The sequence below is a fragment of the Aliiroseovarius subalbicans genome, from assembly GCF_022678625.1.
GTDB classification, from domain to species: Bacteria; Pseudomonadota; Alphaproteobacteria; order Rhodobacterales; family Rhodobacteraceae; genus Aliiroseovarius_A; species Aliiroseovarius_A subalbicans.
Map to the genome: position 1 here is coordinate 1071014 of NZ_JALBYQ010000001.1, position 56768 is coordinate 1127781.

At 61.9% G+C, this 56768-nt stretch carries 56 protein-coding genes (1 of these 56 cut by a window edge); 33 read left to right on the forward strand and 23 right to left on the reverse strand.

Annotated elements, in window-relative coordinates:
* Window positions 1-840: the 5' portion of a DUF808 domain-containing protein gene (locus MN188_RS05365; RefSeq protein WP_242106554.1), read on the reverse strand. It extends 123 nt beyond the left edge of the window; the window shows 840 of its 963 coding nt (coding positions 1-840); the start codon lies at window positions 838-840; its stop codon lies beyond the left edge, outside the window.
* Between the two features lie 257 nt (window positions 841-1097).
* Between MN188_RS05365 and gap (MN188_RS05370) the strand changes: the two genes are divergently transcribed.
* The 3 genes from gap (MN188_RS05370) (at window position 1098) to gap (MN188_RS05380) (ending at window position 3435) form a co-directional block, all read left to right on the forward strand.
* Complete coding sequence (gene gap, locus MN188_RS05370) at window positions 1098-2099, forward strand: type I glyceraldehyde-3-phosphate dehydrogenase (RefSeq protein ID WP_242106555.1); 1002 nt, start codon at window positions 1098-1100, stop codon at window positions 2097-2099.
* 87 nt (window positions 2100-2186) lie between these two features.
* Window positions 2187-2330, forward strand: a complete 144-nt coding sequence (locus MN188_RS05375; protein ID WP_242106556.1) for a hypothetical protein — start codon at window positions 2187-2189, stop codon at window positions 2328-2330.
* 100 nt (window positions 2331-2430) lie between these two features.
* Entirely contained in the window at window positions 2431-3435 is a 1005-nt protein-coding gene (gene gap, locus MN188_RS05380) for a type I glyceraldehyde-3-phosphate dehydrogenase (RefSeq protein WP_242106557.1), read from the forward strand.
* 72 nt (window positions 3436-3507) lie between these two features.
* On the opposite strand, the gene coaD is transcribed toward gap (MN188_RS05380), so the two are convergent.
* The 3 genes from coaD to MN188_RS05395 form a co-directional block, all read right to left on the reverse strand.
* Entirely contained in the window at window positions 3508-4002 is a 495-nt protein-coding gene (gene coaD, locus MN188_RS05385; RefSeq protein ID WP_242106558.1) for a pantetheine-phosphate adenylyltransferase, read from the reverse strand.
* An 80-nt stretch (window positions 4003-4082) separates the two neighbouring features.
* Window positions 4083-4517, reverse strand: a complete 435-nt coding sequence (locus MN188_RS05390) for a CBS domain-containing protein (RefSeq protein ID WP_242106559.1) — start codon at window positions 4515-4517, stop codon at window positions 4083-4085.
* Between the two features lie 58 nt (window positions 4518-4575).
* Window positions 4576-5469, reverse strand: a complete 894-nt coding sequence (locus MN188_RS05395) for a LysR family transcriptional regulator (RefSeq protein ID WP_242106560.1) — start codon at window positions 5467-5469, stop codon at window positions 4576-4578.
* Between the two features lie 99 nt (window positions 5470-5568).
* Here MN188_RS05395 and MN188_RS05400 point away from each other — a divergent pair, with 99 nt between their 5' ends.
* Window positions 5569-7068: a CoA-acylating methylmalonate-semialdehyde dehydrogenase gene (locus tag MN188_RS05400; protein ID WP_242106561.1), complete on the forward strand. Its 1500-nt coding sequence runs from the start codon at window positions 5569-5571 to the stop codon at window positions 7066-7068.
* A 66-nt stretch (window positions 7069-7134) separates the two neighbouring features.
* Here the strand turns inward: MN188_RS05400 and MN188_RS05405 are convergent, their stop codons facing one another.
* The gene (locus MN188_RS05405) at window positions 7135-7599 is read right to left on the reverse strand and encodes a DsrE family protein (RefSeq protein WP_242106562.1); all 465 of its coding nucleotides are present in this window, start codon (window positions 7597-7599) and stop codon (window positions 7135-7137) included.
* A 182-nt stretch (window positions 7600-7781) separates the two neighbouring features.
* On the opposite strand from MN188_RS05405, the gene MN188_RS05410 reads away from it, so the two are divergent.
* From MN188_RS05410 to MN188_RS05435, 6 genes are all read left to right on the forward strand, one after another.
* Window positions 7782-8915, forward strand: coding sequence for a carboxylate-amine ligase (locus tag MN188_RS05410; protein WP_242106563.1), 1134 nt, complete (start codon window positions 7782-7784; stop codon window positions 8913-8915).
* Window positions 8916-9058: 143 nt separating this feature from the next.
* The gene (locus tag MN188_RS05415) at window positions 9059-10204 is read left to right on the forward strand and encodes an acyl-CoA dehydrogenase family protein (protein WP_242106564.1); all 1146 of its coding nucleotides are present in this window, start codon (window positions 9059-9061) and stop codon (window positions 10202-10204) included.
* A complete protein-coding gene (locus MN188_RS05420; RefSeq protein ID WP_242106565.1) occupies window positions 10204-11226 on the forward strand; it encodes an enoyl-CoA hydratase/isomerase family protein in 1023 nt (340 codons plus the stop codon). Before MN188_RS05415 ends, MN188_RS05420 begins: the two co-directional genes overlap by 1 nt.
* Window positions 11227-11238: 12 nt before the next feature.
* Window positions 11239-12111 carry a 3-hydroxyisobutyrate dehydrogenase gene (gene mmsB / locus MN188_RS05425; RefSeq protein ID WP_242106566.1) on the forward strand — a complete coding sequence of 291 codons (873 nt, stop codon included), beginning with the start codon at window positions 11239-11241 and terminating at the stop codon, window positions 12109-12111.
* A gap of 25 nt (window positions 12112-12136) precedes the next feature.
* The gene (locus tag MN188_RS05430) at window positions 12137-12793 is read left to right on the forward strand and encodes a Crp/Fnr family transcriptional regulator (protein ID WP_242106567.1); all 657 of its coding nucleotides are present in this window, start codon (window positions 12137-12139) and stop codon (window positions 12791-12793) included.
* Window positions 12794-12859: 66 nt separating this feature from the next.
* Window positions 12860-13051 carry a YgaP family membrane protein gene (locus tag MN188_RS05435; RefSeq protein ID WP_242106568.1) on the forward strand — a complete coding sequence of 64 codons (192 nt, stop codon included), beginning with the start codon at window positions 12860-12862 and terminating at the stop codon, window positions 13049-13051.
* A gap of 68 nt (window positions 13052-13119) precedes the next feature.
* Here the strand turns inward: MN188_RS05435 and MN188_RS05440 are convergent, their stop codons facing one another.
* From MN188_RS05440 to MN188_RS05460, 5 genes are all read right to left on the reverse strand, one after another.
* Window positions 13120-14511, reverse strand: a complete 1392-nt coding sequence (locus MN188_RS05440) for a TRAP transporter large permease (RefSeq protein WP_242106569.1) — start codon at window positions 14509-14511, stop codon at window positions 13120-13122.
* A 3-nt stretch (window positions 14512-14514) separates the two neighbouring features.
* Window positions 14515-15174, reverse strand: a complete 660-nt coding sequence (locus MN188_RS05445) for a TRAP transporter small permease (protein WP_242106570.1) — start codon at window positions 15172-15174, stop codon at window positions 14515-14517.
* Window positions 15175-15240: 66 nt separating this feature from the next.
* Window positions 15241-16242 carry a DctP family TRAP transporter solute-binding subunit gene (locus MN188_RS05450; RefSeq protein ID WP_242106571.1) on the reverse strand — a complete coding sequence of 334 codons (1002 nt, stop codon included), beginning with the start codon at window positions 16240-16242 and terminating at the stop codon, window positions 15241-15243.
* Between the two features lie 245 nt (window positions 16243-16487).
* Entirely contained in the window at window positions 16488-17726 is a 1239-nt protein-coding gene (locus MN188_RS05455) for a sigma-54-dependent transcriptional regulator (protein WP_242106572.1), read from the reverse strand.
* Window positions 17723-19432 (reverse strand): sensor histidine kinase, encoded by a 1710-nt coding sequence (locus MN188_RS05460; RefSeq protein ID WP_242106573.1) that lies wholly within the window; start codon window positions 19430-19432, stop codon window positions 17723-17725. Before MN188_RS05460 ends, MN188_RS05455 begins: the two co-directional genes overlap by 4 nt.
* A gap of 60 nt (window positions 19433-19492) precedes the next feature.
* On the opposite strand from MN188_RS05460, the gene MN188_RS05465 reads away from it, so the two are divergent.
* Entirely contained in the window at window positions 19493-20659 is a 1167-nt protein-coding gene (locus MN188_RS05465; protein ID WP_242106574.1) for a cytochrome P450, read from the forward strand.
* A 97-nt stretch (window positions 20660-20756) separates the two neighbouring features.
* On the opposite strand, the gene MN188_RS05470 is transcribed toward MN188_RS05465, so the two are convergent.
* The gene (locus MN188_RS05470; protein ID WP_242106575.1) at window positions 20757-21218 is read right to left on the reverse strand and encodes an Lrp/AsnC family transcriptional regulator; all 462 of its coding nucleotides are present in this window, start codon (window positions 21216-21218) and stop codon (window positions 20757-20759) included.
* Window positions 21219-21362: 144 nt separating this feature from the next.
* On the opposite strand from MN188_RS05470, the gene MN188_RS05475 reads away from it, so the two are divergent.
* From MN188_RS05475 to MN188_RS05495, 5 genes are all read left to right on the forward strand, one after another.
* The gene (locus MN188_RS05475; RefSeq protein WP_242106576.1) at window positions 21363-21668 is read left to right on the forward strand and encodes a DUF2849 domain-containing protein; all 306 of its coding nucleotides are present in this window, start codon (window positions 21363-21365) and stop codon (window positions 21666-21668) included.
* Window positions 21661-23325 carry a nitrite/sulfite reductase gene (locus MN188_RS05480; protein WP_242106577.1) on the forward strand — a complete coding sequence of 555 codons (1665 nt, stop codon included), beginning with the start codon at window positions 21661-21663 and terminating at the stop codon, window positions 23323-23325. Before MN188_RS05475 ends, MN188_RS05480 begins: the two co-directional genes overlap by 8 nt.
* Window positions 23315-24052, forward strand: coding sequence for a phosphoadenylyl-sulfate reductase (locus MN188_RS05485; RefSeq protein WP_242106578.1), 738 nt, complete (start codon window positions 23315-23317; stop codon window positions 24050-24052). Before MN188_RS05480 ends, MN188_RS05485 begins: the two co-directional genes overlap by 11 nt.
* Window positions 24049-24459, forward strand: coding sequence for a DUF934 domain-containing protein (locus MN188_RS05490; RefSeq protein WP_242106579.1), 411 nt, complete (start codon window positions 24049-24051; stop codon window positions 24457-24459). The genes MN188_RS05485 and MN188_RS05490 overlap by 4 nt, the downstream gene beginning before the upstream one ends.
* Window positions 24460-24525: 66 nt before the next feature.
* Window positions 24526-25359 (forward strand): ferredoxin--NADP reductase, encoded by an 834-nt coding sequence (locus MN188_RS05495; RefSeq protein WP_242106580.1) that lies wholly within the window; start codon window positions 24526-24528, stop codon window positions 25357-25359.
* Between the two features lie 66 nt (window positions 25360-25425).
* Here the strand turns inward: MN188_RS05495 and MN188_RS17685 are convergent, their stop codons facing one another.
* The gene (locus MN188_RS17685; RefSeq protein ID WP_242106581.1) at window positions 25426-27300 is read right to left on the reverse strand and encodes a hypothetical protein; all 1875 of its coding nucleotides are present in this window, start codon (window positions 27298-27300) and stop codon (window positions 25426-25428) included.
* A 152-nt stretch (window positions 27301-27452) separates the two neighbouring features.
* On the reverse strand, window positions 27453-28106 hold the full coding sequence (locus MN188_RS05505; protein ID WP_242106582.1) for a hypothetical protein: 654 nt from the start codon (window positions 28104-28106) through the stop codon (window positions 27453-27455).
* A 242-nt stretch (window positions 28107-28348) separates the two neighbouring features.
* On the opposite strand from MN188_RS05505, the gene infC reads away from it, so the two are divergent.
* On the forward strand, window positions 28349-28843 hold the full coding sequence (infC, locus tag MN188_RS05510; protein ID WP_242106583.1) for a translation initiation factor IF-3: 495 nt from the start codon (window positions 28349-28351) through the stop codon (window positions 28841-28843).
* 137 nt (window positions 28844-28980) lie between these two features.
* Here infC and MN188_RS05515 read toward each other — a convergent pair whose 3' ends face one another.
* The 8 genes from MN188_RS05515 to MN188_RS05550 form a co-directional block, all read right to left on the reverse strand.
* On the reverse strand, window positions 28981-29544 hold the full coding sequence (locus MN188_RS05515) for a hypothetical protein (protein WP_242106584.1): 564 nt from the start codon (window positions 29542-29544) through the stop codon (window positions 28981-28983).
* A 136-nt stretch (window positions 29545-29680) separates the two neighbouring features.
* Window positions 29681-30460 (reverse strand): FAD binding domain-containing protein, encoded by a 780-nt coding sequence (locus MN188_RS05520; RefSeq protein WP_242106585.1) that lies wholly within the window; start codon window positions 30458-30460, stop codon window positions 29681-29683.
* Window positions 30461-30472: 12 nt separating this feature from the next.
* On the reverse strand, window positions 30473-32833 hold the full coding sequence (locus MN188_RS05525) for a xanthine dehydrogenase family protein molybdopterin-binding subunit (protein WP_242106586.1): 2361 nt from the start codon (window positions 32831-32833) through the stop codon (window positions 30473-30475).
* Between the two features lie 15 nt (window positions 32834-32848).
* On the reverse strand, window positions 32849-33331 hold the full coding sequence (locus MN188_RS05530) for a (2Fe-2S)-binding protein (protein ID WP_242106587.1): 483 nt from the start codon (window positions 33329-33331) through the stop codon (window positions 32849-32851).
* A 159-nt stretch (window positions 33332-33490) separates the two neighbouring features.
* Window positions 33491-34474 carry a molybdopterin-binding protein gene (locus MN188_RS05535; protein ID WP_242106588.1) on the reverse strand — a complete coding sequence of 328 codons (984 nt, stop codon included), beginning with the start codon at window positions 34472-34474 and terminating at the stop codon, window positions 33491-33493.
* Entirely contained in the window at window positions 34471-35439 is a 969-nt protein-coding gene (locus tag MN188_RS05540) for an XdhC family protein (protein WP_242106589.1), read from the reverse strand. The genes MN188_RS05535 and MN188_RS05540 overlap by 4 nt, the downstream gene beginning before the upstream one ends.
* Window positions 35440-35494: 55 nt before the next feature.
* Window positions 35495-36745, reverse strand: a complete 1251-nt coding sequence (locus tag MN188_RS05545) for a vWA domain-containing protein (protein ID WP_242106590.1) — start codon at window positions 36743-36745, stop codon at window positions 35495-35497.
* Complete coding sequence (locus tag MN188_RS05550; protein ID WP_242106591.1) at window positions 36742-37650, reverse strand: AAA family ATPase; 909 nt, start codon at window positions 37648-37650, stop codon at window positions 36742-36744. The genes MN188_RS05545 and MN188_RS05550 overlap by 4 nt, the downstream gene beginning before the upstream one ends.
* A 92-nt stretch (window positions 37651-37742) precedes the next feature.
* On the opposite strand from MN188_RS05550, the gene MN188_RS05555 reads away from it, so the two are divergent.
* The 12 genes from MN188_RS05555 to MN188_RS05610 all read left to right on the forward strand — a co-directional run bounded on the left by MN188_RS05555 (window position 37743) and on the right by MN188_RS05610 (window position 52211).
* The gene (locus tag MN188_RS05555) at window positions 37743-38777 is read left to right on the forward strand and encodes an AbrB family transcriptional regulator (protein WP_242106592.1); all 1035 of its coding nucleotides are present in this window, start codon (window positions 37743-37745) and stop codon (window positions 38775-38777) included.
* 56 nt (window positions 38778-38833) lie between these two features.
* Complete coding sequence (locus MN188_RS05560; RefSeq protein ID WP_242106593.1) at window positions 38834-39454, forward strand: LysE family translocator; 621 nt, start codon at window positions 38834-38836, stop codon at window positions 39452-39454.
* Between the two features lie 175 nt (window positions 39455-39629).
* Complete coding sequence (locus tag MN188_RS05565) at window positions 39630-40652, forward strand: glycosyltransferase family 2 protein (protein ID WP_242106594.1); 1023 nt, start codon at window positions 39630-39632, stop codon at window positions 40650-40652.
* Window position 40653: 1 nt separating this feature from the next.
* Entirely contained in the window at window positions 40654-41280 is a 627-nt protein-coding gene (locus MN188_RS05570) for a sulfotransferase (protein ID WP_242106595.1), read from the forward strand.
* Entirely contained in the window at window positions 41280-43625 is a 2346-nt protein-coding gene (locus MN188_RS05575) for a glycosyltransferase family 2 protein (RefSeq protein ID WP_242106596.1), read from the forward strand. Before MN188_RS05570 ends, MN188_RS05575 begins: the two co-directional genes overlap by 1 nt.
* Entirely contained in the window at window positions 43625-44671 is a 1047-nt protein-coding gene (locus MN188_RS05580) for a glycosyltransferase family 2 protein (protein WP_242106597.1), read from the forward strand. The genes MN188_RS05575 and MN188_RS05580 overlap by 1 nt, the downstream gene beginning before the upstream one ends.
* A 134-nt stretch (window positions 44672-44805) precedes the next feature.
* Window positions 44806-45762 carry a phosphoadenosine phosphosulfate reductase gene (locus tag MN188_RS05585; RefSeq protein ID WP_242106598.1) on the forward strand — a complete coding sequence of 319 codons (957 nt, stop codon included), beginning with the start codon at window positions 44806-44808 and terminating at the stop codon, window positions 45760-45762.
* Window positions 45763-45871: 109 nt separating this feature from the next.
* Window positions 45872-48262, forward strand: coding sequence for a phosphoenolpyruvate synthase (gene ppsA, locus MN188_RS05590; RefSeq protein WP_242106599.1), 2391 nt, complete (start codon window positions 45872-45874; stop codon window positions 48260-48262).
* 166 nt (window positions 48263-48428) lie between these two features.
* Window positions 48429-48758, forward strand: coding sequence for a hypothetical protein (locus MN188_RS05595; protein WP_242106600.1), 330 nt, complete (start codon window positions 48429-48431; stop codon window positions 48756-48758).
* A gap of 80 nt (window positions 48759-48838) precedes the next feature.
* On the forward strand, window positions 48839-49879 hold the full coding sequence (gene pyrC, locus MN188_RS05600; RefSeq protein ID WP_242106601.1) for a dihydroorotase: 1041 nt from the start codon (window positions 48839-48841) through the stop codon (window positions 49877-49879).
* Window positions 49876-50556 (forward strand): orotate phosphoribosyltransferase, encoded by a 681-nt coding sequence (locus MN188_RS05605; protein WP_242106602.1) that lies wholly within the window; start codon window positions 49876-49878, stop codon window positions 50554-50556. The genes pyrC and MN188_RS05605 overlap by 4 nt, the downstream gene beginning before the upstream one ends.
* A 155-nt stretch (window positions 50557-50711) precedes the next feature.
* Entirely contained in the window at window positions 50712-52211 is a 1500-nt protein-coding gene (locus tag MN188_RS05610) for a replicative DNA helicase (protein WP_242106603.1), read from the forward strand.
* A 108-nt stretch (window positions 52212-52319) separates the two neighbouring features.
* Here MN188_RS05610 and MN188_RS05615 read toward each other — a convergent pair whose 3' ends face one another.
* Window positions 52320-52919: a biotin transporter BioY gene (locus MN188_RS05615; RefSeq protein WP_242106604.1), complete on the reverse strand. Its 600-nt coding sequence runs from the start codon at window positions 52917-52919 to the stop codon at window positions 52320-52322.
* Window positions 52920-53000: 81 nt separating this feature from the next.
* On the reverse strand, window positions 53001-53411 hold the full coding sequence (locus tag MN188_RS05620; RefSeq protein ID WP_242106605.1) for a DUF6314 family protein: 411 nt from the start codon (window positions 53409-53411) through the stop codon (window positions 53001-53003).
* A gap of 94 nt (window positions 53412-53505) precedes the next feature.
* Here MN188_RS05620 and purB point away from each other — a divergent pair, with 94 nt between their 5' ends.
* The 4 genes from purB to MN188_RS05640 all read left to right on the forward strand — a co-directional run bounded on the left by purB (window position 53506) and on the right by MN188_RS05640 (window position 56677).
* Window positions 53506-54810, forward strand: a complete 1305-nt coding sequence (gene purB, locus MN188_RS05625; RefSeq protein WP_242106606.1) for an adenylosuccinate lyase — start codon at window positions 53506-53508, stop codon at window positions 54808-54810.
* A gap of 62 nt (window positions 54811-54872) precedes the next feature.
* Window positions 54873-55280: a DUF4405 domain-containing protein gene (locus MN188_RS05630; protein WP_242106607.1), complete on the forward strand. Its 408-nt coding sequence runs from the start codon at window positions 54873-54875 to the stop codon at window positions 55278-55280.
* A 62-nt stretch (window positions 55281-55342) separates the two neighbouring features.
* A complete protein-coding gene (locus MN188_RS05635; RefSeq protein WP_242106608.1) occupies window positions 55343-55501 on the forward strand; it encodes a hypothetical protein in 159 nt (52 codons plus the stop codon).
* Window positions 55502-55627: 126 nt separating this feature from the next.
* Window positions 55628-56677 carry a flagellar motor switch protein FliG gene (locus tag MN188_RS05640; RefSeq protein ID WP_242107438.1) on the forward strand — a complete coding sequence of 350 codons (1050 nt, stop codon included), beginning with the start codon at window positions 55628-55630 and terminating at the stop codon, window positions 56675-56677.
* Window positions 56678-56768 lie beyond the last annotated feature (91 nt).

The window sequence follows — 56768 nt, forward strand, 5'->3', positions numbered from 1 at the left end:
CACCAGACCCTCCAGGCTGGGAACCGCGTGACCGGCCGCATAGGCCCAGTCATGGATGTGATGACCCAGCCAGCCAAAGCCCAGTTCCTCCATCCCATGAATGATGATGGAGCCGCCAACCCAGAGCATCGCCATGGTGCCGACGATCATCAGAAGCTTCAGGAACCCCGGCATCGCCTTGACGATCCCATGCCCGATGGAGCGTGTTAGTCCCAGCCGCCCGCGCGTGGACATGAACAGCCCCAGGTCATCGGCCTTCACGATCAAGGCGACGCTGCCATAGACCGCGACGGTGATGCCCACGGCCACCGTGGCCAGGGTCGCCGTCTCCATCCAGAAATTGCTGGTGGGAATCGCCGCAAGGGAAATGGTCATGATCTCGGCAGACAAGATGAAATCCGTCTTGATCGCACCGGCCACCTTCGTTTCCTCTAGGTGGGCGGGATCGCCCTCTTCATGCTCGGCGTGGTCCCATAGGTGGTCCGAGGGAAACAGCCAGTGCCAGACTTTCTCGGCCCCCTCGAAACACAGATACGCCCCACCCAGCATCAGTAAGGGCGAGATCAGCCAGGGTGCGAAATTGGATAGCAACAGCGCGACCGGCAACAGGATCAGGATCTTGTTCTTGATCGAGCCCCAGGCGATACGGCCAACGATGGGCAATTCGCGCTTGGCGTCAAAGCCCTGAACGTATTTCGGGGTCACCGCCGCGTCGTCGATCAACGCGCCCGCCGCCTTGGCCCCGGCCTTGGCCGCCTGCCCGGCCACATCATCGATCGATGCCGCCGCCACCTTGGCGATTCCGGCCACGTCATCCAGAAGCGCAATCAAACCACTCATCTCAACATCCCTTGTCGTCGTTTCGCGCGACTCTATCGCACCCATCGGCGTGGACAAGGGGGTGCGGGGATTAACCCTTCCAAAGGGTCTTTCGCAGCCACAGGGGCAAGATGTTGTGCGCTAACGCCGGATGTTTTCGCTAACATGTTGGCATCTAAACTATTTTTTAATTGGCCCTAAAATACCTCGCCGCTATACCCGCCCCAAGCTTTCATAGCGCGCGACGCGAACGGCGCCACAGCCTGAGGGGAATTCACATGACCGTTACCATCGGTATCAACGGCTTTGGCCGGATCGGACGCTGCACGCTGGCGCATATCGCCGCAAGCGGCCGCAATGACGTTCAGGTCGTCAAGGTCAATGCGACCGGCCCGATCGAAACCGCAGCACACCTGCTGAAATATGACAGCGTGCATGGCCGGTTCCCGAACGACGTCAAGATCACCGACAATACGATGGATCTGGGCCGCGGCCCGATGGAGATGTTCTCGACCTATGACCCGAGCGAGCTGGACTGGTCGGGCGTCGACGTGGTGCTGGAATGCACAGGCAAATACAACGACGGCAACAAAGCCCAGGTGCACCTGAAGCAGGGCGCAAAGAAGGTGCTGATCTCGGCCCCGGCCAAGAACGTGGAAAAGACCATCGTCTTCGGCGTGAACCACCGCGAACTGGAAGCCCAGCACAAGATGGTGTCGAACGGGTCGTGTACCACCAACGGCCTGGCTCCGCTGGCCAAGGTGCTGAACGATGCGCTGGGTATCGAAAGCGGCATCATGACCACAATCCATTCCTATACCGGCGACCAGCCGACGCTGGACCGTCGCCACGACGACCTCTACCGCGCGCGCGCCGCCGCGATGGCGCTGATCCCGACCTCGACCGGGGCCGCCAAGGCGCTTGGCGAAGTGCTGCCGGAATTGGCCGGCAAGCTGGATGGCACCGCCCTGCGTGTGCCGACCCCGAACGTGTCCGCCGTGGACCTGACCTTCCAGGCCAGCCGTGATACGAGCGTGGAAGAGGTCAACGCGATCATGCAGGAAGCCGCCGCAGGATCGATGGGCCGCGTTCTGGGCTATGACCCGGAACCCAAGGTGTCGATCGACTTCAACCACACCGAGCAAAGCTCGATCTTCGCGCCCGATCAGACCAAGGTCGTTGGCGGGCGCACCGTGCGGGTGATGAGCTGGTATGACAACGAATGGGGCTTTTCCGTTCGCATGGCCGACGTGGCCGCGATGATGGGCCAGCTGGGCTGAACCGCTCCGCAGAATCTGCGAAAGCCCCGTCCGATCCGGCGGGGCTTTTTCGTTGCCCTGCCCTGCCCGCTCTGCGAGAATTGGGCCATGACGAATAAGATTGCCATCGTGCTGGCCCTGATCATCATCGCCGTCTTTTTGGCCGACCGCGTGCTGTTCGGCGGCGGGCTACCGGTGTTCCTAGGCCGCAAGATCGTCGATCTGTCCGAATACATTGCCTTCTGGCGCTAGGGTCTTGGGGATATCTTGACCTTTCGCTTCAAATGGTGTTGTTAGCGTTAACAGTTTTCGGCGAGTCTCTCGCCCACCACTCCAGACAAGGATCAAGATCATGACGGTCAAGGTTGCCATCAACGGTTTCGGACGCATCGGGCGTCTTGTGCTGCGCGCAGTGCATGAAATGGATCGCAAGGACATCGAGGTTGTCGCGATCAACGACCTCGGATCGGTCGAGATGAACGCCCACCTGCTGCAATTCGACAGTGTGCACGGGCGTTTCATGAACGAGGTGAAATGGTCCGGCAACACGATCGACGCGGGCCGTGGCCCGATCGAGGTGACCGCGATCAAGAACCCCGCCGACCTGCCCTGGGGCGATGTCGATATCGTGCTGGAATGCACCGGCATTTTCAAAGGAAAAAAGGCCAAGGTGCATCTGGAAAACGGCGCCAGCCGCGTGCTGGTTTCGGCCCCCTCAAAAGGCGCGGACAAGACCATCGTCTATGGCGTGAACCATGACACGCTGACGGCGGGTGACCTGCATGTGTCGAACGCGTCATGCACCACGAACTGCCTGGCCCCGGTGGCCAAAGTCCTGCAGGACACGGTTGGCATCAACAAGGGCTTTATGACCACGATCCACGCCTATACCGGTGACCAGCCGACGCTGGACACGATGCATTCCAAGGACTTCTATCGCGCCCGCGCGGCGGCGATGAGCATGATCCCGACCTCGACCGGCGCTGCTGCCGCTGTGGGTCTGGTCCTGCCAGAGTTGATGGGCAAGCTGGACGGCGTCGCGGTGCGGGTGCCGACCCCGAACGTATCATGCGTCGATCTGACCGTGGAGACCGCGCGCAACACCTCCGCCGAGGAGATCAACGCTGCGATCCACGCCGCCGCGGCCTCTGGCCCGCTCAAGGGTGTGCTGGGCGTGACCGACCGTCCGCTGGTCTCGGTCGATTTCAACCACGACCCGCATTCGTCGATCTTTGCAACCGATCAGACCCGGGTGATGGAGGGCAACATGGCCCGCATCCTGACCTGGTATGACAACGAATGGGGCTTCTCGGTCCGGATGTTGGATACGGCTGTGGAAATGGCCAAGTTCCTGTAACCACGCCGTTCCTAAAGACAGAAAGGCCCGCCAAGTGTTGGCGGGCCTTTTCTTTTCAAAACCGGTAAGCCGTTACTTCCCCAGCTTTTCCTTCAACGCTTCGTTGACGCTTGGGGCAACGAATTTCGACACGTCGCCATCCAGCCGTGCGATTTCCTTGACCAGCTTCGAAGCGATCGCCTGATACCGCGCCTCGGCCATCAGGAACACGGTTTCGACCGTGTCATCCATCGCCCGGTTCATGCCAACCATCTGATATTCATATTCAAAATCGGCCACGGCCCGCAGGCCACGCACGATGACCTGGGCGCCGACATCATGGGCGCAGTCGATCAGCAGGTTCTCGAACGGGTGAACAACGATTTCACAGCCGGTTTCGGCAGACAAGATCGCGCACTCGGCCTCAACCATCGAGACGCGTTCCTCAAGCGGGAACAACGGCCCTTTGTCGCGGTTGATGGCGATGCCGATGACAAGGCGATCCACCAGCGCGCACGCCCGTTTGATGATGTCCGTGTGACCCAGGGTGATTGGGTCGAAAGTTCCGGGGTAAAGACCGACACGCATGATTATCCCTCCTGCAACTTCGCGCACGCAACATTATTGCGCGCGCGATTGCAAGTCCTTTTTCCGCAGTGCAGCGTGGCTCAGTAACCCATGATCATGTTCTTGAGCGCGTCCGCCTGGCTTGACAGTTCATCCAGCCGCGCCTTGACCACGTCGCCAATCGATACGACGCCGATCATCTTATCACCGTCCATCACCGGCATGTGGCGAAACCGGCCTTCGGTCATCACCTGAAGCACCTGGATCGCACGATCGCCCGGTTTGCAGGTAACCAGTTCCGAAGTCATCAGATCATCCACCATGTCATCCAGACAGGGCGTGCCACGCCGCCCCAGTTCGCGCACGATGTCGCGCTCAGACAGGATGCCGGCCGGATGCACACCATCCTTTGACACGATCACCGCGCCGATCTTCTTTTCCGACAAGAACGCCGCGGCGTCGGCCACCTTGGTTCCGGGCTGAACCGTCTGCGGGCCGCTGATGTCTTTGTCTTTGAGGATCTGGTGAACGAGCATATGTGCCTCCTTGCTGGCGCGTTTCTTGGGGTCAGCGTTGCTGCACCGCGTCAAAGTGTCAAGCCATGCTTTCCAATCGCGCCACTTCCTGACGGATTCCAACGGCCAATTCCTCGGCCACCCGCGCCAGCCGCTCCACCCGTGCGTCGCCAGCGTGGCGGATCAGGTAGAATGAGCGGGTCAGCGACACCGCCTCCTCCAGCACCTTACGCAGTCCCGGTGCGAAGGGAATCGCGAAATCATGGGCAATGCCGACACCGCCACCATGACGCAGCAGCCACAGCTGCACCGACACCGAGTTCGAGGCCAGCGTCACCCGCTCAGCCCCGGTTTCGGACAGGTAATCCAGTTCCTTGTCGAAGATCATGTCGGGGATATAGCCCACCACCGGATGCGTGTTCAGATCCTCAAGCCGCGTCAGCGGGTGCTGGGCAAGGTAGTCCGCGCTGGCGGCCAGGTGCAGGCGATAATCGGTGATCTTCTGCACCGTCAATCGCCCCGCTTCGGGCGGCGACACGGCGATGGCAAGGTCCGCCTCACGCTTTGACAGGTTGATGACGCGCGGCAGGGCGACGATCTGCAACTCCAGGTCGGGATGCCGGGCTGCGATCGCCGCGCAGACCTGCGGCAGCAGAAAGTTCGCGCAGCCATCGGGCGCGCCGATCCGCACCTGGCCCGACAACTGGCCCGCCTGCCCCGCCAGCGCCTCCGTTCCCGACAGAACCGCCTGTTCGGCCTGTTCCGCATGGGCCATCAGTCGCGCACCTGCATCGGTCAGGGCGTATCCCTGCGGCGATTTGGTGAACAACGGCGCGCCCAGCCCGGCCTCAAGCCGCGCCACGCGCCGTCCGACCGTGGCCGCGTCCCGTTTCAGCACCTTGCCCGCGCCCGACAGGCTTTCCGCCCGCGCCACGGCCAGGAAAATGCGCAGATCGTTCCAGTCGAGGTCCATCTCATACCTGCAATTTTGCAAAACCCTTTTGGCAAACTGCCTCTTTTCCCGGCAGAAATGCAAGCCTATCCTGCACCCAGCTTTATTTGGGAGAGAGACATGCAAGAACTCGGACACTGGATCAACGGCAAGATGGTTGCTGGCACCTCGGGCCGCACCGCTGACGTGATGAACCCCGCCACCGGCGAAGTGCAGGCGAAAGTCGCACTGGCCTCGAAGGCCGAGCTGGACGCTGCTGTCGCCGACGCCGCCAAGGCCCAGGTCGCCTGGGGGCTCACAAACCCGCAGAAACGCGCCCGCGTGATGATGGCTTTTGTCGGCCTGATCAACCGCGACATGGAAAAGCTGGCCGAGGCGCTGAGCCGCGAGCACGGCAAGACCATCCCCGACGCCAAGGGCGACGTTCAGCGTGGCCTTGAGGTCATCGAATACTGCATCGGCGCGCCGCAGCTTCTGAAAGGTGAATTCACCGACAGCGCCGGCCCTGGCATCGACATGTATTCCATGCGCCAGCCTCTGGGTGTGGCCGCTGGCATCACGCCGTTCAACTTCCCGGCCATGATCCCGCTGTGGAAAATGGGCCCGGCCCTGTCCTGCGGTAACGCCTTCATCCTGAAGCCGTCCGAGCGTGACCCCTCGGTGCCGCTGATGCTGGCCGCTCTGTTGAAAGAGGCCGGTCTGCCTGACGGAGTTCTGCAGGTCGTGAACGGCGACAAGGAAAGCGTTGATGCGATCCTGGACAACGACACTGTGCAGGCGGTGGGCTTTGTCGGCTCGACCCCGATTGCGCAATATATCTACAGCCGTGGCTGCGACAACGGCAAGCGCGTGCAGTGCTTCGGTGGTGCCAAGAACCACATGATCATCATGCCCGACGCGGACATGGACCAGGCCGCCGACGCCCTGATTGGCGCCGGGTTTGGCGCGGCTGGCGAACGCTGCATGGCAATCTCGGTGGCCGTGCCGGTGGGCGAAGAGACCGCTGACAAGCTGCGCGACAAGCTGATCCCGCGCATCGAGAAGTTGAAGGTCGCACCTTATACCGCTGGCGACGACGTGGATTACGGCCCCGTTGTGACCGCTGCGGCCAAGCAAAACATCCTGCGCCTGATCGAAACCGGTGTGGCGCAAGGCGCTGATCTGGTCGTCGACAGCCGTGACTTCAAGCTGCAGGGCTATGAGGACGGGTTCTTCGTCGGCCCGCACCTGTTCGATCGGGTTACCACCGACATGGACATCTACAAGCAGGAGATCTTCGGACCGGTCCTGTCGATGGTTCGCGCCGAGACCTACGAAGAGGCCCTGGGCCACGCTATGGACCACGAGTACGGCAACGGCACCGCGATCTTCACCCGTGATGGTGACACCGCGCGTGATTTTGCCAGCCGGATCAACATCGGCATGGTGGGCATCAACGTGCCGATCCCGGTGCCGCTGGCCTATCACACCTTCGGTGGCTGGAAGAAATCGGGCTTTGGTGACCTGAACCAGCACGGCCCGGACGCGTTCAAGTTCTACACGCGCACCAAGACGGTGACGTCGCGCTGGCCCTCGGGCCTGAAAGAAGGCGGCGAGTTCCACTTCAAAGCGATGGACTAACCTCCGCCTCAGAATGCAAAAAGGCCCCGGATCGCTCCGGGGCCTTTTTTGGTTTCAGCGCAGAGCTTACCAGTGAAGCGTGCGCATGTTCTCACCAAACAGGTAACCTTCGACCATCGGCCAGCTGCCCATCTGCACACCTTCGATATAGTCAGCTTCGGTCAGACCGGCCGCGGCCGAACAGGCCTGGCACATCAGCACGACGCCGCCATCTGCCATGAAGGCCTTCAGCATGTCCTGAACCGAGGTGCCCTTTTCCGCCATCAGCCCGTGCACATGGCTGGGCCGTTTGGCATCGGCCAGATAGACGGCGCGCACGTTCATCCAGATCACCACCGGCGAATGGCCGTTTTTCAGCACCTTCTGATGGGCAAACATGATCGCCTTGGTCGCGGCCCAGGTGTCATCGGTGGTCAGGCTGATGAACAACCCGTCCTTGGTCCCTTCCTCGGCCTGGGCTGGGGCGGTCATGGGCAGCGATACGATGATGGCAAGAACAAGGGCCGTGGCCCACGCAACGAATTTCGACATGGTATCTCCTTGCCCGGAAACCTCCGGGCTTCTGTCAACAATGATGCGTCCCAGATGCACCTTAAACCGCCCCTTGCCGGGAACCATGCGACAAAGCGCACCACAGGCGCCCGCACCACGTGCGACTTGTCAGACAGGCGCAAACCTGCTGAAATCAAACCAACAAAGTGGGAGGACGCATCATGGCCCGCAAAGAGCCCCCCTTCACCATCGGCGTGGAAGAGGAATACCTTCTGGTCGACCGCGAAAGCCTGGCCCTGACCGAGGCGCCCGAAGGGTTGATGGAAGATTGCAAGACCGAGCTTGAAGGCCAGGTCAGTCCGGAATTCCTGCAATGCCAGATCGAGATCGGCACAAGGGTCTGCGCCAATGTCGGTGAGGCACGCGAGGATCTGAGGCGGTTGCGATCGACGGTGGCAAAACACGCGGCCAAATACGGGCTGGCCCCGATCGCCGCCAGCTGCCACCCGTTTTCCGAATGGAAAAAGCAGCATCACACCGACAAGGACCGCTATAACGACCTGCGCCGCGACCTGGCCGGCGTGTCCCGCCGGCTGGTGATCTGCGGCATGCATGTGCATGTGGGCATCGACGACCCCGACACGCGGGTCGATATCATCAACCAGTTGACTTACTTTCTGCCGCATCTGCTGGCGCTGTCAGCTTCCTCGCCGTTCTGGCAGGGGGAAGACACCGGACTTGCCTCGTATCGCCTGACCATTTTCGACAACCTGCCGCGCACCGGCCTGCCGCCGCGGTTGAACAGCTGGTCGGAATACGAACGTTCCGTGAATGCGCTGGTCGATATCGGCCTGATCGAAGACAGTTCGAAAATCTGGTGGGACTTGCGTCCGTCCTCACGCTTTCCCACGATCGAGGCGCGGATCTGCGATGTTGCCCCGCGGCTGGAAACGACACTGTCCCTGGCCGCACTGATCCAATCGCTAACCCGGATGCTGTGGCGGCTGCGCGCGAAGAACCAGCGCTGGCGTATCTATGATAACTTTCTGACCTCGGAAAACCGCTGGCGCGCGCAGCGCTATGGCACTTCGGCCGGTTTGATTGACTTTGGCAAGCGTGAAGTCATTGATTTTCCATACCTTCTGGAGGAAATGATCGATCTTGTGCGTGAAGACGCCGAGGCGTTGGGATGCGTCGAAGAGGTGGAAGGCGCGCGCGCAATCATTGTCAGCGGCACCTCAGCGGACCGCCAACGCAGCGTTTTCCGGGATAGCGTTCAAGCCGACAAGCCAGTCGAGGAAGCGTTGCGCGATGTCGTGCGGCATCTGATCGAAGAGTTCCACGCTGACCTTTAGGGGCATGCGGACTTAACCCAAAAGCCCAGCCCGTTTTTTTGTAAGAAACGCGGGGCACTGCGCCGGTTTTCACCTTGCAAAATTCCTGTAAGGATTGGCACGTAAACAGGCCACCAACTCGACACGCGCGCGGAGATATGCCCATGGATTTCGCCCTTTCAGAAGAACAACAAGCCATTTTCGATATGGCCCATGCCTTTGGCCAGGAACACATCGCCCCCAACGCGATGGCCTGGGAACGGGACGGCACGATCCCGAAAGAGCTGTGGACGGAAATCGCCCAGCTGGGCTTTGGTGGCCTCTATGTGTCCGAAGATTTTGGCGGCACCGGGCTGACTCGTCTTGACGCAACCCTGGTGTTCGAAGCCCTCGCCATGTCCTGCCCCGCCGTCGGATCGTTCCTGTCGATCCACAACATGTGCGGCGGCATGATCGATAAGTTCGGCTCGGAAGAGACCAAGCAGAAATGGCTGCCCGATCTATGCACGATGGAAAAGGTGTTTTCCTACTGCCTGACCGAACCCGGCTCTGGCTCGGACGCCGCGGCTTTGCGCACCCGGGCGGAAAAGACCAACGAAGGTTTTTCGCTGACCGGCACCAAGGCGTTCATCTCGGGCGGTGGTTACTCCGACGCCTATGTCACGATGGTGCGCACCGGGGAGGACGGCCCGAAGGGTATCTCGACCGTGGTGGTCGAAGATGGCGCGCCTGGCCTGTCCTTTGGCGGGCTCGAAGAAAAGATGGGGTGGAAAGCCCAGCCCACCGCGCAGGTTCAATTTGACGACTGCAAAGTTCCCGCCGACAACCTGATCGGCGAAGAGGGCAAGGGCTTCACCTATGCCATGGCCGGGCTGGACGGTGGACGTCTGAACATCGCCGCCTCGGCACTTGGGGGCGCGCAGAACGCGCTGGACCTGACCCTGACCTATATGGGCGAACGCAAGGCGTTCGGTCGTTCGATCGACCAGTTCCAGGCGCTGCAGTTTCGACTGGCCGAGATGGAAACGAAGCTGCAATCGGCCCGCACCTTCCTGCGCCAGGCTGCCTGGAAGCTGGACAACAAGGCCCACGACGCGTCGAAATTCTGTGCGATGGCAAAGCTTTACGTTACCGACGCCAGTTTCGACGTTGCCAATGGCTGTCTGCAGCTGCACGGCGGCTATGGCTACCTGGCCGACTACGGCATAGAAAAGATCGTTCGTGATCTGCGCGTGCACCAGATCCTGGAAGGCACCAACGAAATCATGCGTCTGATCGTGTCGCGCCAGATGCTGGCGGATCGCGGCTGATGTCGGATATCCATGTCCGCAAGGAAGGCCGCGCTGGCCGGATCACGCTGACACGCCCCAAGGCGCTGAACGCGGTCACCTATGACATGTGTCTGGCGATCGAGGTGGCGCTGGACGCCTGGCGCGACGATGACGACGTGACGCTGGTAATCCTGGATGCCGAGGGCGACAAAGCCTTTTCCGCAGGTGGCGACATCGCGGACCTCTATGCCACCGGCAAGGCCGGTGATTTCGGCTTCGGTCAGACCTTTTGGCGCGATGAATACCGGATGAACGCCAAGATCCACGAATATGCCAAGCCCATCGTGTCCTTTCTGCAAGGATTCACCATGGGCGGCGGCATGGGCGTGGGGTGCCACGGCTCGCACCGGATCGTCGGCGAAAGCAGCCAGATCGCGATGCCCGAAGTCGGGATCGGCCTTGTGCCGGACGTGGGCGGCTCGATGATCCTGGCGAATGCGCCGGGGCATCTGGGTGCCTATGCGGGCACCACCGGGGCGCGGATGAACGCGGGCGACGCGATCGAAATTGGCTTTGCCGACATGTTCATTTCCCAGGCGAATTGGCCAGAGATGATCGCAAAGCTCGTCGAAACCGGAAATATTAAAATTCTGCGAGCCGAACCGGCGCCGAACGGGGTCATTCACGCGGATAAAGCTGAAATAGATCAACTCTTCGATGTGACCACCCTGCCTGATCTGCTGTCGAACCTACGCAGATCGGACAGTGAGTTTTCGCAAAAGACGCTGAAAACCATCCTGCGCAACTCCCCCTTGTCTGTCGGCTTCACCTTGGAGATGCTGGCCCGCCTGAAGGGGGTCACGGACATTCGCACCGCGCTGGACCTGGAATACAGGTTCACCTTTCGCGCGATGGAGCACGGCGATTTCATCGAAGGCATTCGCGCCGCGATCATCGACAAGGATCGCAGCCCGAACTGGAAACATGACGCCGACAGCTTGCCGCAACAGGCGATTGACACCATGCTGGCGCCGCTGGGCGACAACGCACTGACATTCTGAGGAGAACACGCCATGAAAATCGGATTTATCGGACTGGGCAACATGGGTGGCCCGATGGCCGCGAACCTAGCCAAGGCGGGTCACGAGGTGACCGGGTTTGACATGGCGGATGTCGCGATTGACGGCGTGATGAAGGCGTCCAGCGGGCCCGAGGCAGCCACAGGCGCGGACGTGGTCATCACCATGCTGCCCAACGGTCAGATCCTACGCGCCGTTGCCGCCGAGATCATCCCGGCCATGTCCAAGGGTGCGGCGCTGGTCGATTGCTCGACCGTGGACGTGGAAAGCGCGCGTGCTGTATCCAATGATGCCGCAGCCTCCGGCCTGCTGTTCGTTGATGCCCCCGTGTCGGGCGGTGTGGGCGGCGCGGCCGGTGGCACGCTGACCTTCATGGCGGGCGGTAGCCCGGACGCCTTCGCCAAGGCCGAACCGCTGTTTGACATCATGGGGCAGAAAGCCGTGCATTGCGGTGACGCAGGCGCAGGTCAGTCCGCCAAGATCTGTAACAACATGATCCTGGGCGTGACCATGGCAGCCACCTGCGAAGCCTTTGCCTTGGCTGACAAATTGGGGCTGGACCGGCAAAAGATGTTCGACGTCGTGTCGACGTCGTCGGGCTACAGCTGGACGATGAATGCCTATTGCCCCGCCCCTGGTGTGGGCCCGCAATCGCCTGCCGACAACGACTACCAGCCCGGCTTTGCCGCCGAGCTGATGTTGAAGGACCTGCGCCTGTCGCAGCAGGCCGCCGAAGCGGTGGACGCCGACACCCCGATGGGCGAACGCGCGACCCAGCTTTACACCGATTTCGTCGATAACGAAGATGGGCTGGGCAAGGATTTCTCGGCCATGTTGCCGCGCTTTGAAAAACGCTCTCGCGGCTAAGGCGCAGGGCGGCTAGGCTCGCCTCATGAGCTGGACCCAGGACGCACCGGACATTACCGGGCTGGACGCCCCTGCCCGCGCGCTGCTTGATACGCTCGCGCCGGTTGATGTGCCGTCGGGTGCGGTTCTGTTTTGCCCGGGAGAAACGGTCAAAGGCTATGTCGTCATGCTGTCGGGTCAGGTTGACGTGCAGTTGATCGGCCCCAACGGGCGCGACATTCTGCTCTATCGTGTGGCCCCCGGGCAATCCTGCATCCAGTCGACGCTGGGTCTTCTGGGGGGTGATGCCTACTCGGCCGAGGCAACGGCGGATGGCGCCGCACGCCTTGTGCTGATCCCGCGCGATGTGTTCTTTGCGCTGCTGGACAGTTCGCCAGGGTTTCGCCGCCTGGTCTTTTCCGCCTTTGCCGAACGCATGCAATCGATGATGCAACTTGTTGAAAACGTATCATTTCTTCCGGTCGAGGCGCGGCTGGCCGGGTTGATCCTGGACCGGGCCGAGGGCAGCACCCTGCGGATGACCCAGGCCGACATGGCCACCGCAATCGGCTCGGCGCGCGAGGTCGTGTCGCGGCGGTTGGACAAATGGGCCAAAGCCGGCATCGTGGCGCAGGATCGCGGGCTGGTGCGCCTTTTGAACCCCGCCGCGCTGATCGACCTCAGGGACAAGTCCGCTATGTGACCTCGTCACGTGCCTTTGCGGATTGCGGGGCGTAGACTCACCTCAGACAGAGGAAAGGAGTCTCTCATGTTGAAGAAAAACGAAGGCAACCTGGATCGTATCCTGCGCGTTGTGGTCGGCTTGGCGCTGGTCGCATGGGCCCTGTTCGGCGGTCCGGTCTGGGCTTGGATCGGGATCATCCCGCTGGCAACCGGTGCACTCGGGTCTTGCCCGCTGTATTCGCTGGTCGGGATCAACACGTGCCCGATGAAGAAGTAACCCTTCTTGCGAAACGTTAAAACGCCGGGCTGTGACGGCCCGGCGTTTTTTGTGTGCAGGTTTTCGGATCAATGCGTGATGATCTCTGGTCCCATCAACATCGTCGGCAGCCAGGTCGACAGGAACGGGATGTAGGTCACCATGATCAGGAAGACAAAGAGCACGGCCAGGAACGGCAGCGCGGCCCTCACGACCCGCATCATCGGCATCCCGGCCACGCCAGAGGTGACGAACAGGTTGAGCCCAACCGGTGGGGTGATCATTCCGATTTCCATGTTAACCACCATGATGATGCCAAGGTGGATCGGGTCCACGCCCAGCTCGATCGCGATCGGGAAGACCAGCGGCGCGACAATCACGATAAGGCCCGAAGGTTCCATGAACTGACCACCAATCAGCAGGATGATGTTGACGATGATCAGGAACATGATCTTGCCAAAGCCCGCTGACAGCATCGCCCCCGCGATCTGCTGCGGGATTTGTTCATCGGTCAGGACATGCTTCAGGATCAAGGCATTGGCGATGATGAACATGAGGGTGATGGTCAGGCGCCCGGCTTCAAACAGCGTGTCGCGGGTATCGCGGTGGAAAAACGCGGTAACGATCGCCACCGGTTTTTGGAGCACGCTTTTTTTGCCCTCGCCCCTGTCCGCCAACGGCCCCATGTCACGATAGATGAAGCTGGCCACAAAGAAGGCATAGACGGATGCGACAGCAGCCGCTTCGGTGGGGGTGAACAATGCGCCGGTGATGCCGGGGATGCCATAAATGCCGACCATGATGATCACGATGAGCAGCAGGCCCCAGACCGCGTCTGCGAACGAGGTCCAGACCTCGCCCCAGCCCTGGAAGTCGCCCTTGGGCATGTTCTTGATCGTCGCGATCACATAGATCGCGATCATCAGCATCAGGCCTGCCATAAGGCCGGGAATGACGCCTGCCAGGAACATGCGCCCGACACTGACCTCGACGGCGGATGCATAGACCACCATGACGATCGACGGCGGGATCAGGATACCCAGTGTGCCCGCGTTACAGATGACGCCGGCAGCGAAATCCTTGGTGTATCCGACCTGGCGCATCGCCGCGATGACGATGGTGCCGATGGCGACCACGGTGGCCGGGGAGGACCCCGACAGGGCCGCGAACAGCATGCAGGCAAAGACGCCAGCAATCGCCAGCCCGCCGCGCAAATGCCCCACGCAGGCGATGGAAAAGCGGATGATCCGCTGGGCCACACCGCCGGTCGACATGAAGCTGGACGCCAGGATGAAGAACGGGATCGCCAGCAGCGTGTAGTGCCCGGCTTCAGCCTGATAAAAGCTCTGTGCGACCGAGGCCAGCGAGGTTTCAGAGAAGACCAGAAGGAAGATGATCGAGCTCAGGCCAAGCGAAATCGCGATTGGCACGCCGATCAGCAGAAGGCCCACGACCATGGCAAAGAGAAAGACGACATCCATGGCTTATTCCTCCCACTGGTGGTCTTTGATGTGTTCGATCTCGTCCTCGACCTCGTGGCTGACGATCAGCCCATCGGCCTGGCCGCGCCAGACACGGATCGTTGCCTGAATGAACCGCCAAAGCAGCAGGGCAGCACCGACGGGCAGGATCGCATAGGGGATCACCCGCGGCAGCTTGTCATAGGTTTCACCCTGGTTGATCAGAGGCTCCAGAAATCTGAGGAAGTCCAGCATCGGCACCTGGTCGGTGATGTACCAGGCCTGGTCGCGAGTCTTTTCGAAACCGGTCGGAAACCAGCGACCCGAGGTGCGGTCAAGCGCGGCATAGGGCGCCCAATAGTCCCAGGCGCCTTTCAGAAGAAGGAACGAATAGACGATGCAGATCACCCCGACAATCAGCGCCACGCTCCGGCGTGCACGGGGCGACAACAAGTTGGTGATCGCGTCCACACCCAAATGGGCGGTGATCTTCACGCCATAAGAAATGCCGAAAATGACCAGCCAGGCGAACAGGATCAAGGTGACTTCAAGTCCCCAGATCAGACCCGAATTGAAAACATACCGCATGACCACGTTCACGAACGTGATCATCGTCATCAGGCCAAGAATCAGCGCGATTGCCGTCTCCTCAAAGCCCGCTTTGTGTGGTGTTCCTGCGCTCATCCCGGTCCCCTCCCGATGGCGGCATGGCCCGGCGACGTGCCGGACCATGCGGTTTTTTCCTGTGCCTTAGTGCTGCGCGTTGATCGCCTGTGCAGCAGCGATGTTGTCGGCGCCTACGTCAGCCTCGAACTGCGACCAGACGGGCTTCATCGCCGCGACCCAGGCCATGCGCTGCTCATCGTTCAGCTGGCGCACCATGCCACCGGCGTCGACCACCGACTGCTTGGCGGCTTCGTTCACCGCGAAGGCTTCGCCGTTGCGGGTCATGGTGACCTCTTTCATGATCGTGGCCAGCTGGTCACGCACATCGGCGTCCAGGCCTTCCCACCAGTCCACGTTGGTCACGACCAGATAGTCGATGATGCCGTGGTTGGTTTCGGTCACGCCGTCCTGCACTTCGAAGAACTTCTTGCCATAGATGTTGGACCAGGTGTTTTCCTGCCCGTCGACAACGCCGGTCTGCAGCGCGCCGTAGACTTCGGAGAATGCCATCGGCTGCGGGCTTGCGCCGATCGCTTCCATCTGCGCCACCAGAACGTCCGACGTCTGGACCCGGAACTTCAGCCCGGCAGCATCCGTCGGCATTTCAAGCGGCTTGTTGGCCGAGAATTGCTTCAGACCATTGTGCCAGAAGGCCAAGCCCAGAAGTCCGCGGCGGGTCATGCTTTCCTTCATCGCCTGTCCGGTGTCGGATTGCTGGAACGCGTCCACCGCATCCATGTTCTTGAACATGAACGGCAGGTCGAAAATACGGAATTGCTTGGTGAAGGCTTCGAATTTCGACAGCGACGGAGCCGCCAGCTGAACGTCGCCCTGAAGCATCGCCTCAAGCACCTGGTTGTCGTTGTACAGGGTCGAGTTCGGGAACACCTCCATGCAGGCCTTGCCGTTCATCTCGTCGTTCACGCGCTGCTCCAGCAGCGAGGCGGCGATGCCCTTGGGGTGTTTGTCGGAATTGGTGACGTGGCTGAACTTGATGACGATTTCACCTGCGTCGCAGGCGGCAGTTGCCGTGTTTGCGGTCACGGCCAGGGCAAGGGCCGTGGCGGCCATGGTCAGAAATTTCATATGCTGTGTCCTCCCAGACAGAAAGTATCAGGCACCCGAACGGGCGCGTGGGCGTATTTGGGCACGGGCGGCGGGTTGGCTCAAGGAAAACGGAGTTCACGGACAGGGAAGGTCAGTTTCTTGTGGTTTTGCAAAGAGTTGTTCTGGGAAAGGCGTTTATCAAACGACCGGTCCAAGCGACGATTGAGCGGTATATCACACAGACGCGGAACAGACTTGTGCGAAAATCCGCACAGTCCATCGAGTCACTCGGCGGCTTGCCCGCGGAAGCTTTCGGGCCGGATGTCGTGGCGGCTGAGCTTGTCATAGAAGGTTTTGCGCGGCAGTTTCAGGTCGCGCGCGGCGGCACTGGCACCGCCGTTGTGGCGCCGCAAAGCCTCGATCAGAAGCGAACGTTCCACTTGCGCCAACTGCTCGGACAGACCCAGCCCGGTGCCTTCGTCCGCCTCGCCCAGCCCCATCGCAAACCGCATGGCGACATTCATCAGCGCGCGCGCGTTGCCCGGCCAGTCCTGCGCCATCAGGCGGGCCAGCATCTCCTGCCCGATCTCGGGTTCGGGCAGCGCGGCCTGTTCGCAGGCAATGGCGACGTAGTGGCGAAACAGAAGCGGAATATCCTCTTTGCGCTCCCGCAGCGCGGGGATGCGAATGCGCATGATGTCGAGCTTGTAGAACAAGTCGGGATTGAACCGCCCCGCGCCCGCCTCGGTCTCAAGATCACAGGAGCAGCCCGCCACAACCCGCGCGCCACCCGGTCGGTCCAAAAGGTCCAGCAGCACGAATTGCACCGCCGGGTCCAGTGCTGCGATTTCGTCCAGGAACAGCGTGCCACCCTCGGCGCGGCTGAACCCGTCAAGAAGCGCTTCGGCGCTCAGGCCTGCGGCGGGCAGTTTCACGAAGGGGCGCATCGCGGCGCCCGACAGTAGATGCACCACCTCGGCCACCTTGCCGGTGCCCGTGCCTGCCTCGCCGCAGATCAGCACCTCGGCCTGGGTGCGGGACGCGGCACGCACCCGCGCGCGCAGCTCATCAGCCAACCGGCTTTCGCCAAACAAAAGCCGCGCGGCCGCGTCACCGGTTTCCGCCTGTCGCTTCAACCGGCGGTTTTCCAGAACCAGGCTGCGATTGCGCAGGGCGCGCTGCACAACGGCCAACAAATCATTGGGATCACAGGGTTTTTCCAGGAAATCAAAGGCTCCAGCGGACATCCCCCGCACTGCCATCGGAATGTCGCCCTCACCGGTCAGCAGGATCACCGGAAGCTCGGCGTCGACCTCTTGAGCGCGGGCCAGAAGAGCGAAACCGTCCTTGCCGGGCATGCGGATGTCGCTGATCACAACGCCGTCGAATTCGGGTGCAATGTGGTCTTTCGCTTCGATATAGGAGGCCGCCAGCGTCGGGGTCAGCCCCGCCAGTTCCAGCGTCTGTCCCAGGGCTTCGCGCACCATCGCGTCGTCATCGACCATCAAAACCCGATTGCTCATGCTGCTTTCTCCATGCCGGCCCGATCCAGCTCGACCGTGAACACCGCCCCGCCGTCAGGGTGGTTGTGCCCCCGGATCGCGCCACCGAAGCTTTGCACCAGGCCATAGGAAATGGACAGGCCCAGCCCCATACCCTCGGCGGCACCGACCTGTTTGGTGGAATAGAACGGGTCGAATATGCGTGCAGGTTCGGTGATGCCGGGGCCCGTGTCGCGCACCGAAAGACGGGCGCGTGCGCCGTCAGTGTCCAGCGCGATTTCGACTTGGCGCACCGGGCGGCCCTCCATCGCGTCCACCGCGTTCGAGATCAGATTCAACACCACCTGTTGCAGCCGCACGTCGCCGCCGCGCACAAGCACCGGCACGGTCGGGCGGTTCCAGCTGACAGTCACGCCCGCCAACTTGCCCGCCACCACTTCCAGCGCCGCATCCACCACCTGGCCCAGGTCCACATCGCCGATCGGTTCGCTTTCCTGACGCGCAAAAGCGCGCAGGTTCTTGATGATCCGTCCCATGCGCCGGGCAAGCTCGGATATCCGCGTCAGGTTCTGCCCCGCCTTGTCGCGGTCGCCGCGCTCCAGAAACGCCGCGCCGTTTTCCGCGAAGGACCGGATCGCCATCAGCGGCTGGTTCAACTCGTGACTAATGCCTGCTGACATCTGGCCTAATGCTGACAGCTTGCCCGCCTGCACCAGATCCGTCTGCGCCCGGCGCAAATCGTCGTTGGCCTGGCTTAGTGCGGCTGTTCGCTTGGCCACCCGCGCCTCCAACCGGGCATTCGCGGCAGCCTCAAGCCTAAGCCGGTCCGACAGCGCGCGCCTGCGTTCGGTCAGCACCATCAGCACCGCGCCAAAGGCCAGGCAGAACGCCGCTGCCATCGCGGCTTGCAAACTTGCGGTGTGACTGGCGGGCGCAGTGTCCAGAAGGATCTCACCCGTCAGATCAATCACCGGCAGGCCAGCGGACAGGCGCAGCGCCTGGCGCGGCAGATATGGCCCACCGTCCAGCGTCCATACCTCATGCCCGAACCAGCGCCGGATCGTATGGGCCGGAAAGCCCTCGTCGCCGAACCGGTCCGTCAGCACCAACTCGGACCGGTTCGACACCATGACCCGCCCGGCCTGATTGACGAAGAACACGGCGGTGGCGGTGGTGGGCCAGTTCTGTTCGAACAGCCAGATATCAACCTCGCTGATCACGGCGCCGCGCGCGGGGCCCGGATCGGTAAACACGGGGGCCGCGAAGGTGAACAGACGCTGGGTCTGCCCGGAGCGGGCCCTTTGCGTCAGGTTGCCCGCCCCCAGCGCACCGTTCAGCGCCCGGCGCAACGGTCCGCCGGTGACATCGCGCTCCACCAGATCGGGCTGCGTCGCGGCCATGACCCGGCCCTCTCGATCCACCAACATAAGACCCTGCGCGCCGGATTTGTCCGCCATCGAGCGCAACACCGCCAACGCCGCCGCCGGGTCACCTTGGCCGTCCAAAAGCGCCTCCAGCGTCGGATGCTCCCCCAGCATCACCGCCAATTCACGATAGCGAAACAGGTGCCGCGTTAACCGGTCCGAAGCCAGCGTAAGATCGGTACGCCCGCGTTCGGACAACGCATTCAGGGCCGCGCGCCACGCCACGCCATAGACCCCCGCGCTGAACACAGCGACGGCGGCCAGAAAGGCCAGAACCCAGATCGAACGCAGCGATTTGACCATAGCAGCCAGCATAGGAATGCAAGCTTGCAAAGGCCAGTCGCTTTGGGGGAAGGTCGCGAGATGAAACGCCTGTCCCAATCCCCGACCGACCCTGCCTTCGTGCAGGACCCCGCCCTGTTCTATGCCAAAGCCCGCGCGGGCGGCGACCTGATCTGGTGGGACGACTACGCGATGCCGATGGCCACCTCTTTCGCCGCGGTGAACGGGCTTCTGCGCGACCGGCGCTTCGGCCGCGAACCGGTCACCCCGCGTGAGGTGCCGGCGCATCTGGCACCGTTCTACGCGGTCGAAGCGCATTCGATGCTGGAGCTGGAAGCCCCGCGCCACACCCGCCTGCGCAGCCTGGTCCTGCGTGCCTTTACCTCACGCCGTATCGCAGGTCTCGCGCCCGAGATCGAAGCGCTGTCACATCAGCTGATCGATGCCTTCCCGGCAGATGACTTCGACCTGCTGACCGCCTTCGCCACCCGCATCCCGGTCATCATCATCGCCCGTTTGCTGGGTGTGCCCGAAACCATGTGCGACGACCTTCTGGCCTGGTCGAACGCGATGGTGTCGATGTATCAGGCCCGCCGCACTCGCACGATCGAGGATCAGGCGGTCGTCGCCACCGAGGCCTTTGTGGGTTTCATGCGCGCCTATGTGGAAGACCGCCGCCGCGATCCGCGCGACGACCTGATCACCCAACTGATTGCCGCCGAGGAAGACGGTGAAAAACTGTCGACAGACGAGCTGATCACCACCTGCATCCTGCTTTTGAACGCAGGTCACGAGGCCACGGTGCATTCCCTGGCCAACGCGGTGAAACTGCTGTTGGAAACCGGGCACCGCCCCAGTCCCGCCACCACCGAAACGCTGGTCGAAGAAACCCTGCGCTACGACCCGCCGCTGCACATGTTCACCCGCTTTGCCTATGAGGACATCACACTCTTCGGCCACGATTTCAAACGCGGGGATGAGGTCGGGCTGCTGCTCGCTTCGGCCAATCGCGACCCGAACATGTGGGACGCCCCTGATCGTTTCGACCCGACCCGCCGGATCCGGCCAAATGCCAGCTTCGGGGCTGGCGTGCATTTCTGCGTCGGCGCGCCCTTGGCCCGGCTTGAGCTTATCCACGCCCTGCCAATCCTGTTTGACCGCTGTCCAAACCTGACCCTGGCCGCGCGACCGGAATATGCTGACGTGTATCATTTCCACGGCCTGAGCCGGCTGATGGTTCGCACCTGAATTTCAGCTTTCCAGACCTATCCCGGGGAGTTTGAGGGGCCGCGCCCCTCATTCACCTGTCCTGCGTGGCGCAGCTACCCCGCCAGATCACGCCAAATCAGACTGGCAATTGTGTGGTGAACTTGATCTCTTCCATCGACAAAAGCGCGGTGACGTTAAAGATTTTCACTTCGGAGATCAGCGCCTGGTAAAACTCGTCATAGGCGCGCGCATTCGCGACCCGCACCTTCAGGATATAGTCGATCTCACCCGCCAGGCGGTGGGCTTCCATCACCTCGGGGCGTTCCCGCAGCGCAGTCAGGAATTTCGCCTGCCACTCCGCCTCATGCTCCGAGGTGCGGATCAATACAAAAAAGCACGCCTCAAAGCCCAGCGTTTCGGCGTCCACGATCACCGTTTGCGGTCCAATCACCCCGCCTTCGCGCATCTTGCGAATCCGGTTCCAGACCGGGGTCTTCGATGACCCCACTTTGCGCGCAATCAGGTCCAGAGACTGGCTCGCATCCGCCTGAAGCTCGCGCAGGATTTTCCGGTCCACATCATCCAGTCGCATCGTCATTCCACGTATCCCTTCCGTGTCAGTCCCCATGTTCTGAACTTTGGCTCAATCGGAACAAACGTTCTTATCAACCCGACATGGGGTCCCTTTCTTGGAACATTGTTCTAAATTGACGCGCAACACAAGCCAAAACAGGAGCCCGCCATGTCCCGCCCTTTCACACCGAAAGTCGTCACCGCAAACGACCTCATGACCGGTGATGTGATCTACCTGACCCAGAATGGCGCCTGGGTTCGCGACCTGGCAATGGCCGCGGTCTTGCAGGACCCGGACCAGGCAAACGCCCGGTTGTTCGAGGCCGAAACCCAGCCGCATATCGCCGTGGGCGCCTATTTGGCCGATGTCCAACAAGGGGCAAGTGGCCCAACGCCGCGTCATTTCCGCGAAGTCGTCCGGGCCACCGGACCGTCGCGTCAGGCATTAAAGTTGCAGGAGCAGCCCCATGCTTGATCACGCATCGTTTCCCAACGGCTTCCTGTCCACCCGTGTCGACCAGTTTCGCCACCAGGTCGCGCGCCGCATCGCGGGTCATCTGAGCGAGGAGGAATTCAAACCCCTGCGCCTGATGAACGGGCTTTACCTGCAACTCCATGCCTACATGCTGCGGGTGGCCATTCCGTATGGCGCGCTGTCACCGGATCAGATGCGCCAGCTGGCGGCGGTCGCGGATCGCTGGGACAAGGGCTATGGCCATTTCACCACGCGGCAGAACATCCAGTTCAATTGGCCACAGCTGCGTGACGTGCCGGACATGCTGGAGGCGCTGGCCGAAGTCGGCATGCACGCGGTTCAGACCTCTGGCAACACGATCCGCAATGTGACCGCCGACCCCTTCGCGGGCGCCGCGGCGGATGAGGTCGAAGACCCCCGTCCCACCGCCGAACTGCTGCGGCAATGGTCCACTGACCACCCGGAATTCCAGTTTCTGCCGCGCAAGTTCAAGCTGGCGGTCACCGGCAGCCCCGCCGATCGCGCTGTGACCAAAGCACATGACATCGGCATTCGCATCGTGCAGCGTGACGGCAAAACGGGCTATCAGATCCTTGTCGGCGGCGGACTGGGACGCACACCGATAGTAGGTCAGGTGCTACGCGACTTCCTGCCGCGCGCTGACCTGCTGCCCTATGTCGAAGCCATCGTCAGTGTCTACAACTTGCTGGGACGACGCGACAACAAATACAAGGCGCGGATCAAGATCACCGTGCATGAGCATGGGATCGAGACCATACGCGACCGTGTAGAGGCCCGCTTTGCCCAACTGAAACCGTTGTTCACTGGGGTGGATCAGGTGCTGTTGCGTGAGATCACCGCCACCTTTGCCCCGCCCCCGTTCATGACCGCGGATGACGCGGACTTTCATACCGCGCGCGATGCGGACCCGGTGTTCAGGTCCTGGTCCGACACGAACCTGACCGCCCACCGGGCGCCGGGCTATGCCATTGCCACGATTTCACTGAAAGCTCACGGCGCCACGCCGGGTGATGCGAGCAGCGCGCAAATGCGCCTGATCGCCGACCTGGCCGAGCGCTATGGCCATGGCGATATTCGCATCAGTCACGACCAGAACGTGATCTTGCCACATGTGCATCGCGCGGACCTGCCCGCGCTGCACGACGCGCTGCGCCAGGCCGGGCTGGCCACGGCCAATGCCGGGCTGATCAGCGACATCATTGCCTGCCCCGGTATGGATTATTGCGCCCTGGCCACCGCACGCTCGATCCCTGTGGCGCAAGAGATCGCGACGCGGTTCGCGGCGCTTCAGCTGGAACAGGATATTGGCGCACTGAAGTTGAAAATTTCCGGCTGCATCAACGCCTGCGGTCACCACCACCTGGGCCATATCGGCATCCTGGGGCTGGATCGCGCTGGCGTAGAAAACTACCAGATCACACTGGGCGGTGACGAAGGTGCACAGATGGTGATCGGGCAGCGGGCCGGACCCGGCTTTGCCCATGATCAGATCGTGCCCGCGATCGAACGGGTGATCCGCTCCTATCTGGCGCTGCGCCGGACGGCGGAGGAGACCTTCCTGGCCACCTATCGCCGATTGGGCGACGCCCCGTTCAAGGCCGCACTTTACCCCAAGGAGGCACATGATGCCGCTTGAAGCCCCCCTGCCCGCCCTCACCGAGCGCGCCGCCGCACTGAACGCGCGCTATCGCCATCACTCGGCCATTTCTGTATTGGAACACGCCCTGACCGATCCTCAGGTTGGCACCGCTGCCTTGGTTTCGAGCTTCGGAGCCGAAAGCATCGCGCTGTTGCACATGGTGGCGCGTGTTGATCGCTCCCTGCCGGTCGTCTTTCTCGACACGCAGATGCTGTTTGCCGAAACGCTGGCCTATCAGGAAAAGGTCTGTGCGGACCTGCGCCTGTCTGACGTGCGGGTGATCCGACCTGATCCGCAAGCTGCGTTCCGCCGTGACCCCGATGCGATCCTGCATCTGGCCGACACCCACGCCTGTTGCGCCCTGCGCAAGGTCGAACCGCTGGCCCGCGCGCTTGACGGGTTTGACGCCTGGATCACCGGGCGCAAACGCTTCCAGGGCGGCAAACGCGCCGGTCTTGAGTTCTTCGAGGTCGACGCCGGGCGGCTCAAGGTGAACCCGCTGGCCCATTGGGCGCCGGGCGACGTGCAGGATTATATCGTCAACAACCGCCTGCCGCTGCATCCGCTGGTGCGCCGGGGATTTCCGTCGATCGGCTGTGCGCCCTGCACAAGTGCGGTGCAACCGGGCGAAGACCCCCGCGCCGGGCGCTGGCGTGGAGAGGACAAGGTGGAATGCGGCATTCACATCGTCGATGGAAAAATCACACGAAAGGACAGCGCATGAGCGTGATCGTGACCGATACGGGCTTTGCCCGCGAGGACTGGGCGCATGGATTTTCCCCGCTTTCGGCGCACCAAGCGCAGGACCGGCGCGGGCTGGACCTGTCCCCAGACACCGACCCGGCATCCTTGCTGGGCCGCTTGGGCGGAATCGGGATGATCCGGGTCGACTTCCCCTCTTTCGCGGACGGACGCGGCTTCACCATTGCCCGCCAATTGCGGCTGATGGGTTTCACCGGGCGACTGCGGGCCGCAGGACATGTGATCAGCGACCAATACGCGATGGCGCGCCGTGCGGGGTTTGACGAGGTTGAGATTTCCAAGGTCCAGTCTCTGCGCCAACCTGAGGCACATTGGCGTTTTCGCGCGGACTGGCGCGCCTATGACCATCAGTCGCGGCTGCGCGGCTAGACCCCCTTAACCCTTGCCCCTATATACGGGGTCCGAGAGGACAGGGTATTCCGCCCTGCCGAAACCATGAATGAAGTGACGACCGTGACTGATGCAGCTGTTGTAAAACCCGTCCCCACCCTGCCCGACGCGCAAAAAGTAACCGAGGTAAAGCATTATACCGACAGACTTTTTTCCTTCCGTTGCACGCGGCCTGCGTCGCTCAGGTTCCGGTCGGGTGAATTCGTGATGATCGGGTTGATGGGTGACAACGGCAAGCCGCTTTTGCGTGCCTATTCGATCGCCTCGCCCAGCTGGGACGAAGAGCTTGAGTTCTACTCGATCAAGGTGCCGGACGGGCCGCTGACCTCGAAGCTGCAGCACATCAAGCCAGGGGATGAGGTCATCCTGCGCCCGAAACCTGTGGGCACGCTGGTGCATGACGCGCTTCTGCCCGGCAAACGCATCTGGTTCTTTGCCACCGGCACCGGGTTTGCCCCCTTCGCCAGCCTCTTGCGCGAACCGCAGACCTATGAAGATTACGACGAGGTGATCATTACCCACACCTGCCGCACGGCCGGAGAGCTGACCTATGGGCGCGACATCATCGAAGGCCTGAAGGACGACGAATTGCTGAACGAGGTGATCGGTGACGGGTTCTGGAAGAAGATCAAGTATTACCCGACCACGACCCGCGAAGACAGCCCCAAGATGGGCCGGATCACGGATCTGATCAACTCGGGCGACGCCTTCAAGGATCTTGAGGTAGAGCCGATTTGCCCCAAGAATGACCGCGCCATGATCTGTGGAAACCTGGCGTTCAATCTGGAACTCAAGGAAATGCTGGAAAACTTCGGCCTGGTCGAAGGCGCGAATTCCGACCCGCAGACCTATGTGGTGGAAAAAGCCTTCTTGGACTGATCCGCCCAGTCGAAACACAAAAGCGCCGCGCAGGGGACCCCGCGCGGCGCTTTTTCGTTTCTGGGCTCAGTTCTGCGGCAACAGCTGACGCATCGCATCGACCGACCCGCGCCCAATCGCGCCGTCGATGGCGCCGGTATACAGCCCGGCCTGCCTCAACAGCGTCTGCACCACCTTGGCCGTGGCCCGGTCCCAGTCGCGCTGCGCACGCCCCAGCGGCCAGTCGTCGCCGGCCTGCATAGCCCGAAGATAATACTGCGCGGCCTTGCGCGGGTCATAAATCTCCTGCGCTGTCTCATAGGCGAACCCCAGGCTGGACAGGGCATCTTTGTTGCCAGCATCAAGGCTCTTTTCGAACCAGCCAACCGCGGTCACCGGGTCGCGCGCGATGCCTTTGCCGTTCAGGTAAGCCCAGCCAAGATGAAACATAGACGTGCTGTGACCAAGCTCTGCCGCCTGATTATAATACCCGACCGCGCGCCCGTCATCCTGTGGCACCCCACGACCATTGGCATAGGCGCGCGCCAGATTGAACATGGCATAGTCGTTGCCCTGCACGGCCGCCAGGTTGAAATATCGGTTCGCTTCGATCGGATCCTCCGTGGTGCCATAGCCCCTGTCGATCATGTAGCCCAGCGAGTTTTGCGCGTCGGCGTAGCCCAAGTCGGCAGCTTTTCGATACCAAGCGACGGCGGTCTCGTAGCTTTGCGCGACACCATCGCCATGCTCATACATCTTGCCGAGAAGCCGCATCGCACGGACTTGTCCGGCATCCGCCGACACACGGCAAAGCTCCCGCGCCGTTTCAAAGTCCTGGGCGACGCCCAGACCGTTGTAGTACATCACGCATAAGTTCGTCCGCCCCCCGTTATAGCCGGCGTCAGTTGCAGCCTGATAATGGGCCACCGCCTTCTCAAGGTCTTTTGGAATCCCGAGTCCCACCTCATAGCTATACCCCAAGGCAATGTTGGAATAGGCGTATCCCTGTGCGATTGCCTGTTCCAGAAGGACTGCGGCCCGTGCTTCGTCCTTGGCAATCCCCTTGCCATCTCGCAGCGCGATCGCCAGGCCATGCGCGCCGCGTGCGCTGTTCAGGTCATAAGCCTTCTGAAACAGCCGCACGGCGTGCTCGGCGTCCTGGCTGACGCCTTCCCCGATGTAGTATCCCCACCCCAATTCGACCATGCCAGATGGGTGGCCAGCGTCGGACGCCAGACGGTAATACGCCATCGCCTCGGCAGGTGACGTGTCTTCATAGAGATAGCCCAAGCCCACATTCGCCTGCGCGTGGCCCGCTGCAGCGGCGTCCAGATAGAACCGCTCTGCCAGACGATCCGCGTTGGCAGCAGCATAGGTGCGGCCAAGGTTGTAGGTCGTGCGGGCGTGATCAGGCTGCGCCTCGTGTGCGGCCATGCAAGCTTTGACCGCTGCACCGGTGTCGATTTCGTCAAACTCTTTACCGGACAGCCCCGCGGGTTTGGTCGGGTCTCCGGGATGTCCGGCGGCCAGGTCACAGGCCCGGATCAGCGGATGCAGGTCCATCTCATCCGCCGCCGCATCACTAGGCGCGGGGGCGGCGGGAACCACCGGCACCGATTTGGGCGCCTGTTCAACCACGGTTTCCGAAGCGGGTTTCGGCGCAGGTTCAGGCTCCCCTGCCGCCGCCAACGCATCACGGCGGATGCGGGCCAGGTTGGCAAAGGTGCCTGTCGGGTATGTGTCCAGATACCGCTGAAAATCCGCCGGTTCGTCGCTTTCGCGCACCTGCATCCAAAGCACCAGCTCCATCCCCGACATTTCCTCGGCCGGCGTTTCGAGTGGCGCGACAGGTTGCGGTGCGGGCGCGGGAGCGATCTCCCCTCCGCCCTTGGTCACCTCAGAGCCGCCCTTCTGACCCGACGCCTGGGCCAGGGCCGACGTAACCGCAACGGTGGTGAGCACTGCAAAAAAAATGGGAAAAACAAAATCTCTGATGCGCATGGTCTACCCCTCCAGTTCGGAGTCTACCGCGCCCGGAATGCGCTGGGCTTGTCGCAGATCAAAAAAGGGCCCGATCCAGACAGATCGGGCCCCATTTTTCGATTTGATCGGGCTTAGAGGCCCATAGCGGCCTTGATTTGGTCGATCACGCCTTGAACCAGCTCGGGGTTCTCGGCAGCTTGAGCGATCGCCTGTTGCAGCGCGGCTTTTTGCAGCGTGCCCATCTCGCTGCCTTCAATCATCTCGCCCAGCTTTCCAGCGTCGAAAGCGTCAGGTGTCAGGAGATCGGCAATCCCCATCGCGTCGCCAGCCGTATCCGCAGCGCCGTCGGTAACAGCATCAGTCACAGCGTCGGTCGCACCGGTCACGGCATCCGTGGCGGCGTCGGTGGCTGATTCAACGGCTTCTTCGACTGCCGCGGCAGCCTCAGCAGCAGCGGCTTCAGCGGCGGCAGCGGCTTCAGCAGCCGCAGCTTCGGCGGCAGCAGCAGCTTCGGCAACTGCGGCTTCGGCAGCGGCAGCGGCCTCGGCAGCAGCAGCTTCGGCAGCAGCAGTTGCTTCGGCCTCAGCGGCGGCGGCGGCTTCGGCAGCAGCAGCTTCGGCGGCGGCGGCTTCAGCAGCGGCGGCTTCTTCGGCGGCAGCGGCAGCTTCGGCAGCGGCTGTGGCGGCTTCCTGCTCGGCCATCTTTGCCTGTTGCCCGGAATACCAAGTGTATCCTCCGAACCCGACAACGACCAGAAGCAGCAGAATGATCCAGGTTTTCTTCATGGTGTGTTCCTCAACTTGTCACCAGACGCATTTTGCACGTCTCAGGGCAGGACTTGCGCCATAGGGTAGGCATTCGCAAGGGGAGAAACAGCGATCTTGCGTCAAAAGGCCAACTATCGGCTTGAAAGCGCCGGGGCGGGCCTTTACCTTCTGCGCCCAAGCTTGATGGCAATATCAGAAGGAACGACACCATAGCTCGCAGACCTCATAACGCCCCTCCGCAGCGTGACACCGGCCCCCGTGTGAACGATCGCATCCGGTCCGACGAAATTCGCCTTATTGGCGCCGACGGTGAAAACGTCGGTGTGGTCACCCCCGCGCGTGGCATGCAGCTGGCTGACGACGCCGGGCTGGACCTGGTCGAAATCTCGCCCAATGCAAACCCGCCCGTGTGCAAGATCATGGATTTCGGCAAGTTCAAATACGAAACCCAGAAACGGGAAGCCGAGGCGCGCAAAAAGCAGAAGATCATCGAGGTCAAAGAGGTCAAGTTCCGTCCGAACACTGACACGCATGACTATGACGTGAAAATGCGCAACGTGTTCAAATTCCTGGAAAACGGCGACAAGGTGAAGGTCACCCTGCGCTTCCGCGGCCGCGAAATGGCGCACCAGAACCTGGGGCGTGAGCTGCTGGAGCGCGTGGCCGAGGACATCAAGGATCTGGGCAAGGTTGAAAACATGCCCAAGATGGAAGGCCGTCAGATGATCATGATGATCGGACCGCTGCCGAAGTAGACCTTCAATGATGTGAAACGCTCCTTCGACCGGCAGGTTTTCCATGAAAACACGGCCGAGAGCATCCAGACAAGAATTCAAAGCCCCGGCGAACAACCGGGGCTTTTTCTTTTCTAGATTAATGCCTTACGGCTGGCTCATTCGCTCCAGCCATGCACATGAACATCACGGCCAGAATGCTGCTTCATGATGTCGACCGCCAAGGCCTCTTTGTCTTTGTCGATCGTGCGCACCCAGATCAGAATACCACCATTCTTGAGCTGATTTTCATAGTAATCCTTGTGATGCTTGTCGACACGACGGGCCAGAATGATGCCCAATGCCGCAGACGGGCTGCCGCCAATCGCGACGGCCGCAACCGACGCGGCCACCGTGCTGGCCGGGGTCAAAAGCGACAACAGCGCAGCATAGGATCCCAAGAAGAAAAGCCCGCCGATGATCCCACCTTCAAGCTCCCCCATCGCCTCTTCGGATACGAATGCGGCGCGGGGGGCGTCGGGATTGTCCTCCAATTCTTCAGGCCGAAGGAAGGCGGATCCCAGCTTCTCGATCATCGCCTCTTCGCTGCCAAGAACCGAAATATCATAACGGCTGAACCCGGCCATCATCAGATCGTACATGGCCCCTTGCATCGACTTGACGCTGTCGAAAACGCCTACGGCTTCGGGGATGTTGATATATGTGGTGTTTTCATGGGACATGACGTGCCTCCATTCCTTAAAAAACCAACTGGAGAATGATAGCACCAAATCGCCGGTTTCGACGTTGATGCAAGTCACGCAAAGCGAAAAAGGCCCCGCGATTGCAGGGCCTTTCTGTCAACTTACTTGGGACAACTCAGCAGGCGGCAACAGCCCGTTTTGCCATCACGCCGACCAGATGCGCGCGATATTCGGGCGATCCGTGGATGTCGCCGATCATGTCACCGGACGGGGTCAGGCCGTCCAGTGCCTCTGGTGCGAAGTTGGCCGACAATGCCTCTTCGGCGCCGGCCCAGCGGAACACGCCATCTTCGGACGCGCCAGTGACAGCCACGCGCACGTCCGAGCCTTTACGCGAGACGAAGACGCCCACCAGCGCAAAACGGGACGCAGGCTGGTCGAACTTCACGTAAGCCGCCGCGTCCGGGATCGGGAATGTCACCGACGTGATGATCTCGGTTTCATCCAAGGCCGTTTCGAACAGGCCCTGGAAATAGTCATCCGCGGCGATGTCACGCGCCGAGGTGACGATGGTCGCCCCCAGACCCAAGGCCGCAGCCGGATAGCAGGCCGACGGGTCATTGTTGGCAAGCGAACCACCGATCGTGCCGCGATTGCGCACTGCCGGATCACCGATGCCCCCCGCCAGCGCCGACAAGGCCGAAATCGTGTCGTCCGCCGCCACATCCGCGTGACAGGTGCCCGCGCCGACGGTGACCGTGCCGCTGTCGGACGATATCCCCTTCAGCTTGTCGATTTTCGCCAGCGAGACCAGCACGGACGGGGCCGCAAGGCGCTGTTTCAGCGTGGGGATCAGGGTCTGCCCGCCCCCCAACACCTGCGCGTCCTCATGCTTGCGCAGCATGCGCACGGCTTTGCCCAGTTTGGAGGGCGATTTGATGTCAAATTCATACATGTCCTGTCCTCCTTACTTCTGCATTGCCGCCCAGACGCGCGAGGGCGTCAGGGGCATGTCGATATGGGTGATGTCGCTGCCGCCACGTCTAAGCGCATCGACGACGGCATTCACCACCGCGGGCGGGGATCCGATCGCGCCGGCTTCACCGCAGCCTTTCACACCCAACGGGTTGTGGGTGCACGGCGTCTGACAAGAATGATCGACCGTATAGAACGGCAGATCATCGGCGCGCGGCATGGCGTAATCCATGAACGAGCCGTTCAGAAGCTGACCGTCCTCGTCATAAACCGCGCCTTCCAGAAGCGCCTGGCCGATGCCCTGGCCGATACCGCCATGCACCTGACCGTCGACGATCATCGGGTTGACGATATTGCCGAAATCATCGGCCGCCGCGAAGGCTTCGATCGTCACCTTGCCAGTGTCAGGGTCCACTTCGACCTCACAGGCATAGGCGCCGGACGGGTATGTGAAGTTCGCCGGGTCGTAAAACGCGGTTTCTTCCAACCCCGGCTCGATGTCTTCGAGCGGGTAGTTGTGCGGCACGTAAGCGGCCAGGGTCACATCACCCCAAGCCACCGATTTGTCGGTGCCTGCCACGCTGAACTCACCGTTTGCCAGTTCCACGTCACCCTCGGCGGCTTCCATCAGGTGCGCCGCGATCTTTTTCGCCTTGGCGATGATCTTTTCCGTCGCTTTGAACATGGCCGAGCCGCCGACCGCCAGCGAGCGCGAGCCATAGGTGCCCATGCCCATCGGCGTGTTGGCGGTGTCGCCATGCACGATCTCGACCATGGAAGGATCAATGCCGATCATCTCCGCGATCACCTGCGGGAAGGCGGTTTCATGCCCCTGCCCGTGGCTGTGGCTGCCGGTCATCACGACCAGCCCGCCGGTGGCGTTCACCCGCACCGTGGCGCTTTCATACAGACCTGCGCGCGCGCCCAATTGGCCCACAAGGTTCGACGGCGCAATGCCGCACGCCTCGATATAGCAGTTCACGCCCAGACCGCGCAGCTTGCCCTTGGCCTTGGACGCCGCGGCCCGCTTTTCAAAGCCCGCAAGATCCGCGATCTCTTCCAGCTTGTCCATCGTCGCGACGTAGTCCCCGGTGTCATACTCGACCGCCACAGGCGTGGCATAGGGGAACTCGGTGATGAAGTTCTGACGGCGAAGCGCAATCGGGTCGACGCCCAGTTCCAGCGCAGCCTTCGAAATCACGCGCTCCAGCTGATAGGTCGCCTCGGGACGCCCGGCCCCGCGATAGGCATCGACCGGCACCGTGTTGGTGAACACCGCCTTCACGTTCACATAGATCAGCGGCGTTTTGTAATTGCCCGCCATCAGCGTGCCATGCAGCCAGGTCGGCACCGACGGCGCGAAGGTGGACAGATAGGCGCCCATGTTCGCGTGGGTGTCCGTGCGCAGCGCGGTGAAGTTATTGTCCTTGTCCAGCGCCAGCTGGATTGTCGTCACGTGGTCACGCCCGTGGGCATCCGTGATGAACGCCTCGGAGCGGGATGAGGTCCACTTGACCGGCCGGTCAATCGCCTTGGCCGCGAAGGTGCAGAATGCCTCTTCGGCATAATGGAAAATCTTCGATCCAAAGCCACCGCCCACATCCGGGGCCACAACCCGCAGTTTGTGTTCGGGAATACCCAACACGAACGCGCCCATCAAAAGGCGGATCACATGCGGGTTCTGGCTGGTGGTAAACAGCGTCGAATCGCCCGAGGAACTGTCGTAGTCGCCAATTGCGACGCGCGGTTCCATCGGGTTGGCCACCAGACGGTTGTTGACCAGATCCAGCGTGGTGACGTGGGCCGCGTTCTTGAAGGCTTCTTCCACCGCCCCCTTGTTTTCCTCAACGAACCCCCAGTCGTAACACAGGTTCGACGTCAGATCGTCATGCACCTTGGGCGCGCCGTCGGCCAGCGCGGCTTTCATGTCAACCACGGCGGGCAGCTCATCAATGTCAGCCTCGATCGCCTCGGCGGCGTCGCGGGCCTGTTCGGCGGTTTCGGCAACCACAGCGGCGAACGCATCACCCACATGGCGCACCTTGCCCTGGGCCAGAACCGGATGGGCCGGTTCCTGCATCACTTCGCCGTGCTTGTCGGTGATCTGCCAACCGCAGGGGATGCCCCCCACCTCGGCGAAATCCGCGCCAGTAAACACCCGCACGACGCCCGGCATTTCCTGGGCAGCGGATGTGTCCACGCCTTTCAATGTGCCATGCGCGACCTGCGAGCGGGCGAAGGCCACATAGGCCTGGCCGCGCTTGTTCATGTCGTCGGTGTAGTTTCCCTTACCGGTCAGGAACCGGATATCTTCGCGCCGCTTGTTCGGGGCGCCAATGCCTCCATCAGCCATGTCTGATTCTCCCCTTTATTCAGCGGCCACGGCAACATCCTGACCGGATGCCGCCATGATCGCTTTGACAATGTTGTGATAGCCCGTGCAGCGGCACAGGTTGCCCGACAGATGCGCACGTACCTCAGCCTCGGTGGGCTTCGAGTTGACCTTGAGAAGCGCTGACGCCGCCATCACCATGCCCGGTGTGCAAAACCCGCATTGCAGACCGTGATGGTCCTGAAACGCCTGTTGGATCGCGCCCAGCGATCCATCTTCGTTCGCCATGCCCTCGACAGTGGTGACCTCGGCCCCCTCGGCCTCGGCGGCGAACATGTTGCAGCTTTTTACAAGCTTTCCATCGACATGCACCGCGCAGACGCCGCATTGCCCGGTGTCGCAGCCGACATGGGTGCCGGTCATCCCCAGCGCCTCGCGCAGATATGTGGACAAGAGCATGCGCCCTTCGGCAGGTGCCGAAACAGCCTTGCCATTCACGGTCATTTTGACCTGTGCCATGGTATCCTCCCTGGATTTTGTATTGTTGTTAGCGCCAGCAAAGCACGACAGGCGGGTTCTGAGAACCCCCCAATATCGCGAGAGTTGCAGTTTTCTGACCATTCGGTTGAATTCAGGCGCCCATCAAACAAACAAGCGTGCCGAAGGCACTCCTCTGGATCACGCCTGCCGATCGCGCATCCGGCCGCGCTGCGGAATGTCCTTGAGCAGCCCGCCCACCCCCATCGCGGCAATGTCCCCCGGGGTCACCGGCACGCCACACAGGATCCGCTCCATCACCCAGTCCGCACCGTTCAGCGCCGGAGACCGGGCGCACCCCGGCAGGCCAATCACCGGACGCCCGTCCAGTGCGCCCAGAAACAACAGGTTGCCCGGATCAACCGGCATACCGAAGTGATGCACAATACCCCCTGCAGCGCGCAGAGCCTCCGGCGCCACGTCGTGCAGGTCCGAGGTGGCCGATCCGGTCAGGATGAACAGCACCTCACCGGCGGCCATTTTCAACGCATTGGCCAGGGCATCAACCGAATGCGGCACGATGGTGTTGGCCCCCAGCGTCACGTCCAATCGGACCAGCCGTTCGCTCAGAACCCGGTGTCCCTTGACGCCATCATCCGCGCCGAAGGTGGTCTGGATCAGCCCCGCCTGCGACACGACTGGCGTGCGCAGGGACAGAGCGCCCTGCCCAGCCTCACAGGCCGCCTGCACCGCGTCATCCGCCACGCCGTAGGAAATAACTTTTACCGTCGCAACCATGCCGCCCGCGGCAACCTGCTTCCAGGGGCGGAGCGTCGCCAGAGTGATCATCGGGTCCACCCGGTTCAGCGCCGCGACCCGGTCCGCATCCACGTCAACAATGCCCGGCCCCTCCGCGATCAGGTTCACCCGGCCCGTCGTGGCCACACTGGCCCGTAGCCCTTGCCCGCAGATCGCCGCCGCCACACGGGTTGCGGCCGCGTCCTCGGCCACGTCCTCTGGGTCCAACCGCGCCACGGTGAGCTCGGACAAACCTGCGTCGGACAAGGCCGATAAGTGCTTGCGCTCCAACACCAGCCCTTTTTTCAACCGCCCACCCGGCACCGCGACGGAATGCGCCAGCACCGCGCCAAGCGCGTCAGATATGGGAACAGGCCCGAACTTCATCCGCGTCGCAGCCGTTCGATGATCTGCGCCATCACCGACACGGCAATCTCGGCGGGGGATTTCGACCCGATATCCAGCCCGATCGGCGCATGGATGCGGGCGATCTGGTCCGGGCTGAAACCCCGGTCGACCAACCGTTCGACCCGTTTCGCATGGGTGCGTGTGGACCCCAGGCAACCGACGTAAAACACATTCGAGACCAACGCGGCCTCAATCCCCGGATCATCAATCTTCGGGTCATGCGACAGGGTCACGACAGCGGTGCGCGCGTCCAGCCCGAAACCGGGCAGAATGTCATCCGGGTAATCCTCACGAATATCTTCGCCAGGAAACCGCTCTTCGGTGGCAAAGGCGCCGCGCGGGTCGATCAGAAGCGGATCGAACCCGGTCATGCGCGCCATCGGGATCAGCGCCTGGGCGATGTGAACGGCGCCGACCACGACCATGCGCAGGGGCGGATTGTGGATCGCCACGAAGGTCACACCATCTTCCTCGAAGCCCGACCGATCACCACGGAAGCGGTCGTCATGGCCGTCGCGGGCCACCGCGCGCACCCAGCTTTCGGTGTTCACCACATAGGCGACCGGCACCCGTTCGGCGCGCGCCAACACCAATTCGGCCAGCAACAGCTCGCTCAGCCCTGCGCCCACCGGTTCGACCAGGATGCGGATCGTGCCGCCACAGGCCAGCCCGACCGCAAACGCGCTGTCATCCGACACGCCGAACTCCAGAATGCGGGATTTTCCGTCTGCCAGAGCCTCCTGCGCCTCAAGCACCACCGCGCCTTCGACGCAGCCGCCCGAGACCGAGCCGGCGATCTCTCCGTCACCAGAAATGGCCAGTTGGCTGCCAACCGGGCGTGGCGCGCTGCCCCAGGTCTGCACAACCGTGGCTAGCACAGCCCCACTCCCGGCCCGATGCCAGGACAGGGCGGTTTCGGGAATGTCATCAAACCTGTTTGTCATGGGGGAAGGTTGCCTGCCAAGCGATGGCGGCGCAAGGGCAAAGGCTCATCCCGTTCTACTCGATCAATGACATCAACCGCGCTTTTTCGCCCGCATCGTCAGGTCGGGAAATCGCCTGGGCCAGATCCATCAGCGACGCGATATTGTGACCGGCCCGAAAGCTGTCGACATGGGGCAACATGGCGCGGATGCCGGCAGCTTTGGGGGCAAACCCGTCCCAGCGCAACAGCGGGTTCAGCCAGATCAGGCGGCGGGCCGACAGTTGCAGCCGCTCAACCTCGCGCGCAAGTTCGTCGGGATCGTCGCGGTCCAGCCCGTCGGTGATCAAAAGAACCACCGCCCCCTGCCCCAGCACCCGGCGCGACCAGTCGCGGTTGAATTCGTGCAGGCAGGCACCGATCCGTGTGCCGCCCTCCCAGTCCTGCGCCTCGGCCCCGGCGGCGGCCAGGGCCACGTCGACATCCCTTGTGGCCAGATGGCGGGTGATGTTTGTCAGCCGGGTGCCGAACGTGAAGCCATGCACCTTGGCCCAGCCCGCGCCCTGAGTGTTCGCCACCGCATGCAGGAAATGCAAAACCGCCCGCGAATAGGCGGACATCGAGCCGGAAATGTCGCAGATGACCACCAGGTTCGGCCAGCGGATGCGCTGTTTCTTCACCGCGAAATTCTGCAACTCCCCGCCGGTGCGCATCGCCTGCCGCAGGGTGCGGCGCCAATCCACCGCGCTGCCCTGCGGATGGGCCATGCTGCGACGGGACAGCAGCGGTTTCACCGGCAGGGTCAACCGCGCCAACATGCGCTTGGCTTCGGCCATTTCCGCATTGGACATCTGTTCGAAGTCCAATGAGCGCAGCCGTTCCTCGGAGGACATGGTCAGGGTCGCGTCGATCTCGATCTCGGTGCCCTCGCCCTCGGGCAGGTCCGGCGCGTCACGCTCAACCCCGTCCAAAAGCGCCTCGGCAGCGCGCTTTTCACCGGGTTTCGCCGCGCGTTCTTCCTGCACCCCGCGCACGGCGGGCAACATCATGGCCATCATGTGCTCCAGGTATCGTGGATCGCGCCAATAGAGGCGAAAGACCTGGGCAAACACGCGGCGTTGTTCCGGTTTCGACACGAATACGGAATGCAGCGCCCAGTAGAAATCAGTTTTTTCGCTGAAGCCCGTGGCGGCAATCGCCCGCACCGCCTCGATCACCTTGCCCGGCCCCACCGGCAACCCTGCCGCCCTGAGCGCACGGGCAAAATGGGCGATGTTCGCGGCCAGCCGCGGGTTGTCTGGCAGCTCAAACGGCGGGAGCTCGGTCATCCGCCGATCTCGCCCTGCACCTCATCCAGAATGCGCTTCGCCTCGGACCCCTGAAGCTTTTGAATGTCGTCCTGATACTTCAGGATCGCGCCCAGCGTGTCGGCGATCACATCCGGCGACAGGTCGATCACATCCAGCGCCAATAGGCATTTCGCCCAATCGATCGTTTCCGCCACACCGGGGCGTTTGAACAGATCCTCGGTGCGCAATTTCTGAACGAAGGCAATGACTTCGCGGCTCAACTTTTCGCTGGCCTCTGGCGCGCGGGCGGACAGGATTTCCATCTCGCGGGCAAAATCCGGGTAATCGACCCAGTGATACAGGCAGCGCCGTTTCAGCGCGTCGTGCACCTCGCGCGTGCGGTTCGAGGTCAGGATCACGATCGGCGGCTCGGGCGCCTTCACCGTGCCCAATTCGGGGATCGTGACCTGGAAATCGGACAAGGCTTCCAGCAGGAACGCCTCGAACGGCTCATCGGTACGGTCAAGTTCGTCGATCAACAGGACCGGCGCACCACCGGCTTGTGGGCTCATTGCCTCAAGCAGCGGGCGGCGGATCAGAAACCGGTCGGAAAACAATTCGTCCGTCAGCGTGTCGCGGTCCGTGCCCTCGGTCACCTCGGCCGAGCGGATCGACACCATCTGCGCCGGGAAATTCCATTCATACACCGCCGAGGACGCGTCCAGCCCTTCGTAGCATTGCAGCCGGATCAGTCGGCGCCCCAGCCCGGCGGCCAGTGCCTTGGCGATCTCGGTCTTGCCCACGCCCGCCTCGCCCTCCAAAAACAGCGGCCGGCCCAGGGTCAGCGCCAGAAACACCACCGTGCCCAGCGCGCGACCACAGACATAGTCTTGATCCGAAAGCATTTTCTGCACGGCGTCGATAGAATTTGGGATCTGGGTCATGAGGCCTCCTTTTGCCGTTGCAATGGGGCATGGCGCGGGCGGGCGGGTCAAGCCCGACTTGCAGAATGTCACCCCACGGGCCAAGAGGGGGGATGCACGCCGTGACCCGCCCCCGTCTGACCGCCCTGATCGCCGCCGGGATCGGCGCGGCGGTATTTTCCTGGCTGGGCGTGCCACTCCCCTTCTTGCTGGGGCCAATGATGGGCTGTCTGCTTGTCGCCTTGGCCGGTGCCCCTATGGAGGGTATGGGCACGCTGGGCATCGTCATGCGCACGATCCTGGGCGTGGCCATCGGCGCGTCCCTGACCCCCGACACCCTTGCCGCGCTGCCAGGTTTTGCCCCGACGCTTCTCCTGATTCCCGTCTTCATCGCGGTTATCGGCGCGATAGGCTATCCGTTCTTTCGCCGGGTCTGTGGTTTCGATCCGGCGACCTCGTTCTATTCCGCCATGCCCGGCGGGCTGCAAGACATGCTGATCTTCGGCGAAGAGGCCGGTGGCGACGTGCGTGCGATGAGCCTGATCCACGCCACTCGCATCCTGGTGCTGGTGACGATCGCCCCGATCCTGATCACCCTGGCCTGGGGTGTTGACCTGACCGCCGCGCCGGGGCAACCGGCCAGCGAGGTCGGCTGGGTCCAGATCACCCTGATGACCGTTTCGGGTATCGCGGGTTGGAAGTTTGCCGAACGCGCCGGGCTTTTTGGCGCGTCGATCCTGGGGCCGATGATCCTGACCACGATCCTGTCACTAAGCGGCGTAATCCAGACCCGCCCCCCGGCCGAGATGATCTGGGCCGCACAATTCTTCATCGGGTTGGCCGTGGGGGCGAAATACGCGGGCATCACCGCCAAGGAAATCCGAGTCGATATCGGCGCAGGGCTTGCCTATTCAGTACTTCTTGCTGTGATTTCTATCCTGTTTTTCCTGGGCGTGGCCTGGATCAGCCCGGCGGATGACCTGGACGTGCTTTTGTCCTTCCTGCCCGGCGGTCAGGGGGAAATGGTGGTGATCGCCATCGTTACGGGGGCCGATCTGGGCTTTGTCGTTACCCACCACCTGCTGCGTATCTTCACGGTGATCATCGCCGCCCCGATCGTGGCCCGCCGGGTGGCGCCAAAACGCTAGGGCTTGCACCGTGTGCCTGGGACGGCGATGCTCATACGGCTTGAAAAGGAAACACCATGCCCTTCGACCTCTGGCTTGCCTTCGTCGCCGCCTGTTTTGCGATCCTGCTGATCCCCGGACCCACGGTGTTGTTGGTCCTGTCCTATGCCCTGACCCAGGGGCGTCGGGTGGCCGTGGGCATGGCGCTTGGCGTGGCCCTGGGCGATTTCATCGCCATGAGCGCCTCGCTTGCCGGGTTGGGCGCACTCGTGCTGGCCTCGGCCACCCTGTTCACGGTGCTGAAATGGGTCGGGGCGGTCTATCTTGTCTATCTGGGCGTGACGCTTTTGCGCGCCGGGCCAGTTCGGTTCGATCTGAATAGGCCTGAGGACAAGCCGGTTGGCGCCATCTTCACCCATGCCGCGGCGGTGACCGCCCTGAACCCCAAAAGCATCGCCTTTTTCATCGCTTTCGTGCCCCAGTTCATCCGGCCCGAGGCAGCCCTGGCACCGCAGTTTGCCATCCTGATCGCGACCTTCGTCGGTTTGGCCGGGGTGAATGCGCTGGCCTATGCGCTGCTGGCTGACCGCCTGCGCAGCCGCATTCGCCGCCCCGGCGTGCTGCGTTGGATGACCCGGATCGGCGGCGGCGCGCTGGTGTCCATGGGCGTGCTGACCGCCACGATGGCGCGTAACTAACCCCGCGACCCCGCTGCAACAGCCGATGGTTTCCATTTTCGCAAAAGTTGACCTAAGTCGCGGAAACTGACACATATTATCGCAACAAAAACGAGGTAGCACGGGACAAACCCGGCCCTTACCAAAGCAGGCGGACGTATGGCGAGTTCCTTGAACCAAATGGGCGGGGCGTAAGATGCGCATCACCGCTGTCACCTGCGTCAAGAACGAAGGTCCCTTCCTGTTGGAGTGGATCGCCTTCAACCGCGTTCTTGGCGTCACGGATTTCCTTTTCTATTCAAACGATTGCACAGATGCGACCGACAAGATTCTGGACGCGTTGCAGGACCGTGGCATCGTCACCCACCTGCCCAACCCGGCGCAGGGACGCAATTACCAGATGGAGGCACTGAAGGCGGCGAAAAAGCACGATCTGGTGCTGGCCTCGGACTGGACCTGGATCGCGGATGTGGACGAGTTTCTGAATATCCACGTCGGCAATGGCACCATCCCCGAACTGATCGAAGCCTGCGGCGACCCGCACGCAATCTCGATCACGTTCCAGTTCTTCGCCAATTGCGACATCGACGACTATGTCGACAAGCCGGTGATCGAGCAGTTCACCCGCTCGCACAATCCCGACATCTGGTGCGATCAAACGGCGCAAGAGGTCAAGACACTGATCCGGCACGATTTTCCGGTGAAATACTACGGCGCGCATCGTCCCTTCATGAAAGACAAGCTGTCCAAGGACAGGCGGCCGAAATGGACCGACGGATCCGGGCGCGACGTGCCGTGGAAATACCGAACTGCGGCCAACAAACGGCGCATCCGCAAGTTTCCCGCCGGGGGCGCGCGCAATTTCGCGACACTGAACCATTATGCGCTGCGCTCGCTCGACAGCTATCTGGTCAAGAACGACCGCGGCGACGTGAACCGCGAAAACCGCGATTTCGACGACACCTATTGGCGTGAACGCAATGATGACGCGTGGGAAGACACCTCGATCAAGCGCTATCTGCCGCGTCTCAGGGCCGAGATGAAGGCGCTGATGGCGGACAAGGAAATCGCCGATCTTCACGCCGAAGCTGTCGCGGCCCACAAGGCCACGCTGGACCGGCTTTTGGCAGATGAGGATTATGTCACACTGCGCAAGCAGTTGAAATCCGTCCCGAAACTCAGCCCGGCCGAGCTGGCCTTGCTGGAGTTGATCGCCTGAGATGGCGCCGCCGAAGGTCATAAACCTGGGGTTCCCAAAATCGGGCACCACGACGCTGGCGCAGGCGCTGACCCAAGCAGGGTTTCGCGTGGCGGACTGGAAGTTGCGCGGCGCGGGGCAAAAGGGCTTTGTTGGCGGGCTGATGTATCGCGGCTATTTCGAAACCGGCGACCCGCTGACATACCTTGGCGACTATGACGCCTTTTCCGAAATCGACGTGGTTCGCGACAAACGTAATTTCTGGCCGCAATGCGATTTCGCCCTGATCCAGGCCATTCGCGACACCCATCCCGGTGCGCTGTTTCTGCTGTCCAGCCGGGACGCGGAGGCGCAGGCCGACAGCATGATGCGTTGGTCCGACATGGGCACACGGCGCCTGCCAATGACCAATATCCCCGGGCTGCCGAAAGGGTTTGGCAAAACCCGCGCGGACCTTACGCGCTGGATCACCGGGCACGTGGCCTTTTGCCAAAAAGTATTCGAGGGGGCCGAGGATTTCCTGGCCTATGACATCAACGACCCGGAGGCGCCGGGCAAAATCGGCGCATTCCTAGGGCGCGATCTGCCCTGGTGGGGGGTGGCCAATGCCAACCCACCTGTTGACGAGTTGAAGGAGGGCGCCGCCTGATGCGCATCTATTTGCATATTGGCCTGGAGCAATGCGGTGCAACACGCATTCAGGAGGTGCTGGACAACAAGCGGGACCAGCTGTCCGACAAGGGCGTATTGTACCCCCGCACGCCGGGGCGGAAAAACCACACACGGCTGTATATGGCGGTGTCGGACCCTGACCGCGTCGACGTGCTGCGCGCCAATCGCGGCTTCACTGATCCGGCGGCACAGGAAAAACTGCGCGCAGACGTGGCGCGGGATTTGGCCGCCGAGGTGGCGAAACACAACCCGGATGTGATGATCCTGTCAGCCTCACAGCTGTGCACCCTGTCGCGCCCGTCGGAACTGGCGCGGCTGAAAGCACTGCTGTTGCCGCTGTCCGATGACATCCGCGTCGTCGCCCATGTGGATGAACAAGGCCGCGTGCTGGCGCGCCATTATGCCGAGGCGGTGTTCTCGGGCCGGGTGTCACCTTTGGATCAGGAGCTTTCTATGCTCGGCGCGGCCTCTTGGCGGGACGCGGCACTGGCAGACTGGGACGAGGTCGATCCGCGTCATCTGGGGCACCCTGAAATTCAGGCCCCACCCTTCTGGCTGGACTATCCCGCCCTGGTCACCGCCTGGGAAGAGGCGTTTGGCGACGGCCGCGTGGCGCTGCGGGCCTATGATGCCGATCTGTTTGCCTCCGAACGGTTGACCGACGAAATTCGCGACGCTTTTTCGATCAAGGCCAACATCGGCAAGGCGGCCAAAGGGGGGCTGCCCGCGATGCCTGCAGCGGCCTGGTTGACCCGTGCGCGGATGTTGAACAAGGTTATGGTGCAGCTTCTGCACAAGGGCCGGATCATCCCACGCCAGCTGTGGCGCCGCTTCATCGGCGAGATTGCGACACCGGGCGAGGCGATGCAGCCCGGATCCTTGGTCGAATTCTCGAAAATGTTCGAAAAGGACAACAAAGCGCTGGTTAAATCCCATGATCTGCCGGCTGAATGTCTGAAACGGGACAGGGCGCAGAAGCCCTGGAGTGAAGCAGACCCGGAAAAAGGATTTCGCGCCAGCCAATATGTGGCCGCCTTCCTACCCCGGATCGACATCATCACCCGTCAGGCCATCCGCGCCGCCCGCCAAGGTATCAAGGCCCAGCAACATGACGAAGAAAGCACGACAAACTCCGGCCTGACCGCCACGGCGGAACGACTGATGTCCGACCGCGCCAAGGAAAACTTTCACGAGCTGAAAGGCGGGCGTTTCGCGCCGCACAACCGGATTGGCCGGGTGAACGAGGAAGAGCTGGCCGCTGCCTTCTCCGAGGTGCCGATGCGCGACCTGCCCAAGGGAAATTCGGGCAACGTCATCGTCGGCTGCATGAAGAACGAAGCGCCATATATTCTGGAATGGGTCGCCTTTCACCGCGCGATCGGTGTCGACAATTTCATCATCTACACCAACGATTGCACCGACGGGACCAGCGAACTTCTGGACCGGTTGCAAGAGCTGGGCGTGCTGCAGCACCGCAACAACGACAATTGGAAGGGTAATTCGCCCCAGCAATACGCGCTGAACCAATCGCTGAAGGAAGACGTGATCCTGAACGCCGAATGGGTGATCCATATTGACGTGGATGAATTCATGAACGTGCGCTGTGGCAACGGCACGCTGGAGGATTTCCTGGAGCGTATCCCCGATGCCACCAATGTCGCGATGACCTGGCGTCTGTTCGGCCACAACGATGTGACGAAGTTCGAAGACGAGCTGGTGATCGAACAATTCGACCAGGCCGCGCCGAAATACTGCCCGAAACCGCACACGGTCTGGGGCTTCAAGACGATGATGAAGAACATCGGCGCCTATGAGAAGATTTCCTGCCACCGGCCCAACAAGTTGCGCGACACGCACCGGCAGAAGGTGCATTGGGTGAACGGCTCCGGTCAGCCGATGGGCGATGAGGTGAAAGAAGGCGGCTGGCGCTCGTCGCTGGGCACGATCGGCTATGACCTGCTTCAACTGAACCACTATGCGCTGCGCTCGGCGGAAAGCTTCCTGATCAAGCGTCAGCGCGGGCGCGCGCTGCATGTGGACCGCTCGATCGGCATCAACTACTGGGTGCGGATGGATTGGGGTGGCAACAAGGACGTCACGATCAAACGCAACATCCCGCGCACCAAGCTGGAATTGGCGCGACTGTTGGAGGATCAACAACTGCGTACGATCCATGAGGCCGGGGTGGCTTGGCACAAGGCCAAAGCCGCCGAGCTGCATGCGATGCCGGAGTTCCAGGAGCTCTATGCCCAGGCGCTGGAAACCGACCTGACCGAGATGGAGCGCGTGGCCTATTCGCTGGCGCTGGACATGGAAAGCTGATGCGCGCGACGGCCATCTTGTGCGTGCGCAACGAAGGCGCGTTTTTGCTGGAATGGCTGGCCCATCACCGGGGCGTCGGGTTCACGGATTTCCTTGTGTTTTCCAATGATTGCGATGACGGGACCGACGCAATACTGGACCGCCTGGAGGCATTGGGCGAGCTGACCCACCTTCGCAACGACGGCCCCCATGAAGGCGGCGTGCAATGGGCCGCGATGAAGATCGCGGACAAGCATCCGCTGGTGAAAAACGCCGACTGGCTGATGACGCTGGACATTGATGAATTCGTGAACATCCACGTCGGCGACCATACGCTGGCGTCTTTGATTGCCACCCTGCCCGACGCGGACGCGATCACGCTGACCTGGCGGCTGTTTGGCAATTGCGGTATCGAACGCTTTGAAGACCGCCCGGTGACCGAGGTTTTCACCCACGCAGCACCCGCCGTGATGTACTGGCCCTGGCGCGCGCATATGTTCAAGACGCTGTATCGCAACACCGGCGCCTATCGCAAACTGGGCGTGCACCGCCCGCGCAGCCCGGTGGATGGCAAGGCCGACGCCACCCGCTGGTTCGACGGCGAAGGACGCGCGCTTGAGACGCGGTTTCGCCGCCAGCAGATCTTTTCCCCGTTCGGGCGTTCGAACATCGCATTGGCGCAGCTGAACCACTATGCCCTTGGCGCGATGGAAAGCTATATCGTGAAACGCGATCGGGGCCGCGCGGTGCATGGTGCTGACAAGCTGGGGCTGGATTATTGGAGCGAGCGCAACTGGTGTAACGTCGAGGACAGCTCGATCCGGCAATGTGACCGTTTGCGCGATGACCGGCTTGCGCGGTTGAAGGCGGATCCGACGCTGGCCCGGCTGCACGCGCAGGCTGTGACATGGCGTCAGGACAGGTTCCATCAACTGATGCAGGAGGAACCCTTCCGAGCGCTCTATGGTCGGCTGTTGATGTCGCCCCCGGCCCAGCCGATTCCCATCGACCGGGCGCGATTTCTGTTTTCATTTGCGCAGCAATCCAGAGGCAAACAGCGTGATTGATGCCAAACCGTCAACTGTTAACGACCTGTTTTCCAATTATCACCGTTTCGCCCCATTGCCCCCGCAATTGAGCCCGCATTACATTGGTATCCGCTGACCTGCCCCGGGATGGGCAAAGGCATGTGGAGTATGAGATGCAGGAAGATGTCCTGACAGTACCTGTTGACCTGGCCGAAGCCAGTCGCGCGGATTGGTTGGCCCAAATCGAAGACATGGGTGAAGAGCGGGGGTATTTCGAACCGCTGGGCAAGCGCCACGCGGCCATCCTGACCGACGAGGGGCCGACCCTGATCGTCACGTTCGAAACCATCGACGCGATCCGGACGGGGTCGGAAAGCCATGAACCGATGGGTTGGGAACTGGTGGCCGAGGACGGCTGGTCCAACCTATGCCTGCTGGCCCATGACGACAGCTGGTTTCGTGACAAATCCGTATATGGGTATTTCGACCGTCTGGTAGATGACGGATTCTTCGAAGATTTCGACCGCGTGGTTTTCTATGGCACCGGCATGTGCGGTTATGCAGCGGCGGCCTATTCGGTCGTGGCGCCCGGCGCGACGGTGATCGCGCTGCAACCGCAAGCCACGCTGGATCCGGCCCTGACCGAATGGGACACACGGTTTCCCGCCATGCGCCGCACCTCGTTCACGGACCGGTATGGCTATGCCCCCGATATGATCGAGGCAGCCGAGGGCGCCTTCATCATCTACGACCCCACCGTGCCGGTGGATGCGATGCATGCGGCGCTGTTTAAGCGGTCGAACGTAACCCGGCTGCGCTGCCCCAACCTGGGCCACACGCTGGAAGCGGACTTGTGGCAGATGGGTGCCCTGCCCGACATGATTGGTGCTGCGGCCCAAGGCAATCTGGATGCACCCATGTTCCACCGGCTGTATCGCCAGCGGCGCACGCATATGCCGTACCTGCGCACGCTGCTTGAGCGGATGCAGAACGCGAACCGCCCGCGCATGGTGCAGATGCTGTCGAACTCGGTCGTCGCGCGCATGAACGCGCCGCGCTTCCGCCGCGCCCGCGAACTGGCCGAACAGCAGTTGGAGGGCACTCCCTCTGAAACCACCCCGATCCTTTGACCGCACCTCGCGAGACTTGTGCAAATCCTTGACGTGGATCAACGAGGACATCTTACCAAACGGATAAAGCATGGCGTAACTTCTTTTGTTTTCTGAAAGGACGCGCACCATGACCAATGGCATTCAACACCTGATTTGGTTCGAAGACCTTCGCCGCGAAGACGGCGCTCTTGTCGGGGGTAAAAACTCGTCCCTTGGCGAAATGGTCGCTAAGCTGGACCCGCTGGGCATCAAGGTCCCACCGGGCTACGCCACCACCGCCGACGCCTTCCGTGCCTTCATCAAGGCCAACGGGCTGACCAAGCTGATCAAGAAGACGATGGAGGATCTGGCGGCCGAAAAGATCACGCTGGCCAAGGCCGGCAAAAAGGTGCGCAAGGCGATTGCCGCAGGCGAATTTCCCGCCGACACCCGGGACGCGATCATCGCGGCCTATCATGAGCTGGGCAAACGCACCGGCCATGCAGAGGCCTCGGTCGCCGTGCGGTCGTCTGCCACCGCCGAGGACCTGCCCGACGCGTCGTTCGCCGGTCAGCAGGAAACCTTCCTGAACGTGCGTGGGGAAAAGGCGCTGTTGGATACCTGTCGGCGCTGCTATGCGTCGCTGTTCACCGACCGGGCCATCACCTATCGCACGATCCAGGGCTTCGACCACCTTGACGTGGCGCTGTCGATTGGCGTGCAGCTGATGGTGCGCTCGGACATCGGTGGCTCGGGCGTCATGTTCTCGATCGACACCGAAACCGGGTTTGACAAATCCGTCCTGATCAACGCCGCCTGGGGCCTGGGTGAAAACGTCGTGCAAGGCGCGGTGACGCCGGACGAATACCAGGTCTACAAACCGTTCCTGGACAATCACGACCTCAACCCGATCCTTGAGAAAAAGCTGGGCGCGAAAGAGAAGAAGATGATCTATGCCGGGCTGGAGGGGGGCGACATTCGCAACGTGCCGACCTCGAAGGCCGAGCGCGCGTCGTTTGTCCTGTCCGACCCGGAAATCCTGGATCTGGCCCGCATGGCCAAGACGATCGAGGAGCATTACGGCTGCCCGATGGACATGGAATGGGCCCGCGACGGCGATACCGGCAAGCTCTATATCGTGCAGGCGCGCCCCGAAACGGTGCAAAGCCGTGCGGATGTGGGGGCGATGAAGTCCTATACGGTGAAATCTGCCGGTGAGGTTCTGCTCAAAGGTCTGTCGGTGGGTGCTGCCGTGGCGACCGGACAGATCTGCCTGATCGAGGACGTGAAGAACATCGACAAATTCGTTGATGGCGCGATCCTCGTAACCTCCACCACCGACCCGGACTGGGTGCCGATCATGAAACGCGCCAGCGCCATCATCACGGACGCGGGCGGGCGCACCTCGCACGCGGCGATTGTCAGCCGTGAACTGGGCGTGCCAGCCATCGTCGGCACCGGCACTGCGACCCACTTGCTGCACGACGAACAGGAAGTGACGGTCTCCTGCGCCGAAGGTGACGAAGGCATCATCTATGCCGGCATCGCCGAGTATGAGGTCGAGGACCTGCGTCTGGACAACGTGCCGGAAACCAAGACCAAGATCATGCTGAACTTGGCCAACCCCTCCACCGCCGCACGGTGGTGGAAACTGCCGGTCGATGGCGTCGGTCTGGCGCGTATGGAGTTCGTGATCAACAACGCGATCAAGGTGCACCCGCTGGCGCTGATCAACTTCGATCAGCTGCGCGATCAGGCGGCCCGCGACGAGATCGAGGAACTGACCAAGGGCTATGACGACAAGACCGATTACTTCGTCGAACACCTTGCCATGGGCCTCAGCCGCATCGCCGCACTTGTCTATCCGAAACCGGTGATCGTGCGCATGTCGGACTTCAAGACGAACGAATACGCCGACCTTCTGGGCGGGCGTCAGTTCGAACCGCACGAAGAAAACCCGATGATCGGCTTCCGTGGTGCGTCGCGCTATTACTCCGAAAGCTACAGCCCCGGCTTCGCGCTGGAATGCAAAGCGATCGAGAAGCTGCGCGAAGAAATGGGCTTTGACAACGTCGTCGTCATGATCCCCTTCTGTCGCTCGCTGGACGAGGCGGACAAGGTGTTGGAGGTGATGGGCCAGAACGGGCTGTCGCGCGGTGAGAAAGGCCTAGAGGTCTATGTCATGTGCGAAATCCCCGCCAACGTGATTCTGGCCGAGCGTTTCGCCGACCGGTTCGACGGCTTCTCGATCGGGTCGAATGACCTGACCCAGCTGACGCTGGGTGTTGACCGGGATTCGGGTGAACTGGCCGATTTGTTCGACGAATCGAACGATGCGGTGACCTGGATGATCCGCACGGTGATCGAAAAGGCCCATGCGCATGGCTCCCACGTGGGTCTGTGTGGGCAGGCGCCGTCGAACAACCCTGAATTCGCACAGCTTCTGGTGGATGCCGAGATCGACACGATTTCGGTCACGCCCGACAGCTTCATCGCGGTGAAGGAACATGTCGCCGCGGCCGAGGCCAAGAAGAAATAGACCTCTTTAGGAGAGGCATCAACAAAAGGGGCCGGTGCGCAATCATCGGCCCTTTTCGTGTGCATAGACCCAGAGGCGCTGTGACGTTTACTGCCGGGTAACCAAATGCTCCTAGCGTGGTCAGGGATAGACTGAACCTTGACCACTGACAGCCTGGGGGACCTCGATGCGAAACATACACCCGGTCGAAGAACTGGCGGAAATCCGCGCCGAGATGCGCCAGCTGAAGGCGCGTGAGGCCGAACTCAGGCGCTATTTCCTGTCCGAAGCTGCGCCCGCCTGCGAGGGGCCTTTTCACCGGGTCGACATCCGCCGGCAACGCGCCCGTGTTTTCGACAAGACCCGCCTGCCGCAGGTCATCCTGTCGGATCCGCGATTCTACAAGGATCGGGTGTCCGACGTGGTGAAGGTGCAGCCCGTCATGGCTCACACCCCGTTGCCTGGTCTTTCGGACGGCTGGGGGGACGACATAGACCTGATCGAACCCTGTCACTAGCGCGCAAGACGCCTTTTCGTCGGCGGCGCGACGATTCTTCTCTGGTCTGGAAATGATGGGCGCGCTATCCCTGCCGCATCATGACACACAGCCTTACCATCCGCCGCCCCGATGACTGGCACCTGCACCTGCGCGATGGCGCGGTGCTGAACGCCGTCCTGCCCGAAACCGCGCGCCACTTTGCCCGCGCCATCATCATGCCCAACCTGGTACCCCCTGTGGTCACCGGGGTCGATGCCGCCGCGTATCGCGACCGCATTCTGGCCGCCCTGCCCGACGGTATGGGGTTCGAGCCGCTGATGACGCTTTACTTGACCGAGGACACCGACCCCGAAGACGTCGCCGCCGCCCATGCCAGCGGGCTGATCACGGCGGTAAAGCTGTACCCGGCCGGGGCCACCACGAACTCGGCCAGCGGCGTCAGCGATTTCCGCAAGGTGCAGAACGTGCTGGAGAAAATGGCCGAGATCGGCCTGCCGCTTTGTGTGCACGGCGAAGTCACGGATAGCGAGATCGACATTTTCGACCGCGAGGCCGTGTTCATCGACCGCGTGCTGGACCCGATCCGCCGCGCCACCCCCGGGCTGCGCGTCGTGATGGAACATATCACCACGAAAAACGGTGTGGATTACGTGCGCGCGAACGACACAGACCTGGGTGCAACAATCACCACGCACCACCTGATCATCAACCGCAACCACATCCTGGTGGGCGGGATCAAGCCGCATTACTACTGCCTGCCCGTGGCAAAACGCGAAGAGCATCGCATCGCCTTGCGGGAGGCAGCGACCAGCGGCGATGCGCGGTTCTTCCTGGGCACGGATTCGGCCCCGCATATCGACCCACTGAAGGAAAACGCCTGTGGCTGTGCGGGCTGTTTCACCGCAACGAATACCATGTCCTGCCTGGCCGAAGTGTTCGAGCAGGACGGCGCGCTGGACCAGCTCGAAGCCTTCGCCTCGCTCAACGGTCCCGCCTTTTACCGCCTGCCCGTCAACGACGCGACCATCACCCTGACCAAGGGCGATGCCGTTGATTATCCACCGAAAATCGAATGTGACGCCGGGGACATCACCGTCTTTGACCCCGGTTTCCCCCTGCACTGGAGTGTCTCTGCATGATCCCCACCAGCTTCCCGCCGAAAGAGGAAATGGCCCGCCTGACCGCCCGGATGCTTCTGGAAATCGGCGCGGTGAACTTCAATACGGATGAGCCCTTCACCCTGGCCTCGGGTCTGCCCAGCCCGTCCTACATCGATTGCCGCAAGCTGATCAGCTTTCCGCGCATCCGATCCACCCTGATGGATTTCCTGTCGGTCACGATCATGCGCGAAGCCGGGTTTGAGGCCTTCGACAATATCGCTGGCGGCGAAACAGCGGGCATTCCTTTTGCTGCGCTGGTGGCCGAACGTCTGGCCCTGCCGATGACTTATGTGCGCAAGAAGCCCAAGGGCTATGGCAAGAACGCCCGGATCGAAGGCGCGATGGATGATAGCCAGCGTGTTCTGCTGGTCGAGGATCTGACCACCGATGGGGGATCAAAACTGTCTTTCGTCGACGCGATTCGCGACACCGGGGCCAGCTGCGGCGCCACTGCGGTGATCTTTTACTACGACATTTTCCCCGAGACCGAGAAAACCCTTGGCGATCATGGGGTTCAGCTGATCCACCTGTGCACCTGGTGGGACGTGCTGGCCGAAGCCAAGGCGCAAGGGGCGTTTTCCGACGCCACTTTGGCCGAGGTCGAACGCTTCTTGAAGGCCCCGCGCGCCTGGCAGGAAGAGCGCACCAAGGGATAATTCTCGCCCGAATTAAGCTGTATCTGGGGATCCTTTTGCGGAAGCCCCCCAAATCTGGTATGTTCGGGTTATCCACAGAAACATACAATTTGCCCCCTCCGCGGGCGCTGGGGTAAACCCTGCATCCAGACCATTTCGGGGGGAATGAGGGTAAGATGAACGAGATCAGTGCGATCCCACAGGGTGAACAGGACGGCGCAAAATCGGACGATGAAGCGGGCACCCTGCCCCACCACATCGAAGCTGAACAGCAGCTTCTGGGCGCGATCCTGACCAACAACGACGTCTATGACCGCGTCGCGCAGATCATCAAGCCCGAGCATTTCTATGAACCTGTGCACGCGCGCATCTTCGAGATTTCCGCAAACCGGATCTCCAAGAACGCCCTGGCCAGCCCGGTCACGCTGAAGGCGTTCATGGAGGATGATGACGGTCTGAAAGAATTGGGCGGCCCGGCGTATCTTGCCCGCATCGCCGGGGCGGCAATCTCGTCCTTTGCCGCGCGGGATTATGCGCAGATGATCTATGACCTGGCTGTCCGGCGCGAGCTGATCCGGCTGGGCGGCGACATTTCCGCCAAGGCGGCGAAGGTCGAGGCCACGTCCGAGCCGATGGACCAGATCGTCGAGGCCGAGCAATCGCTTTACAAGCTTGCCGAACAGGGTCAGGCCACGACCGGGTTTGTCAGTTTCCTGTCTGCGGTCACCGACGCGGTGCAGGTCGCCAATGCGGCTTACATGCGCGACGGCGGGCTTGCAGGTGTGTCCACCGGGTTGATTGATCTGGACAAAAAGCTTGGCGGTTTGCACAGATCCGACCTTCTGATCCTTGCCGGGCGCCCCTCGATGGGCAAGACATCACTGGCCACCAACATCGCGTTCAACATCGCCAAGGCCTACAAAAAGGGCACCCTGCCCGACGGCTCTGAAGGGGCCATCGAAGGCGGTGTGGTTGGTTTCTACTCGCTTGAAATGTCGTCCGAACAGCTCGCCGCCCGGATCTTGTCCGAGGCGTCCGAAGTGCCGTCAGAACAGATCCGCCGCGGCGACATGACCGAAGGCGAGTTTCGCCGCTTCGTCGACGCCGCCAAGGCGCTGGAAAGCTGCCCGCTGTATATCGACGACACCGCCGCAATCCCGATCGCGCAGCTGGCCGCCCGGGCGCGCCGCCTGAAGCGCGAAAAGGGGCTGGATGTGCTGATCGTCGACTACCTTCAGCTGGTACGCGGCACGGCCGAAAACCGGGTGCAGGAAATCGGTGAGATTTCGATGGGCCTGAAGGCGATCGCCAAGGAATTGCAGATCCCGGTGATTGCCCTGTCCCAGCTGTCGCGCCAGGTCGAAAGCCGTGACGACAAGCGCCCGCAGCTGTCGGACTTGCGCGAATCCGGCTCGATCGAGCAGGACGCCGACGTGGTCATGTTCGTGTACCGCGAGGAATATTACGCCGAGCGCGAAAAGCCCGGTGAGGACAATTTGGAAGCCATGGCCGCCTGGCAGGAACGCATGGAGCGCCTGTATGGCAAGGCCGAGGTGGTGATTGGCAAGCAGCGTCACGGGCCTATTGGCAACGTGGAACTCAGCTTCGAAGGCCGCTTCACCCGGTTCGGCAATCTGGTGCAGCCCTGGCAGCAGGGCGACGACCAGGGGTTCTGATCCCCAACCTCGCGATCAAAGGGCTCACGCCCGAAACACTTCCCAGAAACAAGCGAAGGGCGGCCACTTGGGGCCGCCCTTCTCATTCAGTAAACGCTGCGGTGAAAATCAGGCGCGGGCGTTGCCGACCAGTTTCCACACGCCGGGCACGATCAGCGCAGCCAGGGCCAGCTTGACCACATCACCGACGATGAACGGGGTAAAGCCCCACTCCAGGATCGGCTTGTCCCAGCCATACAGCATACCCAGCCAGATCAGTCCGGGAACGTAAATCAGCGCGTTGCCCAGCACCATCGCGCCGGCCATCTTGCCCATCGACCGGTCCCAGCCTTTGCGCGCCAGAGCGCCCAGCGCCAGGGTGGCCAGCACATAGCCGACCAGATAACCACCGGTGCCGCCCATCATGTAGGTCAGCCCGTTGGCCTCGGCCGAGGAATTGGCGAAGACGTCAAAGCCCAGCATACCTACGATCATGTAGCCAAAGATCGTCGCCAGACCCAGGCGCGGGCCGTAAGCCGCACCCAGCGTCAGAACGGCAAAGGTGCCCATGGTGATCGGCACGGGCCACATCGGCACCTTGATCTTGGCGGCAATGGCCAGAACGGCGATGCCGACCAGCACCAGAGCCACCTGTTTCACGCGAAGGGCGGTGCCTTCGGTGGGGCCGAACATTTCGCTCAGAACCTTGTCATTCATCGTGATAGCCATACGTCTCTCTTCCTTCATGAGTGGCGTCAGTGTTACGGGCCTTTTTGCACCAGCAGAATGCTGCACGCAAGCACCGCGTTGTTAGCGCCGGTAATCCGAGATCATCGTGTAATCCTTGCGCGGCCCGGTCACACGCCAGATCGCGCGCCAATCGGGCCAGTGGGTGAAGTTGTAACTCACCTCGTAGAAATCCGGCGGGCAATCGTGAAACGCGGTCACTACCGGCTGGTCCAGCGCGATGCGGTGAAAGTCCCGTCCGTCGTCGAACATGACGTCAATCGCCCCATCCCCGGGCCGCCAAGTGTATCGACGGGTCGCGGCCATGCCCGGCCCGTCGGGCAGCCGCAATTCACCGGCCTCCTCATAGGCGAGGCCCGCGCCCTCCCGCGTGAACACCGCCACGCCTTCAAACAGCCCGGTGCCGCCGGTCTTTGCGTCCTCGATCCGGCGCGACAGCCGCCAGCGGCCTTCGAAATCCATCAATTGCGGCACATCCGCCCCCTTGCGACATGCGCACGCCTTGCCGCGCGCGCGTGGTCAGTCTAAGACGCGCGCAACCGCTGCTCAAACCGAAAAGGCCTCTCCCATGATCCCTCGCTATTCCCGCCCCGACATGGTTGCCATCTGGTCGCCCGAGACCAAGTTCAAAATCTGGTATGAGATCGAGGCGCACGCCTGCGATGCGATGGCCGATCTGGGCGTGATCCCGCGCGAAAACGCGGACGCCGTTTGGAAAGCCAAGGACGTGGAATTCGACGTCGCCCGGATTGATGAGATCGAGGCCGAGACCAAGCATGACGTGATCGCTTTCCTCACCCACCTGGCCGAACATGTCGGGTCGGAAGAAGCCCGCTTCGTGCACCAGGGCATGACTTCGTCGGACGTTCTGGACACCTGTTTCAACGTGCAGCTGGTGCGCGCTGCTGACATTCTGATCGAAGACACCAAGGGGCTGCTGGTCGCGCTGAAAAAACGCGCCTATGAGCACAAGGATACGATCCGCATCGGCCGCAGCCACGGCATTCACGCCGAACCCACCACGATGGGCCTGACCTTCGCCCGGTTCTATGCGGAAATGGACCGCAACCTGAAACGCCTGAAACGCGCCCGCCATGAGGTCGCCACCGGCGCGATTTCCGGCGCGGTCGGCACCTTCGCCAACATCGACCCCGCCGTTGAGGAGCATGTCTGCGAGAAACTGGGGTTGGAGCCCGAGCCGATCTCGACGCAAGTTATCCCGCGCGATCGTCACGCTGCCTTCTTCGCAGCCCTAGGTGTGGTTGCCAGCTCGATCGAGAACGTCGCCACCGAAATCCGCCACATGCAGCGCACGGAAGTTCTGGAAGCCGCCGAGTTCTTCTCGATGGGTCAGAAAGGCTCGTCTGCCATGCCGCACAAGAAAAACCCGGTGCTGACCGAGAACCTGACCGGTCTTGCCCGCCTGGTGCGCATGACCGTTGTCCCGGCGATGGAAAACGTGGCGCTTTGGCACGAACGCGACATCTCGCACTCGTCCGTGGAACGCAACATCGGCCCCGATGCCACCATCACGCTTGATTTCGCTCTGTCGCGTCTGACCGGCGTGATCGACAAGCTGTTGGTTTACCCCGACAACATGCTGGCCAACATGAACAAATTCCCCGGGCTGGTGATGTCGCAGCGCGTGCTGCTGGCGCTGACCCAGGCGGGGGTGTCGCGCGAAGACGCCTACAAGATGGTGCAGCGCAACGCGCTCAAAGTCTGGGAAACCGGGTGTGACTTCAAAGGCGAGCTTCTGGCCGATGAGGCCGTCGTCAAGGCGCTTGGCGTCGAAGAGATCGAAGAGAAGTTCGACCTTGGCTATCACACCAAACACGTCGACACGATCTTCGCCCGCGTGTTCAAGGACTGATCCTGATCAAAGCCATTTTCGTTCCGTCCCGATAGGGTCGGAACGTTAAAAAGGAGATCACCATGTCCAAAGCCGCCTCATCCCGTGCCGCCGCCGTTTTCGGCGCCGGTTTTTCCTTCGTCGTCATGTTTTTCAGCGGGCTGTTTCTGGTCGTCGCGCCGAAGGGGTCGCTGGCGAAAGAGATCGACTGGACCCTGGCAGGGCTGTCGCGCGACGGGTGGGAAGCGGTGCACCTTGGCACCTCTTTCCTGTTCACGCTGTTTGCCGTTTGGCACGTGGTCATCCACTGGTCCGTGGTGACGAATTTCCTGACCGGCACTGCGATGCACCCGGCCGGACACCGCCGCGAAGGTCTGGCGATGTTCGTGATTGTCGTGTTCCTGCTTGTGACCGCCATTCTGGACCTGCCGCCGACCGCTTGGCTTGTCGAATTGAACGAGTATTTCAAGAAGGAATACTGGGCGCTCTGAACCCTGATTTTGGGAAACTGCCTGTTTCGTGCTACTCTTGTCCTCCACGAAAGGAGGACTTCATGCAAATCAAAACGCTTCTGACTGCTGTCTTGCTTGCGTTGATGCCGGCGCTGAGCCTTGCCGAGGGCTGCGCACGTGATCAGCACGCGCAAAGCTGCGCGACCGGGTTCGTCTGGGACAACGACACCGGCGGTTGTGTCGAACAAGTGACCGGATAAGCCTATTCTTCCGGAAATTTCCGGGCGCTTGTAAGGGTGGTGTTAACCCGGCTCTGCGACCTTGTGTGAAAGACACTGGGTTCGGAGGAATATGTGACGACCGCGCTCGCGACACTCGGCGATGACATGGGCCTGCCCGAACCATTTGCGGTGCCGGGCGTGCTTGGTCTTGGCGCGCCGAAACAACTGACCAAAAAGCAAAAAGCGGCGATCATCGTGCGCCTGTTGCTGGCCGAAGGGGTGGATTTACCCCTGACCGGAATGGATGAGGGCATTCAAGAAGACCTGACATTGCAGATGTCCGCCATGCGCTTCGTCGACCGCGCAACGTTGAAATCGGTGATCGAGGAATTTGTCAGTGAAATGGAGGAAATTGGCCTGTCCTTTCCGGCCGGCCTGGAAGGCGCGTTGACCGTGCTTGAGGGCACGATCAGCCCGGCCACCGCGGCGCGCATTCGCAAACAGGGCGGCGTGCGCCACACCGGCGACCCATGGGAAACGATTTCTGGCTTGGACCCCGCCCGTCTGATGCCGGTGTTGGAGGAGGAAAGCGTCGAGATCGCGGCGGTGCTGTTGTCGAAACTGAAGGTCTCTACCGCCGCCGAGCTGCTGGGCAAGCTGCCCGGCCCGCGCGCCCGGCGCGTGGCCTATGCGGTGTCGCTGACCGGCTCGATAGAACCGGAGGTCGTGGACAAGATCGGCCGCTCACTGGCCGAACAACTGGACGCACAACCCTTGCGGGCCTTTGCCGACGGCCCGGTGGAGCGGGTTGGCGCGATCCTGAATTTCAGCCCCGCCGCCACCCGCGATGAAGTTCTGGAAGGGCTGGACAAGGACGACGCCGCCTTTGCCAGCGAAGTGCGCAAAGCCATCTTCACCTTCGCCAACATTCCCGCCCGGATCGACCCACGCGATATTCCCAAGCTCACCAAGGATATCGACCAGGCGGTTCTGATCACTGCCCTGGCCGCTGCTGCGGTCGACCTGACCGAGGTTGTGGATTTCATCCTGGACTCCATGTCCAAACGCATGGCCGACCAGATCCGCGAAGAGATGGAAAACCTGGGAAAGGTAAAAGACAAGGATGGCGAGGCCGCGATGAACGCAGTCATCGCCACCATCCGTGCGTTGGAAGCGGCCGGCGAGGTGCTGCTGATCGCCGAAGACGAGCAGTAGCCTTCCCAGCCCAACTCCCCATAGGCGAACAGACGAGCCCGCCATCCCCCTACGCTGCGCCAGCCGCTATCCTGCCTTGTGAAGGTGTGCC

Coding starts and splice junctions, on each gene's coding strand:
- MN188_RS05560 (WP_242106593.1), top strand. CDS start 38,834: ATGCCCTTCGACCTCTGGCTTGCCTTCGTCGCCGCCTGTTTTGCGATC.
- MN188_RS05475 (WP_242106576.1), top strand. CDS start 21,363: ATGTCCCGCCCTTTCACACCGAAAGTCGTCACCGCAAACGACCTCATG.
- pyrC (WP_242106601.1), top strand. CDS start 48,839: ATGACACACAGCCTTACCATCCGCCGCCCCGATGACTGGCACCTGCAC.
- MN188_RS05545 (WP_242106590.1), bottom strand. CDS start 36,745: ATGACCGAGCTCCCGCCGTTTGAGCTGCCAGACAACCCGCGGCTGGCC.
- gap (WP_242106557.1), top strand. CDS start 2,431: ATGACGGTCAAGGTTGCCATCAACGGTTTCGGACGCATCGGGCGTCTT.
- MN188_RS05520 (WP_242106585.1), bottom strand. CDS start 30,460: ATGTATGAATTTGACATCAAATCGCCCTCCAAACTGGGCAAAGCCGTG.
- MN188_RS05375 (WP_242106556.1), top strand. CDS start 2,187: ATGACGAATAAGATTGCCATCGTGCTGGCCCTGATCATCATCGCCGTC.
- MN188_RS05535 (WP_242106588.1), bottom strand. CDS start 34,474: ATGAAGTTCGGGCCTGTTCCCATATCTGACGCGCTTGGCGCGGTGCTG.
- MN188_RS05395 (WP_242106560.1), bottom strand. CDS start 5,469: ATGGACCTCGACTGGAACGATCTGCGCATTTTCCTGGCCGTGGCGCGG.
- ppsA (WP_242106599.1), top strand. CDS start 45,872: ATGACCAATGGCATTCAACACCTGATTTGGTTCGAAGACCTTCGCCGC.
- MN188_RS05435 (WP_242106568.1), top strand. CDS start 12,860: ATGTTGAAGAAAAACGAAGGCAACCTGGATCGTATCCTGCGCGTTGTG.
- MN188_RS05585 (WP_242106598.1), top strand. CDS start 44,806: ATGCAGGAAGATGTCCTGACAGTACCTGTTGACCTGGCCGAAGCCAGT.
- MN188_RS05630 (WP_242106607.1), top strand. CDS start 54,873: ATGTCCAAAGCCGCCTCATCCCGTGCCGCCGCCGTTTTCGGCGCCGGT.
- MN188_RS05410 (WP_242106563.1), top strand. CDS start 7,782: ATGGCCCGCAAAGAGCCCCCCTTCACCATCGGCGTGGAAGAGGAATAC.
- MN188_RS05580 (WP_242106597.1), top strand. CDS start 43,625: ATGCGCGCGACGGCCATCTTGTGCGTGCGCAACGAAGGCGCGTTTTTG.
- MN188_RS05405 (WP_242106562.1), bottom strand. CDS start 7,599: ATGTCGAAATTCGTTGCGTGGGCCACGGCCCTTGTTCTTGCCATCATC.
- MN188_RS05615 (WP_242106604.1), bottom strand. CDS start 52,919: ATGGCTATCACGATGAATGACAAGGTTCTGAGCGAAATGTTCGGCCCC.
- MN188_RS05390 (WP_242106559.1), bottom strand. CDS start 4,517: ATGCTCGTTCACCAGATCCTCAAAGACAAAGACATCAGCGGCCCGCAG.
- MN188_RS05415 (WP_242106564.1), top strand. CDS start 9,059: ATGGATTTCGCCCTTTCAGAAGAACAACAAGCCATTTTCGATATGGCC.
- MN188_RS05530 (WP_242106587.1), bottom strand. CDS start 33,331: ATGGCACAGGTCAAAATGACCGTGAATGGCAAGGCTGTTTCGGCACCT.
- MN188_RS05635 (WP_242106608.1), top strand. CDS start 55,343: ATGCAAATCAAAACGCTTCTGACTGCTGTCTTGCTTGCGTTGATGCCG.
- MN188_RS05470 (WP_242106575.1), bottom strand. CDS start 21,218: ATGACGATGCGACTGGATGATGTGGACCGGAAAATCCTGCGCGAGCTT.
- MN188_RS05610 (WP_242106603.1), top strand. CDS start 50,712: ATGAACGAGATCAGTGCGATCCCACAGGGTGAACAGGACGGCGCAAAA.
- MN188_RS05515 (WP_242106584.1), bottom strand. CDS start 29,544: ATGTCCCATGAAAACACCACATATATCAACATCCCCGAAGCCGTAGGC.
- MN188_RS05505 (WP_242106582.1), bottom strand. CDS start 28,106: ATGAAGAAAACCTGGATCATTCTGCTGCTTCTGGTCGTTGTCGGGTTC.
- mmsB (WP_242106566.1), top strand. CDS start 11,239: ATGAAAATCGGATTTATCGGACTGGGCAACATGGGTGGCCCGATGGCC.
- MN188_RS05490 (WP_242106579.1), top strand. CDS start 24,049: ATGAGCGTGATCGTGACCGATACGGGCTTTGCCCGCGAGGACTGGGCG.
- purB (WP_242106606.1), top strand. CDS start 53,506: ATGATCCCTCGCTATTCCCGCCCCGACATGGTTGCCATCTGGTCGCCC.
- MN188_RS05445 (WP_242106570.1), bottom strand. CDS start 15,174: ATGAGCGCAGGAACACCACACAAAGCGGGCTTTGAGGAGACGGCAATC.
- MN188_RS05565 (WP_242106594.1), top strand. CDS start 39,630: ATGCGCATCACCGCTGTCACCTGCGTCAAGAACGAAGGTCCCTTCCTG.
- gap (WP_242106555.1), top strand. CDS start 1,098: ATGACCGTTACCATCGGTATCAACGGCTTTGGCCGGATCGGACGCTGC.
- MN188_RS05540 (WP_242106589.1), bottom strand. CDS start 35,439: ATGACAAACAGGTTTGATGACATTCCCGAAACCGCCCTGTCCTGGCAT.
- MN188_RS05420 (WP_242106565.1), top strand. CDS start 10,204: ATGTCGGATATCCATGTCCGCAAGGAAGGCCGCGCTGGCCGGATCACG.
- coaD (WP_242106558.1), bottom strand. CDS start 4,002: ATGCGTGTCGGTCTTTACCCCGGAACTTTCGACCCAATCACCCTGGGT.
- MN188_RS05555 (WP_242106592.1), top strand. CDS start 37,743: ATGCACGCCGTGACCCGCCCCCGTCTGACCGCCCTGATCGCCGCCGGG.
- MN188_RS05480 (WP_242106577.1), top strand. CDS start 21,661: ATGCTTGATCACGCATCGTTTCCCAACGGCTTCCTGTCCACCCGTGTC.
- MN188_RS05430 (WP_242106567.1), top strand. CDS start 12,137: ATGAGCTGGACCCAGGACGCACCGGACATTACCGGGCTGGACGCCCCT.
- MN188_RS05440 (WP_242106569.1), bottom strand. CDS start 14,511: ATGGATGTCGTCTTTCTCTTTGCCATGGTCGTGGGCCTTCTGCTGATC.
- MN188_RS05605 (WP_242106602.1), top strand. CDS start 49,876: ATGATCCCCACCAGCTTCCCGCCGAAAGAGGAAATGGCCCGCCTGACC.
- MN188_RS05400 (WP_242106561.1), top strand. CDS start 5,569: ATGCAAGAACTCGGACACTGGATCAACGGCAAGATGGTTGCTGGCACC.
- MN188_RS05460 (WP_242106573.1), bottom strand. CDS start 19,432: ATGGTCAAATCGCTGCGTTCGATCTGGGTTCTGGCCTTTCTGGCCGCC.
- MN188_RS05640 (WP_242107438.1), top strand. CDS start 55,628: ATGGGCCTGCCCGAACCATTTGCGGTGCCGGGCGTGCTTGGTCTTGGC.
- MN188_RS05550 (WP_242106591.1), bottom strand. CDS start 37,650: ATGACCCAGATCCCAAATTCTATCGACGCCGTGCAGAAAATGCTTTCG.
- MN188_RS05455 (WP_242106572.1), bottom strand. CDS start 17,726: ATGAGCAATCGGGTTTTGATGGTCGATGACGACGCGATGGTGCGCGAA.
- MN188_RS05525 (WP_242106586.1), bottom strand. CDS start 32,833: ATGGCTGATGGAGGCATTGGCGCCCCGAACAAGCGGCGCGAAGATATC.
- MN188_RS05495 (WP_242106580.1), top strand. CDS start 24,526: ATGAATGAAGTGACGACCGTGACTGATGCAGCTGTTGTAAAACCCGTC.
- MN188_RS05465 (WP_242106574.1), top strand. CDS start 19,493: ATGAAACGCCTGTCCCAATCCCCGACCGACCCTGCCTTCGTGCAGGAC.
- MN188_RS05595 (WP_242106600.1), top strand. CDS start 48,429: ATGCGAAACATACACCCGGTCGAAGAACTGGCGGAAATCCGCGCCGAG.
- MN188_RS05450 (WP_242106571.1), bottom strand. CDS start 16,242: ATGAAATTTCTGACCATGGCCGCCACGGCCCTTGCCCTGGCCGTGACC.
- MN188_RS05570 (WP_242106595.1), top strand. CDS start 40,654: ATGGCGCCGCCGAAGGTCATAAACCTGGGGTTCCCAAAATCGGGCACC.
- MN188_RS05575 (WP_242106596.1), top strand. CDS start 41,280: ATGCGCATCTATTTGCATATTGGCCTGGAGCAATGCGGTGCAACACGC.
- MN188_RS05485 (WP_242106578.1), top strand. CDS start 23,315: ATGCCGCTTGAAGCCCCCCTGCCCGCCCTCACCGAGCGCGCCGCCGCA.